Source organism: Ferrimicrobium acidiphilum DSM 19497, from assembly GCF_000949255.1.
In the GTDB taxonomy this organism is placed as follows: Bacteria; Actinomycetota; Acidimicrobiia; order Acidimicrobiales; family Acidimicrobiaceae; genus Ferrimicrobium; species Ferrimicrobium acidiphilum.
This window is the reverse complement of sequence record NZ_JXUW01000010.1, coordinates 1-57671: the sequence shown is the minus strand read 5'-3', so window position 1 is coordinate 57671 and position 57671 is coordinate 1. Positions and strand designations below refer to the sequence as shown.

Sequence of the window (57671 nt, the reverse complement as noted above, 5' to 3'; positions counted from 1 at the left end):
CGAAAACCACTTCATTGCTGATGTTATGATCGAGGTTGCCTCGTCCTTAGTCTCCATGAAGTATTTGACTCCCTTTGCAAGATCCCACTCACGACAATGCAATATCGTTACCTGGAGTTCAAGTCGGTTCGCGAGGTCAGCTGCCGCCCAGAAGAGCGCAGCGGAGTCATCCTGCGTGGATCCAACAGGAACAAGTAGATGGAGAGCGGGTATAGGAGTGAGGGATGGTCTTGTTTCGTCTCCCAATTGCTGGCTAACGTGATGAAGGTAACCTTCGACTTCGTTTGATAGCGTCTCTTCGACCCAGTGCTTCATCGCCGTGATATCCTGTGTGTGTTCCAGATGTAAATCGCATTACAGTAGTCAAGTCGAGTAGTTGCACGCTGGTTGACTTGTGACATGCAATTAAGTAAAGTCGCTAGTTGCACCCCTGATTGTTTGTGCATATTTAATGTCATGAGTATGACAGTATCTGCAGGTTGATTTGAACTGCTGTGGTATTTATGTAACGTTGACGGCGAGTTTTGAAGCTGTGACGTTCTGTTGACACTGCGTCGGTGAGAGTTGTCAATGGCCATGTTCCGCTGTGGGACCAAGTGAGTGGCGCCGAGTGTAACGACTAGTCGTTGAACTAGAGTTGAGGTTGCTGGTTTGAAGAGTATTCGGGCGAGCGAATAGGACGAGTGAGTAGGTGGAGCTGCATCCTGGGCGAACGTTGATCCTGGAGGTGAGTCCGCTTCGTCATCGAAGGTCAACAGCCGTGGTGCTGCTCGAGCCGCTTTAACTGATGCTGATCGCGTCTGTGCCAGTAGCACCGATGTCCTTCTCCGGGCCAGGCAGGTGGGTGGGCTTGGTGGTTGACTTGAGTCATGGCTATCAAGCTTGTGAATGAATTAACCATTCCCTGTGGCTGCATTTGCCCCGATCTCGGGCTACTCGTCGATACTGCGGCTGCCCCTTGGGAGTTCATGGAAGACGGTGTAGCTTGGATCGGGTTGGGATGTGCGTGTCGGAGCTACGTATGCGCCCGAGTACCATGTTGGCTTGCTAGGCAAAGGAGTGGTATACGATGCGTGAGTTACCAGATGTTAGCGAGTTTCGTGCAGTCACCATCTTATTGCCGGTCATTAACGAGACTGAGGCGCTCCGTTCGACGGTGGAGATCATCGAGGCTGAGGCTGGGATGGATGTGTGTGAGTACCTTGTGTTGACCTCTCCACGTACAAGTCAAGAGAGTCAGTCGGTTATCCAATCGTTGCAATCGGCTTTCGGCGACCGTCTTCGAGTACATCTGCAATCGTTGCCATTTCTGGGAGGGGCGATTCGTGAAGGGTTCATGGAATCACGAGGTTCTCACGTTGTGATGATGGCAAGCGATCTGGAGACTGATCCCCACGATGTTGCTGTGATGATCGAGCGTGCAAAGCGGTCTCCACGAGCCATCATTACTGCCTCGCGATGGCGGGAGGGAGGATCGTTCGCAGGCTATTCACCGTTAAAGCTAGGTCTCAACAAGGTCTTCCAACTCGGCTTTGCCCTGCTATACCAGAGTGCACTTACTGACATGACCTATGGATACCGCCTGTTCCCGACGGCCCTGGTGCAGACGATTCGTTGGGAGGAGTTAAGACACCCTTTCCTGCTCGAGACTCTTCTCAAGCCACTGCGCCTTGGTGTTGCGATCGAAGAGATCCCGTCACGGTGGAGCGCTAGAACAGAAGGCGAGTCATCGAACACATTTCTTCAAAATTTTGTCTACTTCCGTATCGGCCTGAAAACACGGTTGCAGCCACGAGCTAGCCTGCTGGCGGCAGCACCCTAGCTGCTACACTGCACCAGGTCATGATGAAGACCATAGTTACGACCACGATCAATCCGCCGACCGAGGCGATTCGCCGTTACGACGAGATGGAGGACTGGAACCTCATAGTCATCGGCGACCGCAAAACACCTTCTGACTATCGCCTGGAGCGCGGGCGCTATCTCTCTCCAGCCGACCAGGAACGCTATGACAGTGCATTGTCTGACGCTATTGGATGGAACTGTATCCAACGACGTAATTTTGGCATCTTGCTGGCCTACGAGATGGGTGCCGACGTAATCGCACTGATCGACGATGATAATATTCCTCAAGCAAACTGGGGAAAGCAGATCTTGGTGGGTTCTGAGGCTGAGGTTCACTATTACGAGACATCTTTGGACGCCTTCGATCCGGTGGGGGCCACGAATCACCCGAGTTTGTGGCATCGTGGCTATCCATTGGAACTTCTGTCACAACGCCGCTATGACCAGATGGTCTCGCGAAAGGTGATGGTTGACATCGACGCAGGATTTTGGAATGGTGATCCTGACATCGACGCGATCTGTCGGCTAGAGCATGCTCCGGAGTGTGACTTTGACAAAGCTTTGTTTCCTCTCGCCGGTTCTGCGACAGCGCCGTTCAACTCGCAAAATACCATGCTTTCGAGACGTGTGGTTCCATACTATTTTCTCTATCCGCATATAGGCAGAATGGATGATATCTGGGCTGCCTACTATGTCCAGGCTCATGGATTTCAAGCTGTGTTTAGCGAGCCTTCGGTGTATCAAGATCGTAACGAACATGATCTCATTCGCGATCTCAAGGCCGAAATTGTTGGCTATACGAACAACCTTTCCTTAATTCGTGACCTACAGACTGATCCTGAGTCGATCGTTGGCTACCTACCTGGACCTGCAGTGAGGGCCTGGGATCTCTATCGAAGGCACTTCACGAATGCGTAGGGTTCTCATAACAGGTGGGGCCGGCTTCGTAGGCCGTCATTTTGTGCGCCACTTTCTTCAAGCTGGTGACGAGGTTCATGTTGTTGACCCGATTGCGCCGGCTACTGGAGGTGTCGATCCCGCTTTAGGTTGGCCGCTGTTTGACCCACGGGAGTATTCGGGCTTTCATTTTTACAAGGAAGACTGTCGTCAGTTCTTTCGCCGCAGCACACACGAGTCCTTCGACCTCGTCCTGCATCTAGCTGCTATGGTGGGTGGACGTCTGATGATCGAACATAATCCTTTGGCTATCGCAGATGATCTTTCGATCGATGCTGAGTATTGGCAATGGGCGGCGGCGGCACGACCTACCAAGACGATCTGTTTTTCTTCAAGCGCCGCATATCCGGTGAGCCTCCAACGACAAGAGGGTTATGTGCTCTTATCGGAAGAGATGATTAATTTTGGAGATGACATCGGAATGCCCGATATGTCTTATGGGTGGGCGAAGCTGACCTGTGAGTACCTAGCACGTCTTGCGCACGAGAGACACGGACTTGCCTCGGTCTGTTACCGTCCATTCTCGGGCTATGGTGCTGACCAGGATGACACCTATCCATTCCCCTCGATCTGCAAGCGCGCGCTGGCGGGATCGGCAAATGAGCCGTTGGTAGTTTGGGGTAGCGGACGACAGATGCGTGATTTTATTCATATTGATGATTGCGTACATGGGGTGGTCCATACGATGGATGCCATCGATGATGGAGGCGCGATCAACCTGTCGACAGGTCGGTTGACGAGTTTTCTGGACTTTGCTCGAGTCGCGGTCGGAGCTTGCGGTTACGACACTGAGGTGCAAGGTCGCGACGATCGCCCTGTTGGAGTCTTTGCTCGAGGAGGTGACACTACTCTGCAGGAACAGCTCGGGTTTCGAGCAACTATCAGCCTCGAGGAGGGAATCGCTTCGGCGATCGCATACTACCGCGATCGGGTTGGCGATCGATAGAGCTTGCTCACGCTAGGGAATGAGTTCGGTCCGCCGACGTCGTGTTCTTCTGCTGCAGAGGGATGCCGCTCGTCGGTCAGGTTTTGAGTTCTTTGCTGAGTTTACCTATGCGTCTTGTGTCTATCGCAGATCTTGGGTAGGCTCGTTCCAGATTGGAGTTTGAATGAGTATGCCAGAGCCTGTCGATAAGTCGTGGGATGAACCCGGTTGCTTCGAGGTGGCACCAAACGTATATCGCATTCCGCTGCCTCTTCCACATGATGGCTTGAGAGCGGTCAATGTCTACGCGATCGTAGATGGTGACCGATTGGTGATGATAGATTCCGGCCAACAGCTCTCGGTCGCGCGTTCAACATTTGAGGAGGCACTGAAGACACTCGGTGCTTCGCTCGGCGATATTAGCCAATTTTTAATTACGCATATACATCGTGATCATTACACCCAAGCGGTTGCGGTTAGGCGCGAGTTTGCTACAGCTATCGCCCTTGGAGTAGGGGAGCAGGAGTCGATCGGTCGCGCCGCTCATCCGCGGGAGAGTCCTCTCCGCGATCAATTGGATGAGCTTGAGCGCTGCGGAGCTGGTGAGATCGTGGCATCGATGGGTCCATCGCCTGCTGAAGAGGATATTGCCGGCTCGCTCTATGAGGAGCCTGACCGATGGCTCGTGGAGGAGACTATAGAGTTGACCACCCGGAGCCTTCGAGTCATCTCAACGCCGGGTCACACGCGAGGGCACATCGTCTTTTTTGATGAGTTGAACCGGATGTTGTTCGCAGGAGACCATGTTCTTCCTCACATCACCCCGTCGATTGGATTTGAGCCAACGGTGTATCCTGATCCGCTTGGAAGTTACCTTGGCTCCTTGCGACGGGTGCGTCTGCTCCCGGATTCACAACTACTCCCGGCACACGGAACGCCTACTGCAGGTTTTCATGGGCGAGTGGACGAACTGCTTGCTCATCACGACACGCGGCTCGGAGCTACTGAGACCGCTGTGATCGAAGGAGCGTCCACTCCGTTCGAGGTCGCTGAGGTACTGCGTTGGACGCGACGGCAACGACGCCTCGCTGAGTTGGATGTCTTTAACCAGATGTTAGCTGTAATGGAGACGAAATTTCATTTGGAGCTGCTGGCGGCGCAGGGCCGGGTTGAACAGTCGCTACGCGAGGGTCTGTATCACTTCGAGGCGCTACAGTAGGGTCCAGTGCCGACTTAGACCCGGGTGGCGGTTTACTCAGATGGTGAAGGCCAGATTCTTGACGACTTGTTGCGCAAGTCGCTGGTCACCTTCGATATTGATCTCCTCGGCCACGGCAGTTGGTTCCACCCTCCCGCAGGCGAGTGCCATGAAGAGGTTTGAATCTAGTCGCAGGGCGCACGTTGGCTGCGCGAGCGACTCGACGAGTTGAGCGCGTTCGTTTACCGCGACGTTCCAGGTGCGCTGAACCCCACCGACGATGCAGAGTTGGACGCTTGTGCCTTGCGGGAGGCGTGCCTGTTTGCCGATGATGTAACCAAGCGCGCGTTCGACCTCATCCATGCTGGACTCCGCAATCACACCAGAGGTATGACCAGGTAGGTTTAGTGACCGGCGTAGATCCTGTTCGTGGACGTAACAATCGAAGACACGTATTTGCAAGAAGCGTCGAAACGGAGCCTGACCAATCGGCGTCCAGCCCAAGGCATCGAGTTCTGAGTCGGTGATACTAGTTAGAGCCTGCTTGCGCAGTGAGATCGTCTCGTTGAAATGTGCGATCAGTTCGCTTGGAGATAGCCTGCGAAGCGACTGAATCCATTGATCATTGAGTCTGGCTACTTCGTTCGCATACTGTCGATCAGCTGGTAGATCCAGCGCTGAGGGTGATTCACCCGACAGGAAACGCTCAGTACCGATGATGTGTGCGAGAATGTCAAAGTTGGTCCAATCAGGCAGCTGTGACGGCTGCAACCACTGGTCTTCGTGTATTTGGTGCACGAGTTCACTAAGAGCATCCCACTCTACGAAAAGGGTAGATACGACCTCATCCATGTAAACGTTAGCTCCTTGTCTGTGTTGGAGATTGATCGACCTCACCGTTCGCATGCTCTTGGTCGAAGGTTACCTCTCGTCCACGATTAATGCTTTTCCAATCGCGTCCGTGAAGATAGGGTTGCAAGGCTTGCGCGATCGAATCGAGCTGCTTGGGCCCCTTTGGTTGTTGGAGCTCAAAGAAGTTTGAATACCTTGAGGCCAGCAGAACCATATTCCAAAGTTCGAGTGCCATCTCACCTGATGGCGGGTCGATAAGAACTGGACCAAAAAGTGTATGGCCGTTCTCGAAGATCAGCGTTGGCACCCCAAAGCCGCCTGATGATATCACCCTGGCATGGTCTTGGCGGATCTCGTCGTCGAGCGTCGGGTCTTGCATCGATTGCTCAACGAGCCCAGGGTCGAGGTTCATTTCGGTGAGAAGTTCTCGAGCAACCGATGGATCGTGCGGCTTGAGGCCGGCCTCGTGGAGTGCGAACCCGGCTAGCGAGTACCAGCTATCGACGAGTTTTGGATCTTGGCGCCGGAGTAGTGCCGCGATCCGCAACATCGACCAGCCATAGGACCAGGAGCGCTCCCAAGGATGACGCTTGCCCCCTTCGAGATTCACCTCCTCAAGGCTGAAGAATTTCCAGTTGATAGTCAGAGGGAGCTGTTCTCGAACGTTTCGGATCCACTTCGATGTCATGTAAGCAAATGGACAAAGAATATCGAAGTGATAGTCCACCGTAACAGGTTCATTGAGGTCAAGCACATGATCTAGGTTAGTCAGCACGATTATTACAAAGGCGTTCGGGTCATGAATTTTGGCCAAGCTATGTTCGGTAGTGGGATAAAATACCCGGGCTTGTGCTACTGTAACCTCGAGAGGAGGTTGCGTTGCAAGAGGTAGTGGACGTAACAATTGCTGGAGTTAAGCATCAGGTTCAGCCGAACGAGTTATTGATTGATGTACTCAATCGAGTCAATGCCAACATCCCTCAGGTGTGCTATCACCCTATGCTCGGTACGATTGGCACCTGTGATCTGTGTCTTGTCAAGGTTGACGGAGCAACCCGCCGGGCCTGCGAGTTCACCGTTGCCGGAGGTGAAGAGGTAACCCTGACAGCGGTAGCGTCAGAGCGCGAAGGATCCGCGCAGCGCTTGTTGGTTAATCATGACCTGTACTGCACGATCTGCGATAACAACAACTCCGACTGCGTGCTACACAATACGGTGCGCGATATGGGAATCAATGATCAGCCGGTGCCATATCGGCCCAAACCTTACGACATCGACGATAGCCATCCGTTCTATCGTTACGACCCCTCTCAGTGCATTCTTTGTGGGCGATGTGTCCAGGCATGCCAGGAGTTGCAGGTCAATGAGACGCTCTCGATTGATTGGTCATTGCCGATTCCAAGGGTGGTGTTTGACGGCGGTGTTCCTGCAGGAGAGTCAAGCTGTGTAAGTTGTGGGCACTGTGTTACGGTGTGTCCCTGCAACGCTCTGATGGAGAAGTCGATGATTGGCAAGGCTGGGCTCGCTACCAACATCAAGCCCAAGGTGCGTGAGCCAATGATCAGCCTGACCAAGGCGCTTGAGCCTGCTATTGGTCTCAAACCAATCTTCGCCCTCTCGGAGATGGAGGAGCGACTGCGGCGTCAATTGGTCAAAAAGACTAAGACCGTCTGTACCTACTGCGGAGTGGGTTGTTCCTTTGACATATGGACCAAGGGGCGTTCGATTCTCAAAGTGAATCCAGAGCATGGCCCGATGAACGGTATCTCTACTTGCGTAAAAGGGAAATTCGCCTGGGATTACGTCAACAGCACAGATCGCCTTGCACATCCTTTGATTCGCGAGGGTGAACACTTCAGGCAGGCTACCTGGGAGGAGGCATTTCGTTTCATTGCCGATTCATTGCAGGCGATCATAGATCGCGATGGTCCGGATGCAGTAGGCGTCATCGCATCATCGAAGTGCACCAATGAGGAGGCCTTTCTTGCCCAGAAGCTGGCTCGGGCTGTTATCGGGACTCATAACGTTGACAACTGTTCACGCTACTGTCAGTCACCGGCGACGATGGGTCTCTGGAGAACGGTGGGGTACGGGGGTGATTCAGGCTCGGTCAAGGATATAGAGGCGAGTGACCTTGTGCTTATTGTCGGGTCAAACACCGCTGAGAGTCACCCGGTTATTGCCACTCGGGTCAAGCGGGCACATAAGTCACGAGGCCAGAAGCTGATTGTCGCGGATTTGCGCAAGCATGAGATGGCCCAGAGAGCGGATATATGGTTCGCACCCCGTCCTGGAACTGACCTTGTATGGCTTTCGGCTGCGAGCAAATATCTCTTCGATCATGACTATCAAGATGCTGCATTTTTGGCTCAGCACGTCGAGAACGTTGAGGAGTTTCGCGCCTCCCTGGAGACATTCACACTCCCGTATGCCGCTGAGATAACCGGTGTGCCCGAGGCCAAATTGGTAGAGGTGTTCGAGGCATTGGCACACGCGCGGTCGTTCAGTGTTCTTTGGGCGATGGGGGTGACGCAACATACCGCTGGCTCTGATACTTCTACTGCTATAGCGAATCTCTTGCTAGTTTCAGGTAACTTTGGAAAGCCTGGTTGTGGGGCCTATCCGTTGCGAGGGCACAACAATGTGCAGGGTGCTAGCGACTTTGGTGCAATGCCGACGTACTTCCCAGGGTACGAAAAGGTTGGAGATCCAGAGGTTGTCGCAAAATACGAGGCGGCTTGGGGCGTGACTATCCCTACGACTCAGGGACTTGATAACCATCAGATGGTGGATGCGATCCATGCCGGATCGTTGAAGGCACTCCTTTTGACTGGTGAGGAGATGGGTCTTGTTGATGCAAACTCAACCGTGGTTCAGGATGCATTTCGAAAGTTGGAGTTCTTTGTGGTACAAGATATTTTCTTCTCCAACACTGCCAGATTCGCAGATGTAGTGTTGCCGGCGTCTCCTTCTTTAGAGAAGGAGGGCACCTTTACAAGCACTGAGAGGCGGATTCAGCGACTGTACCGCGTGTTCGATCCGCTAGCGGAGTCTCGCCCGGATTGGATGATCACCCAAGGTATAGCCAGAGCCATGGGAGCGTCGTGGAACTACAGCCACCCGAGTGAGATTATGGCGGAGGCGGCGGGCCTGACTGAGATCTTTGCGGGTGTGAGTTATGAGCGGCTGGAAGGCTATCGTTCACTACAGTGGCCGGTAGCCGAGGATGGATCTGATTCGCCAGTCCTTTATCTGGATCGATTCCACTTCCCCTCCGGCAAGGCCAGGTTCCATCCAGTGAGCTTTCATTCACCTACCGATGAGCTCGATGAGGAGTACGATATTCATGTCAACAACGGACGGCTCCTGGAGCATTTCCATGAGGGCAATATGACATATCGGGTGGCTGGCATAGCACATATGACCCCTGAGCCGTTTGTAGAGGTGTCACCAGAGCTAGCCAAGGAGCGCGGAGTAGTGGACGGTTCGCTAGTTCGGCTGACCTCTCGCCGGGGTTCGGTCAAAGTCCGTGCTGTAATCACCGATAGGGTTCACGGTAAGCAGGTTTACCTTCCGATGAATGCACAGCAAAATGAGATGGCGGTCAACTTCTTAACATCATCTGAGGTTGATTCTGCCACCCACACGCCGGCCTATAAGGAGCTAGCGGCCAAACTCGAGGTACTGGATGCAACACCTCGACGAGCGTTGCCAAGGCACAATTTTCGCTACGGACAGAGGACACCTCAGCGTGGCGTGAACATTGTGGCTAAGCGTTCGCGAAGTGATTATCGAGACCCAGTCGCAGCGGAGATCTCGACACGACCAACAAGTGTACCTACTCAAGTTGACGATGAGCGAAAGTGAGAATCTGATGGCAGAACCAATCGATTACATACAACCTGGCACTACAACTGGGCTAGATGATCCTCGAACTGAGCCAAAGAAGTTAGAGGAGTTGTTGGTCGCGGCTCGTTACGGAGGAGCTGATGCGTTGGCAGTCATACTCGAGAAGATCGACTCCAATGCTGGCAGAGCTGCGATAACCCGTCTCGCCAAGCTAACGATGCTCGGAGGTTCGTATACGCCACTTTTGGTGGAGAGGCTAGCTAGCGGGATTCAGGCGACATCGGCGAGTGTCGCCTACTCGAAGGTGCCGACCTGGCGCGAACTTGCACGACAGCTTAGGCTTCCGTCGACGCGGCGCGGTATTGCCGCCACACTCGCACTAATGCGAGCACTCGGCGGCGAAGAGTTCTAAGAGCTGTAACCACTCGGTAACATTTCGACTCTAATCTTTTAAGAAAGGTTGGTCTTGGTTCCGTTGCCGCTGTTGCACTATATTGGTTGATGGTGTCAGTTGACTTGGCGATCCCAAGACTATCGACATAGCAAGAGCATGTCGCCTCAGCACATAGGCGGCTATGCCCGAGGACAACCCAGAAAGGGGGTGGTCTGTCGTGACCGATGGTATGGAGATGTTTCCGTTGATACAGCGGCTCGATGAGGAGGGCAAGCTCGTTGGTGAGCTGGGAGTCCTATCGGTGGCTGATATAAAAGAAACCTATGAGACCATGCGCTTTTTACGAAGGTTCGATGAGCGCGCTTGGAATCTCCAGCGCCAAGGCGTGATCGGGACTTATGCGCCATTCAAGGGGCAAGAGGCTGCCCAGATGGGGGCCGTGGCTGCGCTGAACCAGCACGACTGGCTCGTTCCCACCTATCGAGACTGGGCGGCGAGCTATCTGCGTGGAGTCCCGTTGGAGCACGGCCTGTTCTTCTCTAAGGGTCATCCGAGTCTTGGAGACATCCCGGTTGGCGAGCAAGTCTTGCCGGCGCAGGTGGTAATAGCTGCGCAGACTCTCCATGGTGTTGGGGTTGCGTGGGCTACCAAGCTGCGTCACGAAGCGGCGGCAACAGTAGTCACCTTCGGTGACGGAGCGACGTCGCAGGGAGATTTTCATGAGGCTATGAACTTCGCTTCGGTTCTAGAGGTGCCGCTAATTTTCTTTTGTGAGAACAACCAATGGGCGATATCTGTACCACTCTCACGGCAGATGCATGCTGAGACGATCGCACAGCGCTCGGTCGCCTATGGGATTGAGGGATACCGAGTTGACGGCAACGACTATATCGCGGTCGCCAACCTAATGCACGAGTTAACTGGGCGCGTTCGCGCTGGTGAGGGGCCGTTCTTGGTTGAGGCAGTGACCTATAGACTGGGTGCGCACACGACCGCGGATGATCCTGGAAAGTACCGAGCCTCCGAAGAGGAGGATCTTTGGATCCGTCGCGATCCTTTGCTCCGGCTTGAGGCCTGGCTACGCGACCAGGGTGAGCTGAGTGATGACGATGTCGTTGCCATTGATGTGGAGTCGGAACGTAAGGTCGAGGAGATATTAGCCACGTTTCATGAGGCTCTTGATATCTCCCCTCTCGTTCTTTTTGACAATGTCTATGCAGAGGTCCCTGCGGGCCTAGCTTCCCAGCGTGCCCAGTTTGAGGCCCGAGTCAAAGAGATGGGGGCCTGAGATGGCGAAGTTGACGATTGCACAGGCACTTAATCAGGCTCTAGATTCTGCTTTGGCCGAGGATCCTGCCGTCATCATACTTGGCGAGGATGTCGGCAAGGATGGAGGCGTCTTTAGGATCACCGATGGACTTTTCGAGAAGTTCGGTGGTGAGCGAGTGATCGACACCCCGCTCGCCGAGTCGGGAATCGTCGGCACTTCGGTAGGGTTAGCGATGGCTGGGATGAAGCCGGTTGCCGAGATTCAATTTTTTGGCTTTATCTACGAGACGATGGACCAGATCGCCTCGCAGGCGGCGAGGGTTCGTTTCCGTTCCCTCGGCCGCTATGGCGCCCCTATGGTTATTCGAGCACCTTTTGGCGGAGGAGTGAAGGCTCCGGAGATCCACTCGGACTCGCTTGAGGCGCTTTTCACGCATACTCCGGGTATTAAAGTTGTCACTCCCTCGAACCCCTACGATGCCAAGGGGCTCCTGCTGAGCGCTATCGACGACCCAGATCCGGTCTTGTTCCTTGAGCCAATGCGGCTGTATCGTGCTTTTCGAGATGAGGTACCCGAGGAGGCTTATCGCATTCCACTTGGGAAGGCGAATGTCGTTCGCGAGGGTACCGATGTGACCTTGATCGGTTGGGGACCATCGATGGCCCTCATCCTCGCTGCCGCTGACGAGCTGGTGGCCCAGTATGACGTCTCTCCAGAGGTGATTGATCTAAGGACCCTGACCCCACTCGACGAGGCGACACTGGTTGCCTCAGTGCAAAAGACACAGCGAGCTGTAGTAGTCCATGAGGCCGTTAGAACCTCAGGCTTTGGGGGAGAGCTTGCGGCTGTGATCCAGGAGAAGGCCTTCCTTTACTTGGAGGCACCTGTGCTCCGAGTCACCGGGTACGACACACCGTATCCGATGACTATGTTTGAGGATCTTTGGTTGCCAGATACCTCGCAAGTGATTACAGCTGCTTTGGCATCAGTGCGATTTTAAGGAGTAATTGACTGTGGAGTGGAAGTTTCCCGATGTAGGCGAGGGTCTACACGAGGCTCAGATCGTGAAGTGGTACAGTCAAGAGGGCGATGAAGTCAAGCGCGATGAGCCCTTGCTGGATGTTGAGACCGATAAGGCCGTCGTGACAATCGGGGCCCCAGTCTCGGGTTCGATTGACAAGGTTCTGTTCCATGAGGGAGATACCGTCAAGGTTGGCGAGGTCGTTGTCGCCTTCTCGACCGATCAGGCTGGGCCAAGACCAGAGCGTGAGGTGACTCCTACTGCAGCTGCACCCACCCAGAAGGCGGCCACTGTTGCACCCAATAGGCCGATCGCAGTTGCTGAGAGTTCGCGAGAGCGTGCGCTCGCGACCCCAGCTGTGCGTCGGTTGGCACGTGAGCTCGGGCTCGATATCAATTTCGTTGAAGGAACTGGTCCCGATGGTCGCGTGCTCGCTGAGGATCTCAGGAGAGTGGCTAGCGGTGGAGGTCAGAGGGTCTCGGCACCCACCCAGGATGATTTTTCAGAACCCGGAGAGGGGTCATCGGTTAATCAGCAGGTCATAGCTAGCACGTCGGTTGAGGCTGCAAAGGAACAGCGGCGCCCATTGGTCGGAATCCGGAAGCGGATTGCCGAGAATATGGCTCGCTCATGGTCACATGCCGTGCAGGTTTCGGTCTTTGAGGAGGCGAACGTTGCTGCTTTGGTGGCTCTGCGCCGCGATATGAATGAGCGTCTTGAGCCCGAGCGAATTAGCTATCTTCCTCTGATAGCCAAGGCAGTAGCCGGAGTTTTGGAGCAGTTCCCCGATCTCAACGGCCGACTCGATGAGGAGGCTGGTGAGATCGTTACCTACACTGACGTGCATCTCGGATTTGCGGTTGACGACCCTCAGGGGTTGATGGTGCCGGTACTTCGATCTGTGGCCGAAAAGTCTTTGATACAGGTATCACGGGAGCTTGGGCATCTGATTGAAGGTGCGAGGGCGCACACGCTGACGTCTGGAGAGTTGACGGGTTCAACGTTTACAATCACTAACTACGGAACCATTGGTGGAGTCTATGCCACCCCGATCATCAACTACCCAGAGGTCGGCATCCTTGGTGTTGGGCCTATTCGCAAGCGTCCAGTCGTCCTCGATGATGGGACCGTAGGGGTTGGCGACCAGATGACGCTTTCGCTCACCTTCGATCATCGGATTATCGATGGTGGATACGCCTCCAGATTTTTGATGCGCATCATATCTCTACTGAGCGATCCGGTGCGGTTGATGATGGAGATGAAGTAGGTGGTAGTCGGCGAGTTTACCGAACAGGCGGATCTCCTCGTTATTGGCGGCGGTCCGGGTGGCTACAGCGCGGCTATTCGAGCCTCGCAGCTGGGTCGGTCGGTTACCTTAGTTGAACGAGAGAATATCGGTGGGGTCTGTCTCAATGTTGGTTGCATACCTTCCAAGGCACTTATAGAGTTGTCGAGTCGCTTTCACGAGCTTGATAGTCTCTCGAAGAAGGGGGTAGTTACTGAGGACGCCCACATCGACCCGATTGTTCTTTCGCAGACGGTCACAGGCAGTGTAGAACGTCTCACCTCCGGTGTGAGACAGTTACTCAAGGCCGCGGAGGTTGAGATTGTCGAGGGTGAGGCCAGTTTCGTGGGCCCCAACGAGGTTCGCATTCGCGCGAGTCACGAGACGAGCAGGATAAAGTTCAAGGACTGTATCTTGGCGACTGGATCTTCACCCCGTGAGCTCGATGGTTTCACCGTCGATCACCAGCGGGTCTTGGACTCGACCGACCTTCTTTTCACTCCAGTCATCCGTCGGGATCTGATCATCATTGGCGGTGGTTATATCGGCGTCGAGCTTGGTAGCGCACACGCACGACTTGGCACCAAGGTGACGATTCTTGAGATGGCTCCAGAGATTGTGATGGGTGTAGAACCAGAGATCCAGCGAACACTTCGAACCGTCCTGAGGGAGATGGGTGTTGAGGTGCGGACTGGTGTTGAGGTTCATGGCATGAAGACCGTAGGGGACTCCGTCGTGGTGGAGATCACGAACGGTGAACTTACAGAGGAGATTCGTGGAAACGCGGTCGCCGTGCTGGTTGGGCGGGTGCCAAACTTGGATGATGATCTGGGGCTGGCGATGGCTGGCATTACCATTGGTTCCGATTATCGTGTCGAGGTCGATGACCAGATGCGAACCTCAAATGCGCATGTCTTTGCCATTGGTGATATCGTGCCTGGCCCCATGCTCGCTCATAAGGCCTACTACGAGGCCAAAGTGGCTGCAGAGGTTGCCGCTGGACAACAAGCGGGCAACGACGCCACCGTAATACCCGCTGTAATCTTTGCTGAACCAGAGGTGGCCGTCGCTGGCCTGGGTGAGCAGGAGGCGCGCTCGCGTTATCCTGACAACGTCCTAGTCGCCAAGTTTCCCTATCGTGCCAACGGGCGAGCGATTGTTCTTGGTGCGTCGGTAGGCGAGGTGAAGCTCATAGCTCTGGCGGACAGCAGGCGGCTCCTTGGTGTGCATATCGTCGGGATAGACGCCTCGAATCTAATCAGCGAGGCCGTGCTCGCGATTGAACTCGGTGCAACCATCGATGATTTGGCGCTCACCATTCATCCCCATCCGACGCTCTCGGAGATGTATCCTGAGGCTGCTGAGGTTGCACAGGGTTTGCCAACTCACATCATCGTACAACAGCAACGCAATAAATAGTATGTAAAGTTGGTGTCGGCCTACCCGCGATGGTTGCATCGCTGGGGTCGCATGCTTGGGCTCGCATGGTTTGGGACCCTCGTATCGAGTGTTACTCGCTTCTGCTTGTAGGTCTGGGGCGGGCAGAGGTGCTTTGAGTCCGGCGCCCGAGCCGCGCTTCGGAAAATCGCGTTCAAGATAGGGTATTTGAGTGCAGGATGGTTTAGTCTTTCGAGCCATCCTCTTCATCTGGTGGAGAGTCAAGTCGATCGAGTTCCATAGTGATCTCCTCTCCTCGGCTTAACTTGAGCGAGACATAGGTTCCCACTCCAACCGGGATTGGTATCCAGAAATTGAACAGCCGATACGAAAGGACGCCGAGTATGGCTATGCCTCTAGTTGTTCCAAAGCCGGTGATCAATGGGATCATGATTCCCTCGACTACACCAAGTCCCCCTGGGGTAATAGGGATTGCCGCCGCGACGTTTGCGATCCCATAACTTACTAGTAGCGCGTCAGGGTTAACGACAGAACCAAACGCTAGCAGCATAATCCAGAGGCTCAGTGCATCGAAGAGCCAGTTGCATGCTGCCCAGGTAACGGCCTTTTTTAGAAGCACCCGATCTCCGACGAGAGCACGGATCCGTTCACCAGCTCGGATGATACCGGCGTGTAGCGGAGACTGGATGCGGTTAAGGAATGGGATTTTTCCGATGATCTTATCTACCAGATCCACCAGGCGTTGATTGCCACGTGTCAGTGTCAGCACTAGCGCTATCACGAGGGCCATAAGGACGATTCCAAGAGCAGCGACGATTAGGTAGAGGGTGTTGAAACCGAATAGCGGTAGCGAGATTATGAGTGCTAGCCAGAGGATGACGTTTAGCACGACGGCAGAGCCTATTCCCTGAGTGGCGAGTGCTACCCCCGCATCCGTACCACGAACACCGAGACCATTGAGAAGGCGTACCGTTAGCCCAGCGCCACTTGCGGTACCGCCAGGCAAAACATGCGATACCGCCAGTCCGGAAAGGTCAACCTTGGCCAATGACTTTAGCGACGGTTGTGGCTGTGGGAGAACGGCAGATGTTAACTTGGCGTAAGAGAAGAGCGATAGCGCCTCGGCCACAATCGCCAGGGGGATCAGCCAATAATTGGCTTGGCTGAGTAGATGGAGAGTTTTTCTTGCTCCAGCGATCTGGGGGATCACCAGGTATTCGACTACCAGAAGAATCGCAAACCCCCATATTCCCCGGATTGCGAAGTGGCGAACAAGCTTGCTGAGGCTGCGTCGGGTCCCTGTTATAACCTCTCGCGACTGATCAGAAGGGAGGCGGTGGGAGGTGTTGCGGCGACCGTCGCCGCTCTTGGACCGCCAAGTGCTCACATCTTCACCTTAGTTGAACAAAGCGATAAAGAGGTGGTTGTTGGCGTCAATAATCTCTACTAGAAGGGCTAAGGTGGGCCTTTACGTTCTGGAGTCGTGAGCGGTAGATGTGCTGCGCGTTTCGGTTGGAGGCTATTGACGTTACCACTTCAATGAGGATCGACTACTAAGGTCATGCTGTCATAGTTGATGGAAAATTTGAGGTGCCGGGTTGTGGTTGCCATGATGGAATTGAGAGTGGGGACGCATGGGGGCCGGTGAGACTGCCAGTCGATATGCTGGTCTCGGCAAACAGATCTTCCTCGCAGAGGTTGGTCTCCTTGGGATTGTATTGGCGCTTGCCTTTGTAATGTACATGCAGCATCTCGCTATAGAGGTGCTTGTTGCAATCGTTGGGGCTATCATTGTCGAACCCCTGGTCAAGCTTTTGATGCGTCTGCGCTTTCCAAGAGGTGCGGCAGTAGCGCTCACTGTCTTTGTGGCTGCTGCGGTGCTAGTCGGTATTCTATTGATTTTTAGTGTCCCACTTTACTCGGCTGGTATTCGACTCGCCAATGATCTACCAGCGTTGATTCGCACTGTGACCCACAAGAAAACTCGGCTCGTGTCACTGTTAACCAAGTTCCATATTGAGCACTATCTGAATCTTTCTGCCCAAGGGATCGCCAAGTTTGCTGGCACTGCGGTCGGGCCAGCGCTGCTCGCAGCGAAGGGTGTATTGTCGTTTTTGACTGACGTGGTTATCACCGCTATGCTGACGGTGTTTTTTTCGCTCGAGGGACCGCGCGGCATAGACGTGGCTGTGGGTCTGTTGCCTAGTGGCAGTGGCAAGAATTTGCGTAGCGCTCTTCATGAGACTGCAGTTGCTGTCAGTGGTTACGTGCTAGGTAATCTCGCAACTTCGATCATCGCTGGCGTGGTGGTGTATGTCGCATTTCGCTCACTAGGGTTGCCATTCGCGCTGTTGGTGGCGGTGTGGGTTGGGCTGGTGGATCTAATTCCGCTTGTCGGTGGTCTCTTGGCAGGCATCCCTGCCGTTGGGCTAGCACTCCTTCATGGCTTAGTCCCAGCACTCATTCTTCTAGTGGTGTTTCTGGTCTATCAGCAGATCGAGAACCATCTACTCAATCCAGTGGTGCTTTCGAGGACCGTGCAACTTAATCCGCTGTGGATATTACTGGCCGTACTGATAGGCGCACAGTTAGCGGGGGTGCCAGGTGCGCTGGTAGCAATACCTATCGCAAGTGGCGTCCAGGTTTTAGCACGTCGACTGATCGCTCCTTGGATGCGTTCCAAGCTAAATCCGAAGTATTCAGACCCCGTGGTTGGAGAGGGTGGCGAAGCGTAGCTGCTGCGAGTTGACTAGGTCAACGAGCTGAGGGAGAGCTGCGAGTGTTGCCTGGAATGATCCAGGATATGAGGTACAGTCAGAGTCATGCAGGAGGATGGTGACTCCAGGGCGGAATCTAGATCGTATGTCGGCCATCACCGAGACTGATGATGCTTGGCGGCGCCAGTCTCTGCCCCATGTTCCCCAGAGGATCAGCCGGAGTCCTTCGGCGTGGGCAGCGACCAGATCGGCTCTCGTTATGATCCCATACGGCGGCCGATACCATGTTGGTCGAGTGCCGGTGGCGGTTTCGATTGACTCGATCGCTCGTGCAAGATCGTAGCGGATGCTTCTAGCGCTGCGCCAGAGATGGTTCTTGTGCCAATACCCGTGAGTCCCGAGTTCGTGTCCTCGCTCGATAATTTCGCGGGTGAGTTCCGGTTGGCGATCGACCATCTCTCCAAGTACGAAGAAGGTCGCCTTGACCTGGTTGAGATCGAGGATGTCGAGTATGAGTGGAGTCGAGATCGGGTCGGGCCCGTCGTCAAATGTTAGGGCAACCGATTGTGGATGGCCAAAGCCGAGGAGCCAGGGCGCGCTAATTGGTGCAAGTATCCAGGTGTGGGTCAGGAAGGATCCGATGTGGATCGTGAGCTTAGCACCGACCGCCGCGGCAGCCGCTGTAGTGGTCTTCATGCGCGTACCGCGCTCGTAGCGTGGAGAGTTGCAAACGGTGCCAGGATGAGGTGCTTCCTGCCAAGATGTGTTATCTCAGCCTCGATGACCTTAGCAGCGTGAGTGATCGACATGCTGGTGAGATTCAGCTCCAGAATCGCCCCCGGGTTAGGATTGATGTTGAAGCGGTGTGAAATAATGCGAGCCGGGATGATGGTTTGGTGGTGGAGTGAAGCCCACGCAAGATCAAAGGCATTCATTGTGTTTTGAGGAAGATAGGCGTTCACCTGCACCCCAAGGGCGTGTGCGAGATCGGCTCGCCCCGTAGATAAGTCGTTCTCTGGGAGTATGAAGTTAAAGTCCGAGGAGGTGCCAGTCCCGCCGTTGATCACCTCGACACCCTGATGGTAGGCGTAGCGGACCGCGTTTGGATCCGAGATGGCTTGCTGACCAGTAACAACAACCCCGATGCCAGAGCTTGTCGCCAATCTATCGATCTTTGGATTCGCGAGCTGCTGTGATGAGAGCCGGACGGAGAGATAGACATAGTTTGATTTGCTGGCGGTCTTGGTCAGGTTCAGGCCGTGATAGCCGATCACTCCTGAGACCAGGTTGGCCATCACGAAAAGGGCGATCAACATCGCCGCAGTGCGCGTGAGGCGAAGAGCCCACACTCCCCGACGCGTTGTCTGTGTCAAGCGAGCTTCGTGTAAAAGCTCTAGGATCGGCTGGTGGGGAGCGGGTTGGAACTGGCCGAGCTGCTTGTTTACCTGTTCAGACGGCTCGTTGCTCAGGCTTCGCACCTGTTCAACTAGTTCGTTCTTGTCGTGGCACCATACGGTGGCCCCAGCTGACTCCATCGCGGCTACATTTTCACGTCCATGACCCGCGATAGGGCGGTAGGAGATCACAGGGCGCTCTGCCGCCATCGCCTCTAGCGAGGTAAGTCCTCCGGCGTTTTGGATCACGACATCAGCAGCTGCCATGTAGAGACGAACATCGTCTGTCCAGCCAACAGCTAACCCACGTGTATCGTTTGCGAGTTGAACTTGAAGATCGCGGTTGTGTCCACAGAGCGCGACGGGGAAGAATTCATCGTTGCTCGCCAGGAGCTGAAAGGTCTCGGCTATATCACCAACTCCCCATGACCCCGAGACGATCAGTGCTACGAAGCGATCGTTCGGAATCGATAGCGCCTCCCGCGCCGCTTGTCTGTCGACGTGGCTAAAGAACTTGGGGTCAACGAAGGGTCCGGTGACCACTATCTCTCCGGAGGCACCCGCGCGAGTGCGAGCCTGCACAGCCGCCGTCTCAGAGACACAAAGATGGAGATCAACGTCTGGATGCACCCAGAGAGGGTGAACTGAATAGTCAGTGAGAAAGGTTGCGATTGGTCGATTAGAGACCACAGGATTGCGTTGGTGGCGCATCTGGCCTAGCAGTTGGGCACTGAAGGGATGGAGTGCAATGATTATGTCAGGATCTATGTCTTCGATCCAACGAGCCACGCCGCGCTGAAAAAATGCCTGGAGCACTCGACGTGTGAAGGTGACAATAGGTGTGAATCCGTTCCATAACCAGAACTCGAGCTGATAGGCCCATGGGGCTCGCTCCACCTCGAGCTTGAAGCCACGCTCAAGGATGCGTCCCATACGAGGCGAGGCATCAAGAAAATCACGAGTCTCGCATTCGATCCCGTAGCTAGCGAGTTCCTCAGAAACGACTCGGGCTACCCCGTTGTGGCCGCCACCCATTCTTGCAGAGAGCAGGAGTGCCTTTGTGGTTGACATTGACGTTCATCCTACCAGTTGGTCATAGACTTAGAGACCTCGTGGTGGTGCTTCTTTCTCTACTGGCTGCGGTCTGCTTTGGGATGGCTGCGGTTTTACAGTTCCAAGCCAGTACGGCTTCGGCAACCGAGTTAAATCTTCGTTTCAGCCTTTTGTGGAGGCTATTGGCAAACCCGCGCTTTGGCCTCGGGGCAGTTTTTGATATTGTCGGAGGTGGGGCGCAGTTCTTCGCTTTAAAGTACGGGTCGGTCCCTCAGGTATTGCCGATTCTTGCGAGTGGCTTTGTTCTCGCCGTGCTTTTCGAGCATTTTCTTGCTCGCAGACCTATCGGAGTTGGTGATGTGGTCGCGCTATTTGTGAGCTGTGGCTCACTCATCACCTTTCTCGTCCTTAGTCCGCCGGCGAGCGGGCGAACCATTTTCATCACTCCATCCATAGTGATTGGAGCACTTGGGGTTGTCATCGGTCTGTTGACCGTGACCCTGTTGCGGCCGCTATTGGCTGGCCATGGCAGGGTCCAGGCGATGTTAGGTGCCATTTTGCTAGGCATCGTCTCTATATTTGAGCGCGAAGTAGGGATTATTTGGACCCAGTTTGGAGCGCTTCGTACTCTTGAACATTGGGAACTCTGGATTTTACTGGTGGTAGGGGCACTTGCACTCCTGGTTGTGCAGAGTGCCTTTCAACAACAGAGTCTCGCGCGCGTGTTGCCTTTGGTGGCGGTTGGAGAGCCTATCGCTGCTATCACCATCAGCACATTAGCGCTGCAGACGCCGCTCTTTCGGGCTGGTCCAAGCGCGTTAGCCAGCATCCTCGCCCTTGTAGTGGAGATTCTCGCATTGATCTATCTTGCGCAGTCCGAGGTTCGTGTCGATTCGGAGCTCCACGATGGTAAATGATCTTGAGGTGGTATTTCTGCACGGACAACCTGGGAAGAAGGAGGATTTTGCTCTTGTCCATCGGTGGATGGATCCTCGGTTGAGAGTCGTCTGCATGGACAGGCCAGGCTGGGGTTCGAATCCGCTCGGTGTGGTCGGAATTGAGGCTAATGCGAAATGGGTGTTGGAACAGTTTGGCTCTCGTCGGGTTCTCCTTATAGGACACTCGTTGGGTGCAACCATCGCGGTACGGGCCGCTCAGCTTGACCCTGAGCGGGTGGCAGGACTGGTATTGGCAGCGCCCCCTATCACTCAAACTTCGCTTGTGGCAATTGATCGGCTACTCGCCGCACGGTTTTTCGGCGACATGACATCTGCGCTGATCGCTGGCGTCACTCTTGGCATACGAAGACATTCCCAGTTTGGACGGACCCGTCGAAGTTTTTTAGCCGAGCAACGTCACCTTCTAGCCGAGCTGCGTCTGGTGGAGAACCAGTTGCCATTTGTGCGATGCCCGTCGGTGATCGTAGCTGGTCTGCGAGATAGGGTGGTCCCACTAGCAGCTATGGTTCATGCTGCCGATCGTCTACCTAGTGCCACCCTGGAGCTGTTGCCAGCTTCTGGGCATGACATCCTTCACTCCTCTCCGGTAGCGTTGGCTGCGATGATCCGTGGCCTCCTGGGTCAGCTTCGTGGCGATCGGCGACTTGAGTCTTGTTCGTAGCTTGTCGGCTCCTCGAGAATAGTTTCAGCAGAAGATTGGTTGCAGTATTAGTGCGAGCTTTGTGTATACCTAAGTCAGGAAGCTTGTATTATACTTATTATGTCGTCCGGTCAAGTGGGCGATGCGGTGAGGGACAATGGGGTCCATAAATTGACTCGCTACTCGTTGGTATGATGACTCGGTTGGTGGCTCGAACACGGGGGATCGAGGTTGCACAGAACGAATTCGGAGGTGTTCGATGGAGTCGGCAAAGTTAGCGACCTGGGACTACGAAGCGTGGCGAAGCAACGCCAAGTGCCGAGAGATGGATCCTGGATGGTTTTTCCCAGTTGGCGTCACTGGCGACGCCGAGATTCAGATTCGCAGGGTGAAGGAGTTCTGCGCAGAGTGCGCGGTCTCCTTAGAGTGTCTCGAATTTGCTTTGCGGACTAACCAAGAGTATGGGATTTGGGGAGGCAAGGACGAGGAAGAGCGGCGTATGATTCGTCGGATTCGTCGGATTCAGCGAAGAACGCGAGTTGCATCGTAGGTTTCTTCCAGACCTTCAGCATGGGTGTACAGGTTTAATCTTCCAGATCGAACAAACCCGAGAAGGGTTATCCCTGCTTGGTTGGCAAGCTCAACGGCTAGAGCTGTGGGAGCTGAAACTGAGGCGATGTGCGAGAGGCCGGCACGCGCGGCTTTGAGTACCAGGTCTGATCCAGCTCGCCCCGAGAGTAGGGCTATGCCATTGGCAAGTGATACTCCATCAAGGATGGCGTGACCGATTGCTTTGTCCAGTGCGTTGTGGCGCCCGACATCCTCGCCCATGATGATCTCACCTTCACGAGGTTTTAGAAGCGCTGCATGCGAAGCACCGGTGGCCTGGAATGTCTTTTGGTGTTGATCGAATTCGTCGAAGAGATCGAGAACGTCGCGCACCTGGTAGCTCTGGCTGGACGATGATGCCATGGTGACCACGAGTCGGTCGACGAGATCCGCGGTCCCACACCAACCGCAGGATACGGGTCGCAGATCTGAAGGCTGAAGCTTTACCGGCTTGCGGAGCGCAACGGTGACCTTGTTGTAATCTTGGATGTTCCCGGGGCCAACGCAGTATCGAGTCTGACGTATGTCATCCTTGGTGATTCCGCTCTCGGTGGCTAAAATTCCTATCGCTAGAGCAAAGTCATCGCCGGGTGTACGCATCGTGGTGGTGAAGTGCACAGAGTCGGTTCCTGGCCACTCGACGTCAATAACCAGAGGTTCCTCTTGGATGAGAGAGTCCATGGCGACGCTGGTGACACCGTCTGTAAATTTGATGATTCTTCGAGTCTCAATCGAGTGGGCTAAGGGCACGTACTGAGTCTAGCAAGGCGGTCTCGAGTTGCTTGGTTGCAAGATCCCCAATGTCGTGGTGTCCTCAATTGGTGATACCACTAGCGGAGACGCAGCTAGCCGTTCCGAAAGCTAGCTGGGCCGAGAGCTAGCTAGCGTATCGTAGCTCCAAGGAAGTGGCCTACTCCATAGGTTACCAGTGCCGCGACTGCGCTGAGAATGAACTGGCGGGCCGCACCTTTGCTAACGCTGCGTCCGGTCATCGCTGCCAGCCCACCACCGACAAGCAGGCTCGCTACTCCTGCTGAAATGGCTGAGGCGATGACAGCAGCCGACCCGATGGTGACAAACCACGCGACGAGTGGAATAAGGGCACCAATGGCGAAGGAGAAGAAGGAGGCGAGTGCGGCTTGGATTGGCGATCCTACCGAGTCCGGTGCAACCCCGAGCTCCTCTTGGGCATGGACCTGTAGGGCGGTGTCGGGGTTTCGCATTAGGTAATCAGACACCTCGGCCGCGAGCTCTTTGGGAACCCCTCTAGATACATAGAGCTCGGTAAGTTCGCGAGTCTCGGCATCGGGACGTTCACGAATCTCGGTAGCTTCGATCCTTAATTCATGTTCGAACAACTCGCGTTGAGCTCCCATTGAGATATACTCGCCAACTCCCATGGAAAAGGCTCCAGCAACGAGACCTGCCAGTCCGGCGATAACTACCGCTTTGGGTGCGGGATGGGCGCCGGCTACGCCAAGAATTAAGGCAACGTTCGATAGCAGTCCATCTGAGACGCCAAACACCGCGGCGCGTGCGCCGCCACCGGAGATGTCGCGGTGACCATTGTGGTGAGCTTCCATGCCTTCACAATAGCGCACCAAGTATAGCGTTGAGCGCCCGGTTTCAACTTCCTGAGATCCGTTTTGGGAATTCTGTTCTATCATCGGTTAGACTGAAGCGATGAGAGAGCTTAAGCTGTTCGATCGAACACAACCACAGACGCTTCAGATTGGTGTTCTGCTCCTGTATCTCAACGCCGCGCTGGCTATCTTGGCGGTGTTATTTGGCGGTGGCCTGTCCATTCCTATACTTCTTCTAGACATTCTGCTTCCGCTTGGTGGTGCCTATGGTGTTGCGAATTCGCGAAAGTATGGCTACTACGCAGCAGTGGTGGCTACAGGTATCCCACTCCTGCTTTTGATCTATCTCGTCTTCACGGCGGGATTATCATCACTATTTGGTGCCCAGCTATTGAACGTAGTTTTGACAGTGGTTATGTTTGCACTCTTCATTCATCCTCAATCTAGGCTCTACGCCAAGACCTGGTTTCACTAGAGGGACTGTTGAACCCCGGGTGAGGTTATACGCCGAGTGAGGCTGCAGGCCGAGTGTGATCGTCACCGGCATGGGTGTGAGTTGACGACGTCTGTCGGAGAACGGATCCACCGGTTGTCCTGTTTTGCTCAGCGGCTGGAGTTGGTTAGCCGCGGAAGTTATTCAGTAGTTGGAGTCATTTAGCTCTGTTGTAAGCTCGTCGCGAATCTTTGCGATATGGGCGATATCGATTTCGGGGGCGTGAGGTGCAAGCGCGGCAACGGCTTCGGTGACGATGGAGGATGCGACCGAGTTGCGATACCATCTCTGATCTGCGGGGATGATATGCCACGGTAGTTCATCGAACGAGGTGGCAGGTATGATGCGTCTGTAGGCTTCAGAAAAGCTACTGAAGTGTTCGCGAGTAGTGAGGTCATTCGGCGAAAACTTCCAATGCTTCTCTGGATTCTTCAGCCGGCTTAGCAGCCGCCTTCCTTGTTCCTCGTAGGAGACATGAAGATATAATTTCACGATCGTGATCTTCTGTTCGAGAAGGTAGCTCTCGAATTCATGGATCTCGTCGATGCGTGTCATGAACGCTTTTTCTGTCATCTTCTTGGTTGCTAGTGGAACGATGAGATCTTCGTAGTGCGATCGGTTAAATACGCCGATCTCACCTCGTGCGGGGACGGCTTGGTGGATGCGGTACAGGTAGTCATGAGCTGCTTCGTCGGGGGTTGGAACCTTGAAACCATGCACCTTCACACCCTGGGGATTGACTCCGCCGAAAACAGCGCGAATCGTTCCATCTTTTCCAGCGGTGTCAAGACCCTGAAGAACTACAAGTACTCCGTCTGTCGCCTGTGCGTAGAGCGCCTCTTGGAGCGCGACGAGTCTCTTGACCGCCCGGCGTCGGATCTTTTTCGCCTCCTTCTTACCGAGCTCCGGTGCGCCTAGGATCACCGAAGTCTCCGATGGTATATCGTCGCTGCTGGTTAGCTGCGTGAGTTCTGACCACTCTTGATCGATGTGATGCCCCATCCGATTGACCTTACTCTAACTATCACTTTGATGCGGTAGGCTAACGAGGCGCCCGACCATTCGCAGGTGGTCGAGGAAGAGAGGGGTTGCCGGTGCATCTCAGTGGGTCCAGTAGCTGGCCTGAGTTCTTGGTCATAGTTGTCTTGGTCTTGGTGGGGGTACGGCTGGTGTTCAAGCTTGCCGTGACCATGTTGCTGCTAATTCTTGTCCTAGCAGTTGGATTATGGACACTTGGAGTGGTGGCAATCCATTAGCTATCAACCGCCGCTGGATTTCGTAACCGGCTAAGCTCGGTCTCCGAGCAGCCACAGAGTTGTTAACCCGCGAACTGGGTTCGCTGGTTTTCGCATGGGCGCTACCTTGGTTGCTAACGTTGTTCAGGTGAATGGGTGTTGTTGGATCCGATACATTGCTGTCCGAGCCGGATTGCGATCCTACGAAGTTCTGGTGTGGCCGTCGTTAGGGCGCAAAATGGCTGGTGACGTTTAGCAGGTGCGCCTGGAACTGTAGCCACTGTGGTTGGGCATCGTGACCGCTGCATACTGTCTGCTTATACCAAGATGAAGGCAAACCATGGGTGCCTACCATCTGTGCTCTGGTGAGTTGCAGCGCCGATCGTATGTTGTCAGCAGGAGTCAGCTATAGTAGCGGAACAGAATTTCGGCAACCATCGAGGGTTTTGGAGCACCCTCGACCTCGATGGTAACGTTCACCTGAACCTGAACTCCCCCTGCGACGTCTGTGACCTCGGCTACGGTGGCGCCGAGACGAACGCGGCTATCCACAGGAACTGGCGATGGAAAGCGGACCCGGTTCGCGCCGTAGTTTACTCCCATTGAGACTCCGTCAACCGAGAGAACTTCGGGCAGCATTGCAGAGACTAGTGATAGAGTTAAGAAGCCGTGCGCGATAGTGGTCCCAAACGGGCCCTTCTTAGCGGCTTCAGTATCTACATGAATCCACTGATGGTCGTCGGTGGCGTCGGCAAAAGTGTCGATTCGTTCTTGGCTTATAGTGCGATATGGCGTAAATCCAAGATCGACTCCTACGAGTTGCTTGAGCCCTTCGACTCCATGAACTGGTGTTGGCATGTGACCAAGCGTAGCATCATCTTCGGGCGACGGGAGTTCAGGCTCTACACTGTTAGGCGAGTATCCGAGGAGGCCCGCAGATATTGAGCAATCTTTTTCAACAGTATGTAAAGGCGCTTCCAGCACTTCTGGTTGCGCTCGTGGTTGGCATTGCTATCGCCTTCGCAGTTATTCGCCTAACTCGCTGGGTAAACGCACGTCATCCAAATTCCGTGCGCACTGCAGCACTTCGCAGGCTTAGAGGGCCGGTAAGGGCACTCGTTCCGTTGTTGCTCATGATCGCGTCGTTGCACTACGTCAAGGCCTCAGTCTCGGCTGAGATGGATATTCGTCATGCTATCTGGATTTTGCTGATCGCCGTAGTGGCGTGGGGTCTGGCCCGGCTGGTGGAGTCGATAGAGGACGCTGTCCTCTACTACTATCACATCGATGCGGTCGATAATCTGAAGGCAAGACGCCTCCAGACCCAGATTCGAGTGTTTCGAAGGATCATCGTGGTGGTGATAGCCCTAATTGCTCTCGCAGTGATTCTGTTCTCATTTCCATCCGTACGATTGGTGGGAGCTGGAGTGCTCGCCTCGGCAGGGATTTTGACCATAATCGCCGGTATCGCCGTCCAGCCGGTGGCATCCAATGTGATTGCAGGAATTCAGATTGCTGTGTCTCAGCCGATCCGACTGGACGATGTGGTCGTCATTCAGGGACACTGGGGGAGGGTTGAGGAGATCTCGCTCACTTATGTGGTGGTGAGAATTTGGGATCTTCGACGTTTGGTGCTGCCGATCTCGTATTTCATCACAAATCCGTTTGAGAACTGGACCAAAACTACATCGGATATCCTCGGTATCGTCCACATAGAGCTCGACTACACGGCACCGGTTGCGGCGATTCGTGAACAGTATCTGGCGATCCTCGCCTCCTCGCCGGATTGGGACGGTTCGGTTGCACGTATGCAGGTAACCCAGCTCGGTGTGTCGACGATGCAGTTGCGGTTCGTGATGAGCTCGCCTGACAGCTCGAGGTCCTGGAATCTTGAGTGTGAACTGAGGGAGAAGATGATCCTGTTCTTGCAGGAAAAGTATCCTGAGGTGTTGCCTAGAGTGCGAGCGGAGATGGTGCCATCATCGTTGAAATTCGCACCCAAGGATCCATCTGCTGACGAGTTCACCAAGGTCGCCGACGGTCTGGCGGACCCTAGGTCAGCGTATCTGTTTAATGAATCCACTATGGCGACGGGTGCGCAGCGGTCGTCGAGTCGATCCAAGAGTTGACAGCCTGCTCTCGGGCATCGAGTTCCATTGGGCGGGGTGACTAGAATGACTCTGACGGCCGAGGTGGCCGCGGGCAGGAAGATGCAAAAATGGTTCTAGTGGCGTTTGTGGTTGCGCACATCCCGCGGGATATCCTCGAGGGGATGTTTGTGGTTGCCGTCGGCGGTATGTTGGTTTCGGTCGTTCGAAAAGTCGCTTCTGGCGAGATAAAAGCCAGTTCTTGCCCGCAATGCGACCGTCCGACTTCCAGGGCCTACCCACGCTGCCGCCACTGTGGCGCACAGCTCGCTGATAGTGGCTGGTCGAGGAATCGTTCAGCTCTGTGAATGGTTAGATCACTAGGATGATGCAGAGCGACAGTGTGCTCCCTGGAGAGGGAGCGAAGCAGCCTTATGTTCGAGAGATGTTCGATCGTATTGCTGGAACTTATGATATTGTAAATAGAGTAATGACGTTCGGTCTTGATCAAGGATGGCGTTCTAGGTTGATACGTGAGATGCAATTGGGAGCTCACGCACAGGTCCTCGATCTCGCCTGTGGCACTGGGGATTTTCTGAAGGCTTGGTCGGCCAAGGGTGCCCAGGTCTACGGGCTTGATCTCTCCTATCAGATGTTGCGCAGGGCGGAGCCGTTTGCGCCGCTGGTGCAGGCGGCGGGGGAGGCCTTGCCCTTTGCTGATGCGAGTTTTGATGCAGTCAGCTCCGGTTTCGCCGTCCGCAATTTTGCTGACTTCGCCGGAGTGCTCGCTGAGGTATCTAGGGTGTTGAGGCCGGGTGGTGTTCTTGGAGTGCTGGAGGTAGCAACACCAAAGAGCAAAGTAGTACGCGAGCTGCATGGATTTTACTTTGGATCACTCGTCCCCTTGATTGGTGGCCTGATCTCATCGGACAAGGTTGCCTATCGGTATCTCCCTCAGTCGGTTTCATATTTGCCCTCTGAGGATCGGTTTGTTGAACTCTTTGAACAGAGTGGGTTTGTTGACTTGAAGCGTATCGTTGTCGGACTCGGCGCGGCACAGCTACTGATTGCAAAACGGAGAGGCGTGTGAGGTTTCTTGCCGGTTTGTCTATGGTCGGGTCGTTTGGAGCCGGTCTTCTCTATGGATTCATTACGAGTCTTGAGGCCCACCACATCCCTTTCCAACTGGTTGAGGCTGCTGGCAGTCTCTACGTGGGCGTAGGACAACCCGTTCTGTGCGCATCCGACCCTGGTATCAGCCAGCCCGGACCATGTTTCCTGTCTAGTGGTTTTCTTGTCTCGGAGTCATTTCAAGTTCGAAGCTACCCTGTCGTTCTGGTGGCGGGCAGGGATCGTCTCGAGGTTGATGTCTATGAGGCACATCCGCGGGCTGCATCCGAGCTAGGTATTTTTGGGCTCGCCTCAGATGTGCGTATAGTCGCCGGAGGTGCCCTCCTCCAAGGGGATCGCGTCCATGACTTAGAGGCCACGTCGCGCCGAATTCAGCTCGCTAAGCTCGCGATCGATCAGGGGCAACTCACCAAACTCGTGGTCGCCGGGCATGCAACGCAGGAGGTGACCGAGAGATTTTCCATCGGTGGTGCCCTTTCTCGGTTAAAGAAGGCACATCCGGCGAGCCACCTTTACTGCGTCGATGGCTTCTTTGGTGCCTCGCCCGAGCTGGTAGCCGCAAAATCAGGCAATCTGCTTTCGCTTCGTCCGCTCGCCGGAACCGCCTTGAGGGGCGGTCAGGTGGCGTTGTTGAACTCCTCAAAGGACCTGTTCGAACATCGGCTAATGGTGGAGCAGTTGTGCGACGATCTTGGCGGCTTTGTGAAGGAGCTAGATAGACCCGCACGCCCGGTACTCTTTGACGCTGGTCGTCTGATTCACCTGGCTACACCTATGCGAGGACGGCTCCTGCCCGGGGTGACGCTCGCAGATGTGGTGTTGGCTATCGCCCCAACTGCAGCAGTTTCAGGTGTTCCGCGGATCAGTGCTGTCGAGATGTTGCGTGAATTGGAGATCTTTCGTGGCAAGTACGCCGGGATTGTTGGTCTCACGGATCCATTCGGTGACGGTGAGGTCTATCTCTCGATTCGAGGGGCGAGCGTCGTGGATGGCCGTTTGGATCTAGTCGCTGGCGCTGGGATTGTTGCAGATTCCCAGGTCGATTCAGAGGTGGCTGAGATCGAAGCGAAGATCGATGTTGTGACGCGTGCCTTGAGTGCCCGTTAAGGTGGATGGGTATGCCTGATATTCTCAGAGTGCAAGGTGCGCGTGAGCATAACCTCAAGGACATTTCGGTAGATATTCCGAGGGATCGCCTTGTTGTGTTCACTGGTCTCTCTGGCTCCGGGAAGAGTTCGTTGGCTTTTGACACCATTTTCGCCGAGGGCCAACGGCGCTACGTAGAATCGCTTTCGTCATATGCACGACAGTTTCTTGGATTGATGGAGAAGCCCGATGTCGACTTTATAGAGGGGCTTTCTCCAGCTATCTCTATCGACCAGAAGACTGCCTCTCATAACCCACGCTCCACTGTCGCCACCGTAACCGAGATCTATGACTACCTTAGGTTATTGTTTGCTAGGATCGGACATCCACACTGTCCGCAATGTGGCCGCGAGGTGTCTCAGCAAACCCCGCAGGAGATAGTTGATCTCATCGCCTCGACCTTTGCTGATCGTCGGGTTATGATCGCCGCTCCTTTGGTACGGGAGCGTAAGGGCGAGTACCAGGCGTTGCTCGACGACCTCACTAAACAGGGATTCGCCCGGGTCATGATCGACGAGGAGCTCGTTGAACTCAGTGATCGCAAGCAGGTGACACTCGAACGCTATGAGGCGCACTCGATCTCGGTGATCGTCGATCGTTTGCGCGTGAGCCCCACAGATGTTCGGCGGCTGATCGAGTCGACGGAGACGGCGTTGGGGGTGACCAAGGGTCGTGTGGATGTGCTTGAGGTTGATGAGGATCGTCAGGTCATACGTACAGAGCGATACTCTGAGGAGCTCGCCTGTGTGGCTTGTGGAATCTCGCTCGGGAAGCTCGAACCGAGAAACTTCTCCTTTAATTCACCGTTTGGTGCTTGTCCGGTCTGTTCCGGGCTTGGCATGCGTTTTGAGGTCGATGAAGAACTGGTGATGCCGGATCCTTCGCGGTCGCTGCTCCAAGGTGCAGTAGCACCGTTTAGTGCCCTCCGTGCCGACTATCTCGAACACATGCTTGAGCGAGTCGCCAAAGAGTACAAGATTCCGCTGACCAAGCCGGTGGGCTCGCTAAACGAGGAACAGCGCAATGTAATCCTCTATGGAGTCGATGATAAGGTCCTCCATGAGTATGTCGATCGTCGAGGTCGCGAACGCTCCTACAGCTTCACTTACGAAGGCGTCGTCAACTTTTTGAAGCGCCGCCATGGTGAGGTCGAGACCGAGACCACACGGGCGATAATTGAGTCGTTCATGCGTCAGGTGCCATGTGAAGGGTGTCAGGGCACCAGACTCAAGGCGGAGGCGCGAGCGGTGACCGTCGATGACATATCCATCGATCGCCTAGTTGCGCTACCGATAGGTGAGGCACTCGACCGACTCGAACACTTCAGCCTTGATTCGCGCGAGCGCCAAATTGCAGTCCAGATTCTCAAGGAGATCTCTGCCAGATTGCGATTTCTGGTCGATGTAGGACTCGATTATCTCACGCTATCTCGTAGCGCAGCCACGTTATCAGGTGGCGAGGCACAGCGAATCCGGTTGGCCTCGCAGATTGGATCTGGCCTCGCTGGCGTTCTCTACGTGCTCGATGAACCATCCATTGGACTTCATCAGCGCGATAATCATCGACTTATCGATACGCTTGTGAAGTTACGCGATCAGGGGAACACAGTCATAGTCGTCGAGCATGACGAAGATACGATTCGTGCTGCCGACCACGTTATCGACTTTGGGCCAGGAGCCGGCGAGCACGGCGGACAGGTCGTGTTTGAGGGTAGGGTTAAGGATCTGCTGCGCTCTAAGTCCTCGTTGACTGGGGCCTATCTGTCTGGAAGACGAAGTGTGACTGTCCCTGAGGCTCGTCGTATCCCTGAACGTGGTTTTATCACCGTTCACGGAGCTCGTGAAAATAATCTCAAGGACATCGACGTGGCCTTCCCTCTTGGCGTCTTCACCTGCGTTACCGGTGTGGCGGGCTCAGGCAAGTCGTCACTGGTCAACGAGATCCTCTTCAAGGCATCTCGGGCTGAGGTCAATCGTTCACGCGATATACCCGGCAGGCACAAGGGTATTACTGGGCTTGAGTTGATTGACAAGGTCATCGACATAGACCAGTCGCCCATTGGTCGTACTCCACGGTCTAACCCGGCCACCTACACAGGGATGTTCGATCACATTCGGAAGCTGTTCGCTGAGATGCCTGAGGCTCGGGCTCGTGGCTATAGGCCAGGACGTTTCTCCTTCAACGTCAAGGGTGGTCGGTGCGAAGCCTGTAGCGGAGAGGGCACCAACCGGATTGAGATGAACTTTCTGCCGGACGTCTTTGTGACCTGTGAGGCCTGTAACGGAGCTCGTTTCAACCGTGAGACGTTGGAGATCACCTACCGTGATCATTCGATCGCCGATGTTCTTGCCATGCCGATTGAGGATGCGCGCCAGTTCTTTGCCAGACAACCGCCGATCGTGCGACACCTGGTGACCCTCGATGAGGTCGGTCTTGGTTATGTTCGTCTCGGACAACCTGCAACCACTCTGTCTGGTGGGGAGGCTCAGCGAGTCAAGCTCGCGAGTGAGTTGGCTAGGAGATCGACCGGCAAGACTCTCTACATACTCGACGAGCCCACTACTGGCTTACATTTCGAAGACGTTCGAAAGCTCCTCGTTGTCCTGCATACTCTGGTTGATCAAGGCAACACAGTTGTCGTCATCGAGCACAATCTAGATGTTATCAAGACGGCAGATTATCTCATTGACCTCGGCCCTGATGGGGGTGAACGGGGCGGGCAGATACTGGCTACAGGTACTCCCGAAGAGGTCGCTGCTGCCTCAGCCAGTTACACGGGCCAGTTCCTAGCGCCTCTGCTGCGTCGTGATTGAGCGACCAAACAAAGCCTCGATCCCTGATCAACCTGGTTCGTACCAGTTCCGTGACGCCGAGGGTCGGGTGATCTATGTTGGCAAGGCGAAGTCGTTGCGAAATCGACTATCGAGCTACTTCGTCTCTCCGGAGACTTTAGCTGGTAAGACTCGTGCTATGTTGGCGGTTGCTGAGTCCGTAACTTGGATCACGGTCGCCAGCGACGCAGAGGCATTCATGCTTGAGTACTCGTTGATCAAGGAACACCACCCGCGTTACAATATCAGGTTGCGTGACGACAAGAGCTATCCGATGATTGCTGTTACCACCAACGAGGAGTGGCCACGCGCGATGTTGGTACGAGGAGCACGCCGCTCCAAGGTTCGTTATTTTGGTCCATATGTAAGTTCGGGTGCAGCAAGAGAGACGCTCGATCTGCTTCTGCGGGCGTTGCCGCTCCGGAGCTGTTCGGCTGCCAAACTAGCCCGGCATACTCGTGATGGCCGACCGTGCTTGTACTACCATATCGGTAGATGTGTCGGACCGTGTATCGGTGCGGTTACTCAGGCCGAATACCGCGAGATGGTGGAGCGTGTCTCTCAGTTCCTTGGTGGGCAAGGAACTGAGCTCGCCAACGGCATAGAGGCCAAGATGCGACAGGCGGCTAAGGCGCTTGAGTTTGAACAGGCTGCGAGGTACAGGGACCAGCTAGAGGCTATCACCAGCGTTCTTGAACGGCAGGAGATGGTCGTCAGCAGCGATGCCGATATGGACGTATTTGGGTTTAGCGCAGACGAGCTCGAGGTGAGCCTGCAGGCGCTTCGAGTGCGCGCTGGTCGCGTCGTTGGCACCAATGGCGTCGTCGTTGATCTAGTTGAGGACCTCACCCAGGAGGAGATGCTGACGCGGGTCTTAGAGCTCTACTACGCAGAGAAGGCCTTCGACTATCCGTCCAGGGTGGTTCTTCCAGCTCCAATAGCCGATCAGGAGCGGCTGGAGCAGTTGCTTAGTGAGCTGGCCGGCAGAAGGGTGCAGTGTGGCGTTGGGCAGCGTGGGAGACCTCGTGCACTAGTAGCGACGGCGACAGAGAATGCACGTCAGGAGTTTCGCCGACATCGGACTCGGCGTGCAAGCGACCACAACGCTAGAGCAGAGGCACTCGTTGATCTGGCTCGACGCTTGAACCTTCGTGAGTCTCCCCTGCGAATCGAGTGTTATGACATGAGCCATCTTCAGGGGACCAACTATGTTGGGTCGATGGTTGTTATGGAAGATGGCTTGATGAAGCATCGGGACTATCGCCACTTCGGGGTGTCTATCCCGAAGAATGATGACTTTGCTGCCATGGAGGAGGTGTTGCGTCGACGACTTAGCCGCCTGCTCGCCGAGCAGCAAGGCGATCTCGATAGGAGTAGGAGATTCGCCTATCGACCTAACCTGATCCTACTCGACGGTGGTGCTGGTCAACTTTCGGTCGGCATTCGCGTCCTAGCGGAGCTCGGACTGAGCTCGTCGATCGAGCTCGCATCGCTTGCCAAGAGTTTCGAGGAGGTCTATCGTCCTCAGCTCAGTGAGCCGCTGCGCTTGCCTCGAGGCAGCCAAGCACTCTACTTGCTACAGACGCTCCGGGATGAGTCGCATCGATTCGCAATCACCTACCACAGACGACGGCGTACCATCACCGCAGAGCAGTCGGTGCTCGACCAGATTCCGGGCCTGGGCCCCAAACGGCGCTCGAAACTGCTGGCACATTACGGCTCTGTATTTGAGATTGCTCAAGCTTCTCAGGACGAACTCGTGGCTACAAAGATCGTACCCCGGGCCGTGGCCACGCAACTCCTAGAGCAACTGACTAAAGTCTACGGTACGACGAGTAGCCCAAGCGAGGAGTAGAAGTGGATCTCGAAGCATTTCGTTCGCTGCCGGAGTGGCCACTTATTTTGCGTGAGTCATGGGAGACCAATGCGTCCTGGTGGCAGGCTGGGTTTACGGAGGGTAGTGACGCCGAGTATGAGGAGCAGATAAAGCCGATCGTGCGTCTAGGTCTTCGTGGTGCGCATAGGGTGTTAGACCTTGGCGGTGGTGATGGTCAGTTAGCTCGCGTTCTCGCTGACGATGGTGCCGATACCGTAGTGCTCGATAGCTCTCATGCCCAGTTAACTACGGCTCGTATCCGTGGGTCGTCAGCCGTGTTAGCGACTGGGGCGGCGCTTCCTTTTCAGAATCGGAGCTTCGATGCCGTCCTTATCTGTCTCGTCCTAGAGCACGTTATAGAGCTCGACGAGGTCTTGGCGGAGGTGGCGCGAGTTCTCGAGGCTGGCGGTCGATTCTTACTCCTTCTCAACCATCCGATCCTCCAGACTCCAGGGTCAGGCTTCATCGATGACGTTGAACTCGGTGAGCAGTACTGGCGACTTGGCCCGTATCTTCGTGAAGACATCCAGATGGAGGAGGTGGATGCGCAGGTGTTTGTACCCTTTGTCCATCGCCCACTTTCTCAGTATGTCAACCGTGCTAGCGACAGGGGATTGACTCTCGTCGGCATGGAAGAACCAGCTCCTCCCCCTGGTTTCGTGGCTCGTGCCGACGAGTATAGGCAGGTCCAGGAGTACCCTCGCCTGCTCGTCTTGCATTTTGAGCGTCGCCCATGAGCCAGTTGGTTGTCGTCGCTGGAATGTCGGGGGCAGGGCGCTCAACAGCGGGTGCGGCGCTTGAGGATGCTGGATGGTTCGTCATAGATAACCTCCCTCTCTCGCTGATCTCAAAGGTTGTTGAGCTTGGGTCCCAGGGCAGCATCGACAAGCTCGCCCTGGTCCTTGGATACCCTTCGAACAACGACTTCTTCCAGCTCGTCGAGTTGATAGACGAGCTCAAGGCGGCACCGATTGATGTTCAGATGATTTTCCTCGAGGCGCGCGATGACGTGTTGATCTCGCGTTTTGAGGGAACCAAGCGCCGACATCCGATAGTGGCCGAGGGATTGGCACCGGCGATCGCCCTTGAGCGAGTCTCGCTGGAGAAGGTGCGAGATCTCGCTGATGTGATTGTGGAGACGTCAGCTTTGAGCGTCCATGATCTGCGTGCTAGGGTCCTCGAACTCGCTGATCCTACTGCACTTCGCCAGCGGCTTCAGGTTCGAGTGACCTCGTTTGGGTATAAGTATGGGATTCCCCTGGATGCGGATCTCGTGTTCGATGCCCGGTTTTTGCCCAACCCGTATTGGTACTCACAGCTACGTTCAAAGTCTGGTCTTGATCAAGAGGTCCGGGAGTTTGTGCTTGCGCAGCCAGATACCACTCCCTTCCTCGAACACCTTTGGCCTCTGGTCGAGTTTCTGCTCCCGCGGTTTGTGGCGGAAGGGAAGTCTTATCTCAACGTCACCGTTGGTTGCACAGGGGGGCGACACCGTTCGGTGGTGATAGCAGAGTTGGTGGCGAGGCGAATCACGCAGGCCGGGTTCTCGGTGCAGACCTCCCATCGTGACTTGGAACGGACAGAGTAATGCGCGCTGTGGCACTTGGTGGGGGTCACGGGCTGGCGGCTTCGTTGCAGGCGCTGCGCACAATCGCCGATGAGGTAACAGCGATCGTTGGAGTTGCCGATAACGGTGGCTCGAGCGGTCGGCTCCGAGAGTTTTGGCACGACTGTCCAGCTCTTGGCGATGCTCGTCTTACCGTCTCTAACCTACTAGGGGAGTATTCGCAGCTAGCCAGCCTCCTAGAGTATCGGTTTCAGACGGGAGAGCTAGCTGGACATGCCCTCGGCAATCTCATGCTCTTCGGCCTGCTCGAAAAGACAGGAAGCCTTGACGCGGCGTTAGAGGAGTTGAGGGCGCTTGGTGACCTCGATGCGCGCGTGTTGCCGGTTAGCAATGCCCCACTTGAACTTCATGGAGTAGATACCCTTGGTAACCCTCTGGTTGGACAGTTAGAGGTCCACTGGTCACCGTCGGTCGCCAGGGTTTGGATCGAACCTGATGTTCCTCCCTTTGAGGCTGCGGTGGCTGAGGTGATCGGCGCCGATGTGGTGGTCCTTGGGCCCGGTTCTCTCTATACCAGCGTCCTAGCAACTGCACTCGCCCCAGGTATGGTTAAGGCCCTCTGCGATACCCGAGCAGTGGTGGTGTTTGTGGCTAACCTTGCTCCTCAGGAGGCTGAGACGCGCCACTATGATACCGACCGAACCATCCTGGCCCTTGTTGACCACGGTATAGTGCCAGACGTCGTGGTAGCGCATAAGTTTGTCGAGGCTAAGTCGAGGGTGACCGATCTTGGTGGGCGCGCGAGGCTCTCGGTTTGGGAGGGACATTTGAGTGAGGACGGTGTACGGCATAGTCCATCGTTGTTGGCAAGTGCGTTTACTAGTTTGGCCAAGATCGGACAACGAAGGTAGAGGTTGCGCGTCGTCTACAGGAGCAGGAGTTCATGCCGCTAGAGTTGACCTGCACGGCTCAGGTTGGGCGGCGAGTCTAGTGTGAGGTTCTTGACCTAGCATTTCTGACTCTTTTCGACGGCGATGGACCAGTGAGAATGTAAGGGGTATTGATGGCATATCGTGTGGCAATCAACGGTTTTGGACGTATTGGGCGTAGTTTTGTTAGGGCAGTTGCGGCTGGTGGTCACCCGATTGAGATCGTGGCGATCAATGACCTCACCTCCCCAAGCGTGAACGCGCATCTCTTGGCGCATGACTCCACCCAAGGACGTTTCCCTGGCGAGGTGCGACTCGATGGCGATGATCTGGTTGCAGGCGGACAGCGAATGCGAGTGCTAAGCGAGCGTGACCCGGCTGCGCTCCCTTGGGGTGAACTTGGCGTCGATTGCGTGATCGAGTCGACCGGTATCTTCACCGATGGCCAGAGAGCAGCGGCGCACCTCGCCGCTGGTGCAAAGCGGGTGCTGATCTCGGCGCCGGCGACCAACGTCGACGGTACCTTCGTAGTTGGGGTCAATGATGACGAATACGACCCTGAGCGACACAAGATCATCTCAAACGCCTCCTGCACCACTAACTGCTTTGTCCCTATGGTGAAGGTGTTGGACGATGCCTTTGGCATCAATCAGGGGCTCATGACGACTGTGCACGCCTATACAAATGATCAGAACCTCCTCGACCTTCCGCACAAGGATCTGCGCCGCGCCAGGGCTGCAGCCGTCAACATAGTCCCCACGTCGACCGGGGCGGCGAAGGCTACGTCGCTGGTAATTCCTGCTATGCAGGGGCGGCTAGATGGGGTGGCTATTCGGGTTCCAGTGGCCGATGGTTCCTTGACCGACGTGACGATGGTGGTACGCGGCTCCATCACTGCCCAGGATGTTAACCTTGCCTTTCGCGAGGCGAGCACGAAGGGTCCACTCGCGTCTGTGCTGGTCTACTCGGAGGAGCCTCTGGTCTCAACTGATATTGTCGGTTCGCCAGCATCATGTACCTTCGACTCATTGCTTACAACGGTGCTCGACCTTGGCAATGGGACAAGTCTGGTCAAGGCGTTTGGTTGGTATGACAACGAGTGGGGCTATTCATCTCGTCTAGTTGATCTGGCGATGGTGGTAGGACGAGGGATCCACAGCCTGTGAGGCCGTCGGCGATACCTACTATTGACGATCTTGAGCTTCGGCCCGGCCACCGTGTCCTGTTGCGTGCTGATCTAAACGTCCCGCTGCGTACCGCTCCTGATGGGACGCGTGTGGTTGCAGATAGTTTTCGCATCGATGCTGCCCTGTCTACAATCGCGCGTCTACGCGAAGCAGGTGCCGAGGTGGTGGTCTGTTCGCATCTAGGGCGTCCAAAGGGAGTTGATTCGGCCTTCGATATGGAGCCGGTTAGGGCTGTAATCGCTGACCACTTCCCTGAGGTCGAGGTGCTTGAGAATCTGCGCTTCGATCCAAGGGAGGAGGCGAATGATCCTGGTTTTGCAGCTGAGCTAGCGGCTGGATTCGACGTCTACGTTAACGATGCCTTTGGGGTGTCTCATCGTCGACATGCCTCGATTGTCGGTGTCCCTCCGCTGCTTCCATCCGCAGGTGGGATCACCTTGCTTGAGGAGGTTAAGAACCTGACATTGTTGCTCGAGGCGCCTGCCCGCCCCTATGTGGCGGTGTTGGGTGGAGCTAAGGTCTCCGATAAGCTCGGGCTACTCAACGCCTTGGTGCGTCAGGTGGATACGCTCTTGGTTGGCGGAGGTATGTGTTTTACCTTCCTAGCTGCTAGAGGAGTGGAGGTCGGAGACTCACTAGTAGAGGAACAGATGATTGATCAGTGCCAACACCTGCTCGACACAGGAAAGGTTGTGCTTCCTCTCGATATCATGGGGCTGGCCACCGGAGACAGCTTTGGTGAAGGCGAGCGAACCGGTGAGCCGCAACGATTCGGACTTGGAGTGCCAGCTGGGTACAGGGGACTCGATGTTGGTGCTGCGACCGTGGAGCGCTTTGGAGAGATTCTCGTAGATGCGCGTTCGATTCTTTGGAACGGTCCAATGGGGGTCTTTGAAGACCCTCGCTTTCGACAGGGAACCGATGGGGTGGCAGCGGCCATTGGGCGCTCTGAGGCCTATAGCGTGGTCGGCGGTGGTGATTCGGTTGCAGCGCTTCATCAGGCTGGACTTGCCAAGAATGTCTCCCATCTTTCCACTGGTGGAGGTGCCACCCTTGAGTACCTTGAACACGGCGATCTCGTTGGACTCGCTGCTCTTCGCCACTCGAGGGAGCCATGATGAATCGCAAGTTAGACGATCTACTCCCTAGCCCTGACCCCGTCAGCCATCGAGTGCGCTTGATCTCCGCCAACTGGAAGATGAACCTCAATCACCTTGAGGCGATCGCTCTCGTTCAGAAGCTGTATCATCTTTTGCGACCGGAGGATTTTCGGTATGCAGAGATCGCGATACATCCTCCGTTCACCTCCTTGCGATCGCTCCAACTGACGTTTGAGGCGGATCGTATGCCATTTACCTTAGGGGCACAGAATGTCTCCGATCAACTCTCCGGTGCATTCACGGGTGAGGTGTCCGCACAGATGCTTTCGAAGTTGGCGGTCGGATACGTGATTGTCGGTCACTCTGAGCGACGCCATCTCTTTGGCGAGACCTCGGAGCAGGTGGCTCAAAAGGCGTTGGCAGTTCAGCAAGCTGGCATGCGTCCGATCGTCTGCCTTGGAGAGTCTCACGAACAACGTGAGAGCGGACTGACGCTCGATGTGCTTACCGCGCAGATCGACCCGATTCTTAACACCTATCCGCTAGAGGCGCTTGATACCATCGTGATCGCCTACGAACCGGTCTGGGCTATTGGATCTGGTGAGTCGGCTGATCCAGAGGTGGTAGAGGGCGTTGGTCGGTCGCTTCGTGAGCTCTTGAGGCGCAGAGTTGGTGATGAGATCGCCGCTAGGATCCGACTCCAGTATGGGGGATCGGTGAGTGTCGGCAACGCGAGAGAGTTCATGAGCCTCGAGGATATCGATGGGCTGTTGGTTGGAGGTGCTAGCCTAGATGCCGAGGTTTTTGCACAGTTGATTAGGGCTGCCTGAGTCGGCTAAGTGCTGACAGCTTCAAGCCCTCTTAGATCGTTCGTTCCATGGCGAGTGTGCACACGCTTATAATCGGGTTCGAGTGATCCAGGATCGGTGTGGATAAGCTAGCTTGGAGCGTAGGCTGTACCTGAAAGATTTTGTTTGTAATGGTCTGTAGGAGGTTCGGTGTTAACGGCGATTCTTGTTGTCTTTGAGGTGGTTTCCGCGCTCGGAATGCTCGTCTTTGTTCTGCTGCACTCCGGCAAAGGGGGTGGGCTATCAGACCTCATGGGTGGCGGCGTTGGTTCAACCGCTGCAGGCTCGACGGTAGCAGAGCAGAATCTTGATCGGATCACTATTTTGTTGGCTTGCATTTTCGCATTTTCTGCGGTCGCGTTGGGGCTACGGTTATAGGCCCAGCGCCACTCTCTGACTTGCTATTTGGCGCTGTTGATTCGTATGGTTATCGGTTAATAATCGCTCTATTCTGCCGATATAGCCTTTATGGATGAATCGTTGGTTCGGTACTTGGAGGTACTGCAGCGGCCTTTGGCCCTGGTGGAGGCGGAACGGGTACTCTGGGTCAACGGTGCATTGACAGATCTTTTGGCAACGGCACGCGAGGATCTGATCGGCAGAGATCTTCCGATCGCCGGGGGTCTCAAACTCGATAGACTCCGTCGCTCTTCTACTGAGGCAGCACTGCGACACGCCACCGGTTATCTGCTTGACGTGGTTATCACTACCACCTTGGTGTCAGCGGAGACGTGGATGCTAGAGTTCGCTATGGCTGACTACGAAGACCATAAAAGCGCCGATTACTTTCGAAAACTGCAGGCATTGGCTGACAATCTTCCCATCGGCATCTTGATATCCGAGAGCGGCCTGCGCCTTGGTTATGTCAACACATCCTTGGCTGCGATCTTCGGTACGATCCCCACAGATCTCCTTGGAATGAACTGGTTGGAGGTTTTTGCCGAAGAGGACCGCGGGTTTCTACGTGGATTAGCCTTGACAGCCTTGACTGGTGTTCCTGTTCGCACCACAGCAAAGATCACCGCACAGCGCTCCGGTGAGCGTACCCTCGATATCTCGCTGGTCCCCGTGACCTCTCGGGATATGAGTGTCTCCTTTATCGGTACCGTGCAGGACGTAACAGAGCAGGTCGCCAACGAGGCTCGTCTGACCTTCGAGGTCGACCATGATGCGCTCACGGGACTGGCAAACCGTAGACGTTTAGAGGGCGACATCACGGACCGGCTCGGAAAGTTGACTGCAGCGACTCTTGGTAGTTCGATGATCGGGTTTTGTGATATTGACAACTTCAAGTTGATAAATGACACGCTTGGACACCTCGCCGGCGATCGCGTTCTCATCGAAGTGGCAAATCGGCTCTCCTCCTCTGGATTCGCTGCCTATCGCTTCGCTGGAGATGAGTTTGTGGTTCTCATTGATGATGATGACAGGTCGGTGGAGGAACTTGAGGAGTTGCTGAGTAAGACAATTTTTGATGCTATCGCCGTCGGTACTGCACTCCTGAATGTGCATGCCTCTGTCGGAGTGGCCATGATCGAGGCCGGCGATACGGCGAGCGAAGTTATTCGCAAGGCGGACCGTGCGATGTACGACCGCAAACAGATGCGAGCCTGTTGATGCACCCGATCGAGGTCGAGTTTACTGGTGTCGCAGACGGCAGCTTGTTGGCTGACGTCATGGCAGCTGTAGGTGATGACTCCATCGGCTTTCCTGAGATAGCCGACATCGTAGCTAGGGATAGTGTTCTGGCGACCGAGGTGATGCGGATGGCCAACTCGAGATACTATGGGCTCGCGGGTGTAGTGCAATCCCTTCAGTTTGCGTGTGCGGTAGTTGGCGCACTCGGACTTAGAAGTATTACCCTATCCGAGCTTAGTCGACGAAGTGGGCGATATCCTAGTGAGCTTAATGCTATGAGCCAGGCGATCGCGGCCAAGGCCGGTGTTCTTGCCAAGGCTCAGGGTGTCGATCCACAGGTTGCGATCGCTGCCGGGCTTATGGTGAACCTAGGGAGGGTCTTGATCGCCCAGCAAGATCCGATTGGCTTTGCCGAGCTGTGTCATTGCGATCCGAACGAACGTGAACAGATTGAACTCGAGCGCTACGGGGAGACGGCTTCCGGAGTCACGCTGCGTGCGCTCCAACACTGGAGTTTTCCTAAGGATTTCATAGCCTCAGTTGGACAACAGGGAGATGACCCACTCGGGGGCATTTTGAAGCTTGTAGTGCAAGAGGTTCAAGAACAGATGGACGATGAGATGAGCTGTGCAGAGGGTGTGAGTTAGGCTACGATTAGGGCTATGGGGTTCTATCGCTTAGACTTCGCTGATAAGGCACTGCAGGCTTCTGCATCTCCTTTTGAACTCGAGGTTACGCCGGAAGGATTCAGTCGTTATCGGCATGCACCGGTCTCCATGGCTGCGACCATTGACTACTTTGATCAGTTCTCGACACGGGAGTACCTGGTGTTCGAGGAGCAGAGGATCACCTACGGCGAGGCTAAGGAGCGCATCCTTGCTATGGTAGATGCGTTCACGAGGTCGGGTCTAAAACCTGGAGATCGTGTCGCAATTGCCATGCGTAATTTTCCCGAGTGGGTATTCGGCTTCTTCGCGATAACGGCCTCTGGACTCATAGCAGTACCGTTGAACGCCTGGTGGTCTGCCGATGAGCTACTCTATGGTCTCCGGGATTCAGGAGCCAAGCTCGCGCTGGTAGATCAGGAACGCGCTGCGATGCTTTCGGGTGGAATCGATCTCCCACTATGGTCGCGTGGAAGCGAGGAGGCATCTGATGCGTCGGTTGTGATGCTGGACACCTGTATCCAAGCTGCAAGGTCGGAGAGTGCCCGCTTGGTGGAGGTCCGGGGTGATACGCCAGCGGCCATCTTTTATACCTCTGGTACCACCGGACGTCCCAAAGGCGTGATTTTGACTCACGAGAACATTCTGCAGGCACTTTACAATGCACTCTATCTTGGTGCCCGCACGATCTTGCGGGCTGGTGGAGATCTTGCTGCGGGTGTTGAGCAGGCGATCAATCTCGTGAGCATTCCTTTGTTTCATGTGACTGGATGTGTCGCAGTGTTATTGCCAGGTACAGCGACTGGTGCGAAGTTTATTTTGAGTCGACGATTTGATCCACTGGAGGCTCTTGAGCTGATTCAACGTGAGAGGGTTACCTCCTTTGGAGGTGTCCCGACGGTGGCGCAACAGATCTTGAGACATCCAGAACGTGATCGATTCGATCTGTCTTCGGTGAAGACGGTGAGCTATGGTGGTGCGCCATCAGCACCCGAGCTCGTCCGCATGATCGAACGGACGTCGACGGAGATACTTCCTGGGAATGGATATGGTCTAACGGAGACTGCAGGATTGGTAACCTTTAATAATGGCGTGAACTACCAGGAGCGACCCAGCTCAGCGGGACCCGCGGTTCCGGTTGCAACGATCAAGGTGGTGGATCCGTTCGGAGAGGAGGTGCCTGACGGTCAGCCGGGGGAGCTACTGGTGCGAGGATCGACTGTCTTCGCGGGCTACTGGGGTAAGGAGGCTGAGTCCAAGGCGGTGTTCGACGACGGCTGGTTCCGAACAGGTGATATTGCGGTCATAGACAGCGACGGCTATATGCATATCGTCGATCGGCTTAAAGATCTTATCATTCGTGGTGGCGAGAACGTCGCTACGGTGGAGGTGGAGGCCGCAATCTTCGAGTATCCCGGGGTGGAGGATGTGGCTGTGTTCGGGTATCCAGATGATGTTCTTGGAGAACGGGTGGCAGCGGCGATCGTTGTTCAGCCATCGGTGGTGATTGATCAGGAGGATTTGCGAGTATTTCTCAGGGATAGGCTTGCTGGTTTCAAGATCCCTGACATGATAGCGGTACGGACGGAACCACTTCCACGCAATGCAGCCGGTAAGTTGCTAAAGCGAAACCTACGTGACGAGTATTCGGTATAGCACCCGTGAATTTAGAGCTCTGCTGCGGTGCATCTCGCGCCATGACCATCCCAACCTCGTGAGCGCTTCGCTGGTGCATTGACCTAGGGTGATCGTTGAGATCTCATCCGAGTAGGCGTTGTTGGACATCGATGTGGTGACATCGGCTCCGTCCTCGGAGGTGGAGCCTCCGCAACCGCTCATCTGGTCTGTCGTGTCGAAGTCGCGTACCCTCTGCCGTCCTGCGATCGACATCCAGATCGTGCCGAGCGGTCAGTCGTCTTTGTAGCATTTTGTGCGAGCACCGGCTGCTACGAACTTGGCGCTTGGTGTTCTACAGCCGCATCCACTTGAGCTGAACCGTCGATCGCAACTGTTAGCAGTGGTTGTGATAGGGTATGTGAAATGAAGTCTGAGGATGCCAACACCAGCGTACCCCAGGAGGCACAGCACGTTCCGCCTCCGCTGATCGTTGCTGGTTTGACCTTAGCGGGGTTAGTCACGGATCGGATGCTTGGCAGGAGAGTTTCTCCACGGCCTATGTTTCGAGCGGTGAGCCGTGCGATAGGGATCACAGGAGGAGCATTTATCGCATCGGCCTTCTTTGCCATGATCCGCGCTGGAAATAGCCCAGATCCCAGAACTCCTGTCCGTCGACTGAACAAGGATGGCATCTATAGGATGAGTCGTAATCCTATCTATGTCGGAATGATATGCAGTCAAGTCGCCGTTGGAGTTGCTCGCCGGTCGATCGTGACTATCCTGCTTGCTCCAATCGGTATAGCGATCCTGCGCTCGAAGGTGATTGCCGTCGAAGAGTCCTACCTCGAGTCGGTATTCGGCGATGAGTATCGTGACTACTGTGCCCAAGTACCGCGTTGGTTCGGTTTTGGGAGACACTGAGCGCGACAGTCCGGGTCCAATCACCAGGCAAGTTCGTTAAGAGTGAGAGTTCCACAGCATCCAATTAAGTGGTGAGTACTCGATTAGCTAGGTTGGGTAATCACGATCGCTTCTGTGCCGAGAGCAACTTGGGATTCGAAACTGCGTAGCGGCGAGACCAGCGGTATGGCCGCAGAAATTTCACACCTGAACTGGATCGAACTCAAAGGGCATCAACGTCGGCTTTATCGCAATGGCTCGTGGGGTGAGGGGTCGATGGACTGATCCAAGGGGATTCGATGCCGTCTCACCAATTAGCCAAATAACGAGGTGTCGAATAGCTAAGCTACGTTTCTGCCATTCTGCGGAATACTGGAATGATTCACTCCGTCCAATACTCGCATCTGCTGTAGTCGATGTATTAGACATCTCACGTTGAGCCCGCTGTGCGAGATGCGCTCCTTCTGACGCGCGGGTTGATTTCTCTGGGAGTTGGTGTTGGGGTAGTCGTCTGTGCTGCTGTCCGAACTCGCCGAGCATAGCACTACGCTCACCACTGATGTCTACGCCTTGATTCGCTCAGCACTCTCTAGAATCACCTGGTCATTGTCCCGACGACAGAAGTTTTCGATAATCGCGCTTGCAGGTCGTTGGCGTTGACGCTGTCGCGCACGACCTCGTCGGTTTTGGAGGTAGTCGCGAATCTCACCCGTGGCACCGCCGGTTCACTTTTGCCGATACCGAACTGGGATTCGACCTGCCTGACGACTACCGCAACAGCTTCGCTATCGGCGGAGGTCACCCTTGGTCAGCGAGTTCCACCGGTGGTAGGCTACCCACCTCATCCTTCGTGAGGTTGAGCTGGACGCCATCGAGAAGGCCTGTCACGGATCCGATCGGAATGGCAACCCTTTTCTTGCCCCATAGGTGCCCTTCGTCTAGCAGTACATGGGTCACATGATGATCTCGAGGGTCGATTACCAGTCCCTGCACCTGTCCGATCGTGCCGTCGACGGCATGGACGTGCTCACCGCGACGGACCTCAACCTCACCGACTGGGACACGGTCGGAGGTGATCGGCTGAGGGCCATCACTCATGCCCATGCCCAACCCGTAGTAGGGATGGGACATCATCTGGTCCTGCCTATAGCCCCACTGTCCATTTGCCCCGGGCATGAACTGGGTCTCTTCAGCATCCTCGAGATGTTCGAATTGAGCAATGGTGCAGCGCAGGTGAATTTCGGATCCAGAGGAGGCTACGAGATCGATCGGGACGAGATGACCGGTCCTCTGACGGTACTTAGCCTCGACGACAAGATGGGTAAGCATCCGTGCGATGGGATCCACGACCACGCGCCGCAGCTCGCCGCAGGTGCCATCGCTACAGATGACCTCGCTTCCAATGTTGAACTCCGTGGTCTCGCTCATGATATACTCCTTGCCTTCCTTAGATCACACAAAGCTGCTATGTCTGTTGAATTCCGGCGGGGTAATCGTTCAACTCGCAAACACACCGCGATCAAAACACTGTTTTGCCTACCCTGGATGTAAGAGATTGATCGGTCGTGAACTTCTCAACCCATCGTCTCTTGGCAGATACCTCCTGTTCGACATCCTACTAGTTGTTGTCCATTCATATTGTGAGTGTGTTGTCAAAGAGGCCTTACACTGAACTGCCTCAGGTATCGGCACTCGTGTTGAAGGTGGCCATGGCGGTGTACAGCCGTCTTCGACCGAAAGCGGCTATTTGCATGTAAACAGTGCCCAGATACTGTTCTCGAGCTATCTGGCTGCGTGATAGCGCGAGTGAAGCGCGCCCCTGCATTCGAGCGCCGTGTAGAGTCGAACCGACCAGGAGTATCCAACGGTTGTATGGATACCCAAAGAGCGGCTAACCATAGCCATTGCATCGCAGCCTCGACACGCGAGGTGATCGAGCTAGCCCAGCAGGCGGAGAAGGGTATTGGCACCTAACAGTTGACCGACAGGCTGGGCCGTCGCAGCTAGCAGGGGATTGTGACTATGAATAGCGCTCTCGCCTCTGGCATAGCTCCTCGTGATCTTGAGATGTAGGACGAACTCATCGGCGCACTTTGTCACTCATTGCTTGCGCTCCTAGAAGAATTCGGCTTCGATCAACGATGGGCCTCTTGAGAGCCATGCAGAGGTGAGCGCGTCTATCAGTTCGCCGACCGTAGTTGCCCTGGCTACTGGAACGCCGAACCCGGTTGCCAGGCGGATGTGATCGATCGATGGAGGACTAAGCGAAAGAAGGCGCTTGGCACCCTCAGTCTCAGCCTCTGACCCGAGGCGGTGGAGTTCGAAGTTGAGAATTCCGTAGCTTCGATTGCTGAGGATTACGGTTGTGATGTTGAGGGTTTCGGAGGCGTGGGTCCAGAGAGCTTGTGGTGTATATAGTGAGGACCCGTCGGCGATCAAGGCGAGCACGCGCCGTTCTGGATCTGCTAGGGCTGCTCCAATCGCCATACCAAGCCCGTGACCGATCGCGCCACCGGTGAGTGCGGGAAGCCAAGTGTGTGCGGCTGCATTAGCGGTCGCCTCCTCGAGGTTTAGTCCAAGCGTGTTGCTCTCGTCGACCACGATGGTATCAGCTGGAAGTAGTTCAGCAACCACTGAGGCAAAGTTAGCAGGGTTGAGTGCGGCGTTATCGTCGTCTTTAGTTGCTGGTTCTATATGGGTTGAACCCAATAATGTGAGTTCCTCCGCGTTCGGCATCAAGGCGGCGATGGAACTAGTTGCGGCACTTGGATCAGAGGTGAGCGTTATGATCTCGCACTCCTCTGTTACCAGACGGTCAGGAAGGTGGGGATAACCAAAGAACGGGACTGGGTTAGCACCTCCGGCGATGACTACTCTGCGCGTGTTCTCCAAGGCGGCGATGGCCATCTCTGGCAGGTAGGGGAGACGCCGCACACGCGGTCTGCCATAGCCACGATCCATGCGAGCAGGAAAGGTGTTTGCCCAGACGGTGAGGTTCTGACACCGGGTTAGGCGTTCAAGAGTCTCTTGTCCCTCGGTTCGCAGGAGGTCGCCACCGACGATGACGGCAGTTCCATCGGGTTCGATGAGTGCTGCTGACGCACGCTCTAGCGTAGATTCTGGGGTGTTTAGAGGTGTTCTAGGGGGTCGCTGTAGCCGCGGGATGTCGTTAGTCTCGCTCCACGAGAGGTCGCTCGGCACGATTAGGGTGACAATCCCTGGCGTTGCATCTACGGCTATGTAGCCTGCGCGGGCCGCACTATGTCGAGGATGTTCGTGCTGGGTTACGTGGATCACCGCCTTAGAGAAGGTGTGGGCGAGGCTGTCGATGTCGGAGGCGAGAGGAGGGTCTTGATTGGCTACTCCCTGGCTATGGTCACCAACGACTACGACGATCGGGGAGTGAGCACGTTTCGCATTATGTAAGTAGGCGATAGCGTTGGCTAGCCCGGGTCCGAGGTGGAGGAGTAAGGCCGTGGGCTGGCCGCCAATTCGCGCCGCACCATCGGCAGCGCCGGCAGCGACCGCCTCCGTAAGTGTAAGCACCGGGCGAGGGATAGGAACCTTTCCAAGGGCGTCAACGAAGTAGATTTCGGTGGTTCCAGGGTTGGTAAAGATAAGCTCGATGCCTGCGTCGGAAAGACCTGTGAGGATGTGTTGGGCTCCGGTAGTCATAACAGCTTTCCAGGGTTGAGGACGTTGAGTGGATCGAAGATTGACTTGATTGAGTTCATGAGCGAGAGGCGCGCAGGGTCTTCATGTTCGAGCAGATAGCTGCGTTTGGCGAGTCCTATGCCATGCTCACCTGAGATTGTCCCGCCAAGCTCTTGGGCGAGTTCGATGATCGCATTAGCTGTCGCGTGGCACTCGATTGGATCGGATTGAAAGAGTGATAGATGGACGTTGCCATCACCGACATGGCCAGTTCCAACCAACACCGCGTTCCTCTCGCGAGCACAGGCAGCTGCACCTTTAAAAAGCTCAGTCAACTTCGAACGTGGCACCACGGTATCAAGGATCACGTTGGCACCTAGCTTTTTCACCGTCCAGAATGCTGATTCACGTGCACTGATCAGTCCTCGGCGTTGTGTCTCATCGAGTACATACTGTTCGGTAGAGTTGTGGCCTGTTAGTACCTCAACCAGAAGATTGGTCTGCCACTCGAGGTCATCGTAATTCATCGCTTCCAGCTCCACCATCAGGTACGCCGCCGTGGAAGATGAGACCTCAGCAGTGACGCCTAGGTTGATTCCGGCGTGTTCGGCCATGGCACGCAGCCCCGATGCCTCCATGTATTCGAGGATGCTTGGCAGCAAGCCTCTGCGGGATATGGAGTCAACGGCGACAGCGATGTCCTCAAACTTGCCAAAGCTAGCCAAGACGAGGGTACGATAGTGAGCTCGTGGGCTGAGGCGCAGGAGCACTCGGGTGACTAGTGCTAAGGTGCCCTCGGATCCCACGATTAGTTGGGTTAAATCGTAACCCGAGCTCGTCTTCACGTAGGCTCCCCCGGATCGACTTCGCACACCGGATCCAGTGATGAACTCGAGCCCCAGCACATTGTGCCTTGTTACTCCATACTTCATTGCGCGCATTCCGCCGGCATTAGTGGCGACATTGCCGCCCAGTGATGCCGACATCTCACCTGGGTAGACCGGGTAGAAGTAGGGAGTATCTGTTAATGCCTGTTCAAGTTGGTCAAGAGTGACTCCAGGTTCAACCATAGCAGTCTGATCGATGGTGTCAATGGCGAGGATCCGATTCATTTTTTCAAAGGAGCAGACAACTCCGTTATCTACCGGCCTTGCTCCTCCCGACAACCCTGTCCCTGATCCGCGGGGAACCAACGGGAGTAGGTTGGCGTTGGCGTATTTGATTAGCTCACCGACGTGATCTCTAGATGTCGGAAAGACTACCGCCATTGGCTCCACCGGATCGAGCTCAAGTGCTTCGTCGTGGGTATAGGCTTCGGGAATGGTTCCTACGAGGGTGTGGTCACCCCCAACGATCGAGCTCAGGTCTCGTTTAAGTGAGGGCCTCGTAGAGCTTGTCATACCTACTACCGTAGCACTTGATCATTGGCATTGCTGGACGGAGAACGGCGTCGTTATTCGGGTTGACACTCTGTAGCTGACTCCCCAAATCGACTCCGATGGTTTCGCTTGTCAACGTAGAGTGCTTCGTCGGCCAACACCATGGCTTCGTCGAGACTAGAGGAGTCGGTCCAAGGAACGAGGCCAAATGAGAATGTACACGGAGTGGCTGACTGCAGTCGCTGGAGCTGTTTGAGTAGGACCTCGCTCTCCGTTGCGACAGCGACTATAGCGAACTCGTCACCTCCTATGCGAGCGAGAATCGTCTTCGTAGGGAGGTGTTGCTTGAGGATCTTGGCAGTTTGTCGTAGAATCTCATCTCCTTCTATGTGTCCATGTTGGTCATTGATGGTTTTGAAGCCATCGAGATCTAGCAGGACGACGAAGGTGGACTGGATGCTACGCTGAACTCCTGTCGCTACGGCCATGCGAAAAAACCCATTTCGATTCAGTATCTGGGTAAGACCATCTGTCTCCGCTCGACGTCGGAGCGCAACTATGAAAATGTGGAGGGCTACGCTTGCGCACCAAGTTATCAGGAGGATACGAATTGTTGTGAACCAAGGGTCAGAAACCGACGAAAGAGCGGTGGCTGTGATAACGGCAACCGTCATAACCGTCGCAAGCGTAAAAAATGACCGCGCTGTCGCGAAGCATGCTGCATATACAGCTATCCAGGGCAGGGCGACCAGGTCGGTAGCGAGACCGATCTGAGTATGAGTCGCCGTTATCAGCACCGAGAGCTCAAACACCATAAAGAATAGGATCGAGACTTGGAACAAGGATCGCGACCCAAGTCTCCATCGCAAAATTGCGATTCCGAGGAGAGCGTTAGTGACGCCAATGCTGAAATTGAGTCCAACTGGTGCGTGTACACTCATTGGCGAGAGCGCAGCTAGGGAGCAGGCGATTGCACCGCCGACACTGAGCAGGCCGAGGAGCGTATCTTGATCGGCACGAATGAAGGGTCGGACAACTGATGTGACATGTCCCCTAGGCATGCTCAACTATCGGCGTGGTTCGTCTGGCCCTTGAGGAGCAGGACATGGTCGATGCGTTGCTATGGCTAGTGTGGCCGTTAACTCGGTAGTACGGTGACGAGTGTGCCGATATGGACCTGTGGATATACGACTGCGGCGGTGGATACCGGCAGCTCCACACAGCCCAAGCTTTGAGGGAAGCCGTAGCTAGCCCGAACGAAGCCATGGACGGCTTCTGAGCCGAGAAAATAATTGATCCAGTGCACTAGATCGTGATAGTGGGTTCCATTTGGGTTGGTGCCACTCATATAGTCTTGCTTGAAGCGTAGGTAGATTGGGAATGTGCCATTGGTGGTAGCTAGGCCAGCTATGCCGGTGTTGGTTGGGCTGGTCAGCACTACGCTGCCGTTAACCCATAGGTTTAGAGTCTCGGGGAGTGCTTTTTGCACCTGTATCCATGCATAAGGATGGGGATCAACCTTATGAGCGATGACGTCGTTGATCAGGGTTGGCCATAATAGCGGATTACTCAACGGATTGTTGTAGCCAAGCCCGTTGAAGTCCTCAAAGGCCATAACCGCACCATTGGTGATCACGTTGGAGTTGCCGGGACTCCACAGCGAGGTGAGCTGCGTCGGCATCGTCCATCGCCAGGCGAATGTCCCCTGCGGTGGTGTCTGCATCGCGGCTAATTGTGCGGATTCGGTGTTGGCAACAGAGGAGGTCGAGTTGAATGACACCGGCAGGTAGTTGAGCTGTGCCAGCAGTTGCTGCAGACGTAGCATTGGCATCGGAGCACCGCTCATGGCAATGGTGGTTCCCGTCACTCCCAGAGCGCCAGTTGGGCTTACAACCGCTATCGGAACGGGTGTTGTAAGGGTGAAGTTCTCTGACGGCCAAAAGTCCCCTGTGGTGGGCGTAAAGGTAAGGGTGTACTGTGTGGGTTCATGCCAACTGCCCTTGACTGGATTGGCTCCTTGAATAACCGGGTCGATGGTGGGGAGTTTGCCTCCGAAGAGTTTGGCAACTGGTTGAGAGAAAGTCATCGTGATGGTTGATTTAGGTGCAAGACTGGTGAGGTCTGGGCTGATTACAGCCTCAGGCGTAGAGCCGCTCTGCCGGAAGAAAACCATGTTCGATGCCGCCGGTAGCGTCTCCCAAGGGTCAGGGGCGGCAGCTACTTTGAGCGATCCAGCTGCAGTATTTGATGAGCCAGGTATGTCGACATGAGTGCTGGCTTTGCCCAGTTTAAGGTACCTAGTTGTAGAGCGGTACGAGTATGAGACGACGCTCACTGGATTAGAGAAATCAGATTGTACTGATTGTCCAGATGATGCTATCGCAACCGGGTCGAGCAGCTTTGCCCGCGGTGTTGCACTCTGTAGTGTGAGTGTCTGAGTCTTGCCGGCCAACCAGGCAATCCATGTGGGCCGCTGCAAAGTTACAGTGACCTTTGTGGTCACTCCGGTCGGGAGATTCTTGGTCGGGAGGAGCTGTCCGTTTTTGAGTTCGACCTGTATAGGTTTGTTGTTGGCATCTCCGGCAACACTGAGAATAACCTCGTGCACTCCTGACGTAGTCAGCTTGCCTAGCGAAGCATAAGACGCAGAGAGTGACGCTTTTGGCCAGTTCATAGCTATTACAACACCAGCGGCTATGAGCAAACCGCCCACGACGCCGCCAGTGACGGCTACCGCTTTGCGTCCATGGTGAGTGCCCTTCGGCCTCGTATGCCTGGCGCTCGCCAATCGGCACCTCCCACTGTGGTTTTGAGCTATGCTGGCCTAACTCTGGCTGTCGCTAGAGTAACCTCGCCTTTATAGCGAGTGTGAGTAGAGTATAGTTCGCTTGCACGCGAATGGTTGTCGATTCTTGTCGGAGCGAGATTGGCGTTCTCTCAGGTAGGGTTCGGGGGCCAACTTAGTTTGCATGAGCTGATGAGGCAGCAAGGTTATGGATACAAAATTCCTAATAGAGAGTTTCGTTACCCTGATAGTGATCATTGATCCAATCGGGAATGTGCCGACGTTTTTGGTGGTCACGCAGGGAAAGGGGGTCAAGGCACGACAGCGCCTTGCCTTGGATGCAGTCTTGGTCGCTACCGTCGTCTTGGGAATATTCGCTGGATTCGGTCGAGAGATCCTCGGGTACCTGGGACTGTCTTTGCCTGCCTTGCAGGTCTCTGGAGGGCTTCTGTTGCTTATCGTTGCTCTTCAGCTCTTGACCGGCAAGCAGGCGGAGTTGACCACGCAACCAAAGGTGAATGTCGCACTTGTTCCACTCGCCACTCCTTTGATCGCAGGGCCTGGCGCAATCGCAACAGTTCTGGTGTTTGCTGGGGAGGTACATACCGTAGCCAACGCTATTGGTCTTGCATTGGTGATCCTCATAGTGATGCTGGTTCTGCTTGTGGTACTCAGGTCTTCGGTTCATCTCAGCAGGTTGTTACGCGATGGGGGCATCGAGCTTTTATCTCGAGTTTTTGGTCTGCTGTTGGCTGCCATAGCTGTCCAGTTGGCAGCTTCGGGTGTTCTGGCCTTCGCACATGGGCGTTGAACTAAGACAACTGCCCTCAAGCAACCGACTCCAGCCTCTATTGCAAGCTACCAAGCGAGCTGCCTGGACGTTACTTTGGCCACGTGTACTAGCGTCAACCTAGATAGAGTGAACATACGTTTTAGGAGATAGAGAAGAGTGCGCGAGGAGATGGCAGCTTTATGGTTCAGTTAGGCGACTTAGTTCCTGATTTCGAGGCGGACACGACGCAGGGAAAACTTCAGTTCCACGCATGGTTGGCTGACTCGTGGGGCATTCTGTTCTCGCACCCAAAAGACTTCACTCCTGTGTGCACGACCGAGCTTGGGGAGGTTGCAAGGCTGCTACCGGAGTTCGAACGACGTTCGACCAAGGTTATTGGACTTTCTGTCGATGATGTGGGTAGCCACTTGAGGTGGGAGTCAGACATCGCGGAGATTCGCGGGTATTCGGTGAACTTTCCTATGATTGGTGATGCCGACCGGAGGGTGGCAAACCTATACGGCATGATTCACTCCAATGCTTCAGACACGCTGACTGTCCGTTCAGTGTTTGTAATAGACCCAGCGAAACGATTACGGCTTGAGATGACCTATCCAGCGTCAGTTGGTCGCAATTTTGTGGAGATTCTTCGAGTATTGGATGCGCTACAGTTGACGGATGAGTTTCCGGTTGCAACTCCGGTCAATTGGCAGCAAGGCGAAGAGGTGATCGTCGTTAACTCTGTGAGTGATGATGAGGCGAGCCGACGCTTCGATGGGTTCCGTGAAACGAAGCCATACTTGCGTTTTGTCAAAGATCCCAAGACCTAGGTCCTCCAGATCCGTTATCACGACAGCGCAGTCGGTCGTCGGATTCCATGCTGCCAAGGTTCGCAGCGTTCGCCAAAGTCAGGATGGATTTGGCCAAAGAGGATCCATGTTCGGCCTCGTGCGGCGCCGTCTTCGACGATTCAGCCACGAGAGTGTCGATGCGAGGATCATGACCACGGCGATGATAGCAATGCTACGTGCCAGTGGGCGAGTGTTGCCTATTGCAAACGGCGAAGGTGGGCCAGCAAGGATCAGGGTGTAGGAGTCCGCGTACTTGAGTGCTTGTGCGGGTGCGAGTTGGGTGGTAAAGGCGGTCCCATAGCGAGTATTGCTCGTGGATGTCTCAAGAATAACATCACGATGGCCCCAACACCCAGCTGCCTTTGAGGATTGACAGTCGAGGTTTGATCCCCCACCTGCGTTGGTGTAATGGTAACCATCTTCATACATCCACATGAAGACCACCACGATTGCGTTAGGAAAGTTCCCCGCCCAGTCGGAACCCCCATCCATCGACTGTGGGATGCTTGGATCCCGTGCCTCTACGGCAGCCTGGTGAGCAAGTTCCTCGAGTTGCGAAGTGGGTTTGGTAACAGTTGGGAGGTTCCGGATGGCCCTCTCATTGTTGATGAGGTAGTGAAGCTGGTTTGCTTGGCTCTGACGGTTAAAGCCCTTGGGGAGGGTCAGTGTTGGCAAGTTTTCCGCTTTGTGGGCAAGGTTTAGGTCGTAGAGCGCAGCAGTCATGCATGTCGGGGAGGTATCAGGAAGCGTTGCGGAAGTGCAAGCGTTCTCCCAGTTTGGATCACCAGCTGGGATCGTCAAATCGTGGAGATGAGGTGAGGTAACCGCCTTTGGTGGCGTGATTAGATAGAGCGATGAGCCCGCAATGAGCAGGAGTACAATCGCGACAATCACTACTCTTCTCATATCCTTGTCCAATGTGTTATGCGGATGCGATGGGATCGATCCTCAGGTTGCACCGTGACTGGCGACGACGGCATGAGACTTAGCCTAGTGAACTGAGGATCGCAATGAACAATGTCGGCTAACTAGAATTGGTAGGCGCAAGCTTGGCAACTGAGCGTCGAATATGTCGCCTCACTCAGAGGTCGCCTCCGGTATTTGTGGGCTGACGAGTGTCGGCGTGCATCATCGCTAAGCGCCGAATGTCACTGCAGCTAACGCGGGCAACGTTGGGTGTGTGTGAGCTGTGGCATGTGTCAATCCTCGAACTCATCACACGGCCCTAACTTAGCCTAGAACCACCGACGCACCCGGAGAATTGGTCCCCCAAAACTGAAGAAAGTGCCCCCTGAGCTGGTAGAATGGAAGTTAGAAAGCAGCCAAAACGACCAACCAAGGAGAACACTTTCTGTGACACAATCTTACCACACGCCAGAGGCTATCGAGGTTGCCTTTGACGACGAGAATCTGGTCGCCAATGCGGGACTCCTTCTAGTCTCCACGCTTGCTTCCAAGCTTGGCTTGGCCGATGTAATCGCCGACAAGGTAGATCTCACTGGTCGAGTCGGTGGAGCCAATCCAGCGAGTAAGTCATTGACCCTCATTCATGCGATGGTGGCAGGAGCCTCTCACATCGACCATATAGATATGTTGAGAGCCGGGGCATCTTCGAAGCTGCTTCCGTTTCGGGTAGTAGCTCCCTCTACCCTTGGTACCTACTTGCGCTCCTTTACCTCATGTCACGTTCGTCAGTTAGACGAGGTGATCGAGGAAGAGCTCACCCGTGCTTGGACAATGGGCCTGGCCCCGGGAGACGATCCCCTGGTGATTGACATCGACTCCACTATCTGTGAGGTATATGGGTATCACAAGCAGGGAGCAGCCTATGGCTATACCAAGAAGCTTGGCTATCACCCACTCTTGGCGGTTCGCTCTGATACTGGTGAGGTACTTCATTGTCGAATGCGAAAGGGTTCAGCCAATACACAACGGGGAACCAAACGCTTTGTTCAAGAACTCATCGCTAGGTGTCGACGCATCGGTGCAACAGGCAAGATCACCATCCGCTTTGACCCTGGGTATCAATCAGAGGCGACCTTGAAAGAGTTAGAACGTCTAGGCATCTCTTACACCATGGCGGTTCGTGCCAACGCCAAGGGGATAAAGTCGCTGGTAGAGGAGATCAGTAAGGACTCCTGGGTAGCTATTGACTACACCGAGAACGGTGAGGCCCAAGTAGCCGAGACCACCTATAAGGGCAGACGACTCATTATCCGTCGTACCCGCCTCATTGGTGACCAGGCAGAGCTCTTTCCTAACTGGAGATACTTCGGGTTTGTGACCGACTTGGAAGGTCCAGCCATTGAGGTGGATCAGTTCCATCGGAACCGAGCACGGATTGAACTCTCCATCAAAGATCTCAAAGAGGGGGCAGGACTAGAACATATCCCCTCTGGTAAGTTTCATGCCAATGGAGCATGGCTAGCCCATGCGGTCCTTGCCCATAACCTCACCCGTCAGGTGAGCTACCTTGGTACCATTACCCCTCGAGAATCCATGGTCATAGCTCGTAGCTTTCGTAACCACTTCATCTCGCTTGTCGGACGACTCGTCAACCGATCGGGAAAGATGATACTGCGTACTCCGGCTCGTTGGCCATGGGCCAAGGCCTTCATAAGAGCACTCATCACCCTTAGGGCACTCGAACCGGTTCCCATCTAGGGAACTACCTCCGACTCGAAAGCGCGGTCGGGCAACACTCTCCATGCGCCCCACAAATGAAACACCAAATCAGATCCTTAACCCACCACGCCTAACTCTGGGTCAGAACCGATCCAGAACCCCGGGTTAAATCAACGGAACGAAATCACAGCCCAAGGGCCACCGCCACGCCCCGACACCGGGGTGCGTCGGTGGATTCAGGTTTAGTAGAGAATCATGATTTCCGGTTTTCATGATTTCATGGCCGGGCTGCTTGTGTTCTTTGCCAGAGCTGCAATGCGCTAACTGTGCCGAGTGTTTTGGATCGTGTGAGGGCTGGCGACGAGCTGGGGGGGGTGAGCCTCGCGAGAAATTGCGTGATGAACTG

The 57671-nt window shown here is 55.0% G+C and carries 50 protein-coding genes (1 of these 50 running past the window's edge); 34 read left to right on the top strand and 16 right to left on the bottom strand.

Annotated features, from left to right (window positions below; genetic code table 11):
• Window positions 1-315: the 5' portion of a universal stress protein gene (locus tag FEAC_RS06595; RefSeq protein ID WP_035390098.1), read on the bottom strand. It extends 222 nt beyond the left edge of the window; the window shows 315 of its 537 coding nt (coding positions 1-315); its start codon is at window positions 313-315; the stop codon falls past the left edge of the window.
• Window positions 316-1069: 754 nt separating this feature from the next.
• Here FEAC_RS06595 and FEAC_RS06590 point away from each other — a divergent pair.
• The 4 genes from FEAC_RS06590 (at window position 1070) to FEAC_RS06575 (ending at window position 4946) form a co-directional block, all read left to right on the top strand.
• On the top strand, window positions 1070-1822 hold the full coding sequence (locus FEAC_RS06590) for a glycosyltransferase family 2 protein (RefSeq protein ID WP_035390096.1): 753 nt from the start codon (window positions 1070-1072) through the stop codon (window positions 1820-1822).
• A 23-nt stretch (window positions 1823-1845) separates the two neighbouring features.
• On the top strand, window positions 1846-2763 hold the full coding sequence (locus FEAC_RS06585) for a hypothetical protein (protein ID WP_152623115.1): 918 nt from the start codon (window positions 1846-1848) through the stop codon (window positions 2761-2763).
• Window positions 2756-3748, top strand: coding sequence for an NAD-dependent epimerase/dehydratase family protein (locus tag FEAC_RS06580; protein WP_035390094.1), 993 nt, complete (start codon window positions 2756-2758; stop codon window positions 3746-3748). The genes FEAC_RS06585 and FEAC_RS06580 overlap by 8 nt, the downstream gene beginning before the upstream one ends.
• Window positions 3749-3911: 163 nt before the next feature.
• A complete protein-coding gene (locus FEAC_RS06575) occupies window positions 3912-4946 on the top strand; it encodes an MBL fold metallo-hydrolase (RefSeq protein ID WP_035390092.1) in 1035 nt (344 codons plus the stop codon).
• Window positions 4947-4982: 36 nt separating this feature from the next.
• On the opposite strand, the gene FEAC_RS06570 is transcribed toward FEAC_RS06575, so the two are convergent.
• Together FEAC_RS06570 and FEAC_RS06565 are read right to left on the bottom strand one after the other, a co-directional pair.
• Window positions 4983-5777, bottom strand: a complete 795-nt coding sequence (locus FEAC_RS06570) for a maleylpyruvate isomerase family mycothiol-dependent enzyme (protein ID WP_035390090.1) — start codon at window positions 5775-5777, stop codon at window positions 4983-4985.
• Window positions 5778-5784: 7 nt separating this feature from the next.
• Window positions 5785-6552 carry a mycothiol-dependent nitroreductase Rv2466c family protein gene (locus tag FEAC_RS06565; RefSeq protein ID WP_201773863.1) on the bottom strand — a complete coding sequence of 256 codons (768 nt, stop codon included), beginning with the start codon at window positions 6550-6552 and terminating at the stop codon, window positions 5785-5787.
• Between the two features lie 104 nt (window positions 6553-6656).
• On the opposite strand from FEAC_RS06565, the gene fdhF reads away from it, so the two are divergent.
• From fdhF to lpdA, 6 genes are all read left to right on the top strand, one after another.
• A complete protein-coding gene (gene fdhF / locus FEAC_RS06560) occupies window positions 6657-9644 on the top strand; it encodes a formate dehydrogenase subunit alpha (RefSeq protein WP_052565882.1) in 2988 nt (995 codons plus the stop codon).
• 7 nt (window positions 9645-9651) lie between these two features.
• Window positions 9652-10038, top strand: a complete 387-nt coding sequence (locus FEAC_RS06555; RefSeq protein WP_035390088.1) for a helical membrane plugin domain-containing protein — start codon at window positions 9652-9654, stop codon at window positions 10036-10038.
• A 199-nt stretch (window positions 10039-10237) separates the two neighbouring features.
• Window positions 10238-11308, top strand: a complete 1071-nt coding sequence (locus FEAC_RS06550) for a thiamine pyrophosphate-dependent dehydrogenase E1 component subunit alpha (protein WP_236684617.1) — start codon at window positions 10238-10240, stop codon at window positions 11306-11308.
• 1 nt (window position 11309) lies between these two features.
• A complete protein-coding gene (locus FEAC_RS06545; RefSeq protein ID WP_035390087.1) occupies window positions 11310-12290 on the top strand; it encodes an alpha-ketoacid dehydrogenase subunit beta in 981 nt (326 codons plus the stop codon).
• Between the two features lie 13 nt (window positions 12291-12303).
• Window positions 12304-13578 carry a dihydrolipoamide acetyltransferase family protein gene (locus FEAC_RS06540; protein ID WP_052565880.1) on the top strand — a complete coding sequence of 425 codons (1275 nt, stop codon included), beginning with the start codon at window positions 12304-12306 and terminating at the stop codon, window positions 13576-13578.
• Window positions 13579-15015, top strand: a complete 1437-nt coding sequence (lpdA, locus tag FEAC_RS06535) for a dihydrolipoyl dehydrogenase (protein ID WP_035390083.1) — start codon at window positions 13579-13581, stop codon at window positions 15013-15015.
• 202 nt (window positions 15016-15217) lie between these two features.
• Here lpdA and FEAC_RS06530 read toward each other — a convergent pair whose 3' ends face one another.
• Window positions 15218-16381, bottom strand: a complete 1164-nt coding sequence (locus FEAC_RS06530; RefSeq protein WP_035390081.1) for a lysylphosphatidylglycerol synthase transmembrane domain-containing protein — start codon at window positions 16379-16381, stop codon at window positions 15218-15220.
• Window positions 16382-16628: 247 nt separating this feature from the next.
• Between FEAC_RS06530 and FEAC_RS06520 the strand changes: the two genes are divergently transcribed.
• Window positions 16629-17729 carry an AI-2E family transporter gene (locus FEAC_RS06520; RefSeq protein ID WP_035390079.1) on the top strand — a complete coding sequence of 367 codons (1101 nt, stop codon included), beginning with the start codon at window positions 16629-16631 and terminating at the stop codon, window positions 17727-17729.
• Here the strand turns inward: FEAC_RS06520 and FEAC_RS06515 are convergent.
• Window positions 17694-18407: a polysaccharide deacetylase family protein gene (locus FEAC_RS06515; RefSeq protein WP_052565875.1), complete on the bottom strand. Its 714-nt coding sequence runs from the start codon at window positions 18405-18407 to the stop codon at window positions 17694-17696. The genes FEAC_RS06520 and FEAC_RS06515 overlap by 36 nt on opposite strands.
• Window positions 18404-20176, bottom strand: a complete 1773-nt coding sequence (locus FEAC_RS06510) for an MGDG synthase family glycosyltransferase (protein WP_035390078.1) — start codon at window positions 20174-20176, stop codon at window positions 18404-18406. Before FEAC_RS06510 ends, FEAC_RS06515 begins: the two co-directional genes overlap by 4 nt.
• On the opposite strand from FEAC_RS06510, the gene FEAC_RS06505 reads away from it, so the two are divergent.
• The 3 genes from FEAC_RS06505 to FEAC_RS06495 all read left to right on the top strand — a co-directional run bounded on the left by FEAC_RS06505 (window position 20170) and on the right by FEAC_RS06495 (window position 22307).
• Complete coding sequence (locus FEAC_RS06505) at window positions 20170-21075, top strand: DMT family protein (RefSeq protein ID WP_152623114.1); 906 nt, start codon at window positions 20170-20172, stop codon at window positions 21073-21075. The two genes, FEAC_RS06510 and FEAC_RS06505, sit on opposite strands and share 7 nt — an antisense overlap.
• A complete protein-coding gene (locus FEAC_RS06500; RefSeq protein ID WP_035390074.1) occupies window positions 21065-21778 on the top strand; it encodes an alpha/beta fold hydrolase in 714 nt (237 codons plus the stop codon). The genes FEAC_RS06505 and FEAC_RS06500 overlap by 11 nt, the downstream gene beginning before the upstream one ends.
• Window positions 21779-22016: 238 nt before the next feature.
• Complete coding sequence (locus FEAC_RS06495) at window positions 22017-22307, top strand: WhiB family transcriptional regulator (protein ID WP_052565872.1); 291 nt, start codon at window positions 22017-22019, stop codon at window positions 22305-22307.
• Here the strand turns inward: FEAC_RS06495 and fdhD are convergent.
• Window positions 22280-23116, bottom strand: coding sequence for a formate dehydrogenase accessory sulfurtransferase FdhD (gene fdhD, locus FEAC_RS06490; protein ID WP_052565870.1), 837 nt, complete (start codon window positions 23114-23116; stop codon window positions 22280-22282). The two genes, FEAC_RS06495 and fdhD, sit on opposite strands and share 28 nt — an antisense overlap.
• Before the next feature lie 131 nt (window positions 23117-23247).
• Window positions 23248-23967, bottom strand: coding sequence for a VIT1/CCC1 transporter family protein (locus tag FEAC_RS06485; protein WP_236684616.1), 720 nt, complete (start codon window positions 23965-23967; stop codon window positions 23248-23250).
• An 82-nt stretch (window positions 23968-24049) separates the two neighbouring features.
• Here FEAC_RS06485 and FEAC_RS06480 point away from each other — a divergent pair, with 82 nt between their 5' ends.
• The gene (locus FEAC_RS06480; protein WP_052565868.1) at window positions 24050-24424 is read left to right on the top strand and encodes a hypothetical protein; all 375 of its coding nucleotides are present in this window, start codon (window positions 24050-24052) and stop codon (window positions 24422-24424) included.
• 162 nt (window positions 24425-24586) lie between these two features.
• Here FEAC_RS06480 and FEAC_RS06475 read toward each other — a convergent pair whose 3' ends face one another.
• Both FEAC_RS06475 and FEAC_RS06470 read right to left on the bottom strand, forming a co-directional pair.
• Window positions 24587-25444 (bottom strand): PPK2 family polyphosphate kinase, encoded by an 858-nt coding sequence (locus tag FEAC_RS06475; protein WP_052565866.1) that lies wholly within the window; start codon window positions 25442-25444, stop codon window positions 24587-24589.
• A 635-nt stretch (window positions 25445-26079) separates the two neighbouring features.
• On the bottom strand, window positions 26080-26535 hold the full coding sequence (locus FEAC_RS06470; protein ID WP_035390642.1) for a MaoC family dehydratase: 456 nt from the start codon (window positions 26533-26535) through the stop codon (window positions 26080-26082).
• Between the two features lie 83 nt (window positions 26536-26618).
• Here FEAC_RS06470 and FEAC_RS06465 point away from each other — a divergent pair, with 83 nt between their 5' ends.
• The 16 genes from FEAC_RS06465 (at window position 26619) to FEAC_RS06390 (ending at window position 45220) form a co-directional block, all read left to right on the top strand.
• Window positions 26619-27806 carry a mechanosensitive ion channel family protein gene (locus FEAC_RS06465; protein ID WP_052565864.1) on the top strand — a complete coding sequence of 396 codons (1188 nt, stop codon included), beginning with the start codon at window positions 26619-26621 and terminating at the stop codon, window positions 27804-27806.
• 343 nt (window positions 27807-28149) lie between these two features.
• Window positions 28150-28854 carry a ubiquinone/menaquinone biosynthesis methyltransferase gene (locus tag FEAC_RS06460; protein WP_081901189.1) on the top strand — a complete coding sequence of 235 codons (705 nt, stop codon included), beginning with the start codon at window positions 28150-28152 and terminating at the stop codon, window positions 28852-28854.
• Window positions 28851-30002: a chorismate-binding protein gene (locus FEAC_RS06455; protein WP_052565861.1), complete on the top strand. Its 1152-nt coding sequence runs from the start codon at window positions 28851-28853 to the stop codon at window positions 30000-30002. The genes FEAC_RS06460 and FEAC_RS06455 overlap by 4 nt, the downstream gene beginning before the upstream one ends.
• An 11-nt stretch (window positions 30003-30013) precedes the next feature.
• Window positions 30014-32854, top strand: coding sequence for an excinuclease ABC subunit UvrA (uvrA, locus tag FEAC_RS06450; protein WP_035390646.1), 2841 nt, complete (start codon window positions 30014-30016; stop codon window positions 32852-32854).
• Complete coding sequence (uvrC, locus tag FEAC_RS06445) at window positions 32847-34727, top strand: excinuclease ABC subunit UvrC (protein ID WP_035390648.1); 1881 nt, start codon at window positions 32847-32849, stop codon at window positions 34725-34727. The genes uvrA and uvrC overlap by 8 nt, the downstream gene beginning before the upstream one ends.
• Window positions 34728-34729: 2 nt before the next feature.
• On the top strand, window positions 34730-35485 hold the full coding sequence (locus FEAC_RS06440) for a class I SAM-dependent methyltransferase (RefSeq protein ID WP_236684615.1): 756 nt from the start codon (window positions 34730-34732) through the stop codon (window positions 35483-35485).
• Window positions 35482-36336: an RNase adapter RapZ gene (gene rapZ, locus FEAC_RS06435; RefSeq protein ID WP_035390649.1), complete on the top strand. Its 855-nt coding sequence runs from the start codon at window positions 35482-35484 to the stop codon at window positions 36334-36336. Before FEAC_RS06440 ends, rapZ begins: the two co-directional genes overlap by 4 nt.
• Entirely contained in the window at window positions 36336-37226 is an 891-nt protein-coding gene (locus FEAC_RS06430; protein WP_035390650.1) for a gluconeogenesis factor YvcK family protein, read from the top strand. Before rapZ ends, FEAC_RS06430 begins: the two co-directional genes overlap by 1 nt.
• 152 nt (window positions 37227-37378) lie before the next feature.
• Window positions 37379-38410, top strand: coding sequence for a type I glyceraldehyde-3-phosphate dehydrogenase (gene gap, locus FEAC_RS06425; RefSeq protein WP_035390651.1), 1032 nt, complete (start codon window positions 37379-37381; stop codon window positions 38408-38410).
• Window positions 38407-39549 carry a phosphoglycerate kinase gene (locus FEAC_RS06420; protein WP_052565859.1) on the top strand — a complete coding sequence of 381 codons (1143 nt, stop codon included), beginning with the start codon at window positions 38407-38409 and terminating at the stop codon, window positions 39547-39549. The genes gap and FEAC_RS06420 overlap by 4 nt, the downstream gene beginning before the upstream one ends.
• Complete coding sequence (tpiA, locus tag FEAC_RS06415; RefSeq protein WP_052565857.1) at window positions 39549-40361, top strand: triose-phosphate isomerase; 813 nt, start codon at window positions 39549-39551, stop codon at window positions 40359-40361. The genes FEAC_RS06420 and tpiA overlap by 1 nt, the downstream gene beginning before the upstream one ends.
• A gap of 168 nt (window positions 40362-40529) precedes the next feature.
• Entirely contained in the window at window positions 40530-40757 is a 228-nt protein-coding gene (gene secG / locus FEAC_RS06410) for a preprotein translocase subunit SecG (RefSeq protein WP_035390652.1), read from the top strand.
• 102 nt (window positions 40758-40859) lie between these two features.
• Complete coding sequence (locus tag FEAC_RS06405) at window positions 40860-41996, top strand: sensor domain-containing diguanylate cyclase (RefSeq protein WP_035390654.1); 1137 nt, start codon at window positions 40860-40862, stop codon at window positions 41994-41996.
• Window positions 41996-42664 (top strand): HDOD domain-containing protein, encoded by a 669-nt coding sequence (locus tag FEAC_RS06400; protein ID WP_035390655.1) that lies wholly within the window; start codon window positions 41996-41998, stop codon window positions 42662-42664. The genes FEAC_RS06405 and FEAC_RS06400 overlap by 1 nt, the downstream gene beginning before the upstream one ends.
• 15 nt (window positions 42665-42679) lie before the next feature.
• The gene (locus tag FEAC_RS06395; protein WP_052565856.1) at window positions 42680-44338 is read left to right on the top strand and encodes a class I adenylate-forming enzyme family protein; all 1659 of its coding nucleotides are present in this window, start codon (window positions 42680-42682) and stop codon (window positions 44336-44338) included.
• A 384-nt stretch (window positions 44339-44722) separates the two neighbouring features.
• Window positions 44723-45220, top strand: a complete 498-nt coding sequence (locus FEAC_RS06390) for a methyltransferase family protein (protein WP_035390656.1) — start codon at window positions 44723-44725, stop codon at window positions 45218-45220.
• A 777-nt stretch (window positions 45221-45997) separates the two neighbouring features.
• On the opposite strand, the gene FEAC_RS06375 is transcribed toward FEAC_RS06390, so the two are convergent.
• The 5 genes from FEAC_RS06375 to FEAC_RS06355 all read right to left on the bottom strand — a co-directional run bounded on the left by FEAC_RS06375 (window position 45998) and on the right by FEAC_RS06355 (window position 53020).
• Window positions 45998-46627 (bottom strand): hypothetical protein, encoded by a 630-nt coding sequence (locus FEAC_RS06375; RefSeq protein WP_052565854.1) that lies wholly within the window; start codon window positions 46625-46627, stop codon window positions 45998-46000.
• Between the two features lie 687 nt (window positions 46628-47314).
• The gene (locus FEAC_RS06370; RefSeq protein WP_035390661.1) at window positions 47315-48874 is read right to left on the bottom strand and encodes an acetolactate synthase large subunit; all 1560 of its coding nucleotides are present in this window, start codon (window positions 48872-48874) and stop codon (window positions 47315-47317) included.
• Window positions 48871-50253, bottom strand: a complete 1383-nt coding sequence (locus tag FEAC_RS06365; protein ID WP_035390663.1) for an FAD-binding oxidoreductase — start codon at window positions 50251-50253, stop codon at window positions 48871-48873. Before FEAC_RS06365 ends, FEAC_RS06370 begins: the two co-directional genes overlap by 4 nt.
• Window positions 50254-50306: 53 nt before the next feature.
• Entirely contained in the window at window positions 50307-51293 is a 987-nt protein-coding gene (locus FEAC_RS06360; RefSeq protein WP_052565853.1) for a GGDEF domain-containing protein, read from the bottom strand.
• A 77-nt stretch (window positions 51294-51370) separates the two neighbouring features.
• The gene (locus FEAC_RS06355) at window positions 51371-53020 is read right to left on the bottom strand and encodes a L,D-transpeptidase (protein ID WP_052565851.1); all 1650 of its coding nucleotides are present in this window, start codon (window positions 53018-53020) and stop codon (window positions 51371-51373) included.
• A gap of 205 nt (window positions 53021-53225) precedes the next feature.
• Between FEAC_RS06355 and FEAC_RS06350 the strand changes: the two genes are divergently transcribed.
• Window positions 53226-53828: a MarC family protein gene (locus FEAC_RS06350; protein WP_035390665.1), complete on the top strand. Its 603-nt coding sequence runs from the start codon at window positions 53226-53228 to the stop codon at window positions 53826-53828.
• Between the two features lie 161 nt (window positions 53829-53989).
• Window positions 53990-54619 carry a peroxiredoxin gene (locus FEAC_RS06345; protein ID WP_035390666.1) on the top strand — a complete coding sequence of 210 codons (630 nt, stop codon included), beginning with the start codon at window positions 53990-53992 and terminating at the stop codon, window positions 54617-54619.
• A gap of 78 nt (window positions 54620-54697) precedes the next feature.
• Here the strand turns inward: FEAC_RS06345 and FEAC_RS06340 are convergent, their stop codons facing one another.
• Window positions 54698-55546: a hypothetical protein gene (locus FEAC_RS06340; RefSeq protein ID WP_156099299.1), complete on the bottom strand. Its 849-nt coding sequence runs from the start codon at window positions 55544-55546 to the stop codon at window positions 54698-54700.
• Window positions 55547-55993: 447 nt separating this feature from the next.
• Here FEAC_RS06340 and FEAC_RS06335 point away from each other — a divergent pair, with 447 nt between their 5' ends.
• On the top strand, window positions 55994-57304 hold the full coding sequence (locus tag FEAC_RS06335; RefSeq protein ID WP_052565850.1) for an IS1380 family transposase: 1311 nt from the start codon (window positions 55994-55996) through the stop codon (window positions 57302-57304).
• Window positions 57305-57671 lie beyond the last annotated feature (367 nt).

Excerpts from the sequence above, each read along its gene's own strand:
- FEAC_RS06590 (WP_035390096.1), top strand. The coding sequence starts at position 1,070 with ATGCGTGAGTTACCAGATGTTAGCGAGTTTCGTGCAGTCACCATCTTA.
- FEAC_RS06585 (WP_152623115.1), top strand. The coding sequence starts at position 1,846 with ATGAAGACCATAGTTACGACCACGATCAATCCGCCGACCGAGGCGATT.
- FEAC_RS06580 (WP_035390094.1), top strand. The coding sequence starts at position 2,756 with ATGCGTAGGGTTCTCATAACAGGTGGGGCCGGCTTCGTAGGCCGTCAT.
- FEAC_RS06575 (WP_035390092.1), top strand. The coding sequence starts at position 3,912 with ATGAGTATGCCAGAGCCTGTCGATAAGTCGTGGGATGAACCCGGTTGC.
- FEAC_RS06570 (WP_035390090.1), bottom strand. The coding sequence starts at position 5,777 with ATGGATGAGGTCGTATCTACCCTTTTCGTAGAGTGGGATGCTCTTAGT.
- FEAC_RS06555 (WP_035390088.1), top strand. The coding sequence starts at position 9,652 with ATGGCAGAACCAATCGATTACATACAACCTGGCACTACAACTGGGCTA.
- FEAC_RS06545 (WP_035390087.1), top strand. The coding sequence starts at position 11,310 with ATGGCGAAGTTGACGATTGCACAGGCACTTAATCAGGCTCTAGATTCT.
- FEAC_RS06520 (WP_035390079.1), top strand. The coding sequence starts at position 16,629 with ATGGGGGCCGGTGAGACTGCCAGTCGATATGCTGGTCTCGGCAAACAG.
- FEAC_RS06515 (WP_052565875.1), bottom strand. The coding sequence starts at position 18,407 with ATGAAGACCACTACAGCGGCTGCCGCGGCGGTCGGTGCTAAGCTCACG.
- FEAC_RS06510 (WP_035390078.1), bottom strand. The coding sequence starts at position 20,176 with ATGTCAACCACAAAGGCACTCCTGCTCTCTGCAAGAATGGGTGGCGGC.
- FEAC_RS06500 (WP_035390074.1), top strand. The coding sequence starts at position 21,065 with ATGGTAAATGATCTTGAGGTGGTATTTCTGCACGGACAACCTGGGAAG.
- FEAC_RS06495 (WP_052565872.1), top strand. The coding sequence starts at position 22,017 with ATGGAGTCGGCAAAGTTAGCGACCTGGGACTACGAAGCGTGGCGAAGC.
- FEAC_RS06480 (WP_052565868.1), top strand. The coding sequence starts at position 24,050 with ATGAGAGAGCTTAAGCTGTTCGATCGAACACAACCACAGACGCTTCAG.
- FEAC_RS06475 (WP_052565866.1), bottom strand. The coding sequence starts at position 25,444 with ATGGGGCATCACATCGATCAAGAGTGGTCAGAACTCACGCAGCTAACC.
- FEAC_RS06470 (WP_035390642.1), bottom strand. The coding sequence starts at position 26,535 with ATGCCAACACCAGTTCATGGAGTCGAAGGGCTCAAGCAACTCGTAGGA.
- FEAC_RS06460 (WP_081901189.1), top strand. The coding sequence starts at position 28,150 with ATGATGCAGAGCGACAGTGTGCTCCCTGGAGAGGGAGCGAAGCAGCCT.
- uvrA (WP_035390646.1), top strand. The coding sequence starts at position 30,014 with ATGCCTGATATTCTCAGAGTGCAAGGTGCGCGTGAGCATAACCTCAAG.
- rapZ (WP_035390649.1), top strand. The coding sequence starts at position 35,482 with ATGAGCCAGTTGGTTGTCGTCGCTGGAATGTCGGGGGCAGGGCGCTCA.
- FEAC_RS06430 (WP_035390650.1), top strand. The coding sequence starts at position 36,336 with ATGCGCGCTGTGGCACTTGGTGGGGGTCACGGGCTGGCGGCTTCGTTG.
- gap (WP_035390651.1), top strand. The coding sequence starts at position 37,379 with ATGGCATATCGTGTGGCAATCAACGGTTTTGGACGTATTGGGCGTAGT.
- tpiA (WP_052565857.1), top strand. The coding sequence starts at position 39,549 with ATGAATCGCAAGTTAGACGATCTACTCCCTAGCCCTGACCCCGTCAGC.
- FEAC_RS06400 (WP_035390655.1), top strand. The coding sequence starts at position 41,996 with ATGCACCCGATCGAGGTCGAGTTTACTGGTGTCGCAGACGGCAGCTTG.
- FEAC_RS06395 (WP_052565856.1), top strand. The coding sequence starts at position 42,680 with ATGGGGTTCTATCGCTTAGACTTCGCTGATAAGGCACTGCAGGCTTCT.
- FEAC_RS06390 (WP_035390656.1), top strand. The coding sequence starts at position 44,723 with ATGAAGTCTGAGGATGCCAACACCAGCGTACCCCAGGAGGCACAGCAC.
- FEAC_RS06375 (WP_052565854.1), bottom strand. The coding sequence starts at position 46,627 with ATGAGCGAGACCACGGAGTTCAACATTGGAAGCGAGGTCATCTGTAGC.
- FEAC_RS06370 (WP_035390661.1), bottom strand. The coding sequence starts at position 48,874 with ATGACTACCGGAGCCCAACACATCCTCACAGGTCTTTCCGACGCAGGC.
- FEAC_RS06365 (WP_035390663.1), bottom strand. The coding sequence starts at position 50,253 with ATGACAAGCTCTACGAGGCCCTCACTTAAACGAGACCTGAGCTCGATC.
- FEAC_RS06360 (WP_052565853.1), bottom strand. The coding sequence starts at position 51,293 with ATGCCTAGGGGACATGTCACATCAGTTGTCCGACCCTTCATTCGTGCC.
- FEAC_RS06350 (WP_035390665.1), top strand. The coding sequence starts at position 53,226 with ATGGATACAAAATTCCTAATAGAGAGTTTCGTTACCCTGATAGTGATC.
- FEAC_RS06345 (WP_035390666.1), top strand. The coding sequence starts at position 53,990 with ATGGTTCAGTTAGGCGACTTAGTTCCTGATTTCGAGGCGGACACGACG.
- FEAC_RS06340 (WP_156099299.1), bottom strand. The coding sequence starts at position 55,546 with ATGAGAAGAGTAGTGATTGTCGCGATTGTACTCCTGCTCATTGCGGGC.